General features: G+C 65.4%; 60 protein-coding genes, 1 tRNA gene and 2 pseudogenes (1 of these 63 only partly in view). 37 read left to right on the top strand and 26 right to left on the bottom strand.

What is annotated here, in order from left to right:
* On the bottom strand, nt 1-249 hold a 249-nt coding region (locus tag VMV82_07625; protein HUY41421.1), incomplete at its 3' end, for a hypothetical protein.
* 550 nt (nt 250-799) lie between these two features.
* Here VMV82_07625 and VMV82_07630 point away from each other — a divergent pair.
* The 6 genes from VMV82_07630 to VMV82_07655 all read left to right on the top strand — a co-directional run bounded on the left by VMV82_07630 (nt 800) and on the right by VMV82_07655 (nt 5,328).
* On the top strand, nt 800-1,048 hold the full coding sequence (locus VMV82_07630; protein HUY41422.1) for a DUF6496 domain-containing protein: 249 nt from the start codon (nt 800-802) through the stop codon (nt 1,046-1,048).
* A 15-nt stretch (nt 1,049-1,063) separates the two neighbouring features.
* Nucleotides 1,064-1,225: a lmo0937 family membrane protein gene (locus VMV82_07635; GenBank protein ID HUY41423.1), complete on the top strand. Its 162-nt coding sequence runs from the start codon at nt 1,064-1,066 to the stop codon at nt 1,223-1,225.
* Between the two features lie 262 nt (nt 1,226-1,487).
* Nucleotides 1,488-2,306 carry a hypothetical protein gene (locus VMV82_07640; GenBank protein HUY41424.1) on the top strand — a complete coding sequence of 273 codons (819 nt, stop codon included), beginning with the start codon at nt 1,488-1,490 and terminating at the stop codon, nt 2,304-2,306.
* 25 nt (nt 2,307-2,331) lie between these two features.
* Nucleotides 2,332-2,544 carry a hypothetical protein gene (locus tag VMV82_07645; GenBank protein ID HUY41425.1) on the top strand — a complete coding sequence of 71 codons (213 nt, stop codon included), beginning with the start codon at nt 2,332-2,334 and terminating at the stop codon, nt 2,542-2,544.
* Nucleotides 2,545-2,593: 49 nt separating this feature from the next.
* The gene (locus VMV82_07650; GenBank protein HUY41426.1) at nt 2,594-4,012 is read left to right on the top strand and encodes a tryptophanase; all 1,419 of its coding nucleotides are present in this window, start codon (nt 2,594-2,596) and stop codon (nt 4,010-4,012) included.
* Nucleotides 4,009-5,328: an FAD-dependent oxidoreductase gene (locus VMV82_07655; protein HUY41427.1), complete on the top strand. Its 1,320-nt coding sequence runs from the start codon at nt 4,009-4,011 to the stop codon at nt 5,326-5,328. The genes VMV82_07650 and VMV82_07655 overlap by 4 nt, the downstream gene beginning before the upstream one ends.
* 110 nt (nt 5,329-5,438) lie before the next feature.
* Here the strand turns inward: VMV82_07655 and VMV82_07660 are convergent, their stop codons facing one another.
* Entirely contained in the window at nt 5,439-5,864 is a 426-nt protein-coding gene (locus VMV82_07660; protein ID HUY41428.1) for a DUF1036 domain-containing protein, read from the bottom strand.
* Between the two features lie 250 nt (nt 5,865-6,114).
* On the opposite strand from VMV82_07660, the gene VMV82_07665 reads away from it, so the two are divergent.
* The gene (locus VMV82_07665) at nt 6,115-7,299 is read left to right on the top strand and encodes an MFS transporter (protein ID HUY41429.1); all 1,185 of its coding nucleotides are present in this window, start codon (nt 6,115-6,117) and stop codon (nt 7,297-7,299) included.
* Between the two features lie 16 nt (nt 7,300-7,315).
* Here the strand turns inward: VMV82_07665 and VMV82_07670 are convergent, their stop codons facing one another.
* From VMV82_07670 to VMV82_07695, 6 genes are read right to left on the bottom strand one after another with little or no spacing between them, the layout of a single operon-like run.
* The gene (locus tag VMV82_07670; GenBank protein ID HUY41430.1) at nt 7,316-9,778 is read right to left on the bottom strand and encodes a hypothetical protein; all 2,463 of its coding nucleotides are present in this window, start codon (nt 9,776-9,778) and stop codon (nt 7,316-7,318) included.
* Nucleotides 9,778-10,560 carry an SDR family oxidoreductase gene (locus tag VMV82_07675; GenBank protein ID HUY41431.1) on the bottom strand — a complete coding sequence of 261 codons (783 nt, stop codon included), beginning with the start codon at nt 10,558-10,560 and terminating at the stop codon, nt 9,778-9,780. The genes VMV82_07670 and VMV82_07675 overlap by 1 nt, the downstream gene beginning before the upstream one ends.
* A 58-nt stretch (nt 10,561-10,618) precedes the next feature.
* Complete coding sequence (locus VMV82_07680) at nt 10,619-12,769, bottom strand: hypothetical protein (protein HUY41432.1); 2,151 nt, start codon at nt 12,767-12,769, stop codon at nt 10,619-10,621.
* Nucleotides 12,760-13,461 carry a fimbria/pilus periplasmic chaperone gene (locus VMV82_07685; GenBank protein HUY41433.1) on the bottom strand — a complete coding sequence of 234 codons (702 nt, stop codon included), beginning with the start codon at nt 13,459-13,461 and terminating at the stop codon, nt 12,760-12,762. The genes VMV82_07680 and VMV82_07685 overlap by 10 nt, the downstream gene beginning before the upstream one ends.
* A gap of 3 nt (nt 13,462-13,464) precedes the next feature.
* A complete protein-coding gene (locus tag VMV82_07690) occupies nt 13,465-14,049 on the bottom strand; it encodes a spore coat U domain-containing protein (protein ID HUY41434.1) in 585 nt (194 codons plus the stop codon).
* Nucleotides 14,050-14,095: 46 nt separating this feature from the next.
* Nucleotides 14,096-15,337 (bottom strand): 6-phosphofructokinase, encoded by a 1,242-nt coding sequence (locus VMV82_07695; protein ID HUY41435.1) that lies wholly within the window; start codon nt 15,335-15,337, stop codon nt 14,096-14,098.
* Nucleotides 15,338-15,399: 62 nt separating this feature from the next.
* On the opposite strand from VMV82_07695, the gene VMV82_07700 reads away from it, so the two are divergent.
* On the top strand, nt 15,400-16,566 hold the full coding sequence (locus VMV82_07700; GenBank protein HUY41436.1) for a lipase family protein: 1,167 nt from the start codon (nt 15,400-15,402) through the stop codon (nt 16,564-16,566).
* A 15-nt stretch (nt 16,567-16,581) separates the two neighbouring features.
* Here the strand turns inward: VMV82_07700 and VMV82_07705 are convergent, their stop codons facing one another.
* From VMV82_07705 to VMV82_07715, 3 genes are all read right to left on the bottom strand, one after another.
* Nucleotides 16,582-17,775 carry a radical SAM protein gene (locus VMV82_07705; protein HUY41437.1) on the bottom strand — a complete coding sequence of 398 codons (1,194 nt, stop codon included), beginning with the start codon at nt 17,773-17,775 and terminating at the stop codon, nt 16,582-16,584.
* A complete protein-coding gene (locus VMV82_07710; protein ID HUY41438.1) occupies nt 17,745-18,752 on the bottom strand; it encodes a radical SAM protein in 1,008 nt (335 codons plus the stop codon). The genes VMV82_07705 and VMV82_07710 overlap by 31 nt, the downstream gene beginning before the upstream one ends.
* A gap of 111 nt (nt 18,753-18,863) precedes the next feature.
* Nucleotides 18,864-19,589 (bottom strand): ribonuclease I, encoded by a 726-nt coding sequence (locus VMV82_07715; protein HUY41439.1) that lies wholly within the window; start codon nt 19,587-19,589, stop codon nt 18,864-18,866.
* A gap of 167 nt (nt 19,590-19,756) precedes the next feature.
* Here VMV82_07715 and VMV82_07720 point away from each other — a divergent pair, with 167 nt between their 5' ends.
* The 4 genes from VMV82_07720 (at nt 19,757) to VMV82_07735 (ending at nt 23,302) form a co-directional block, all read left to right on the top strand.
* Nucleotides 19,757-22,402 (top strand): TonB-dependent receptor, encoded by a 2,646-nt coding sequence (locus VMV82_07720; protein HUY41440.1) that lies wholly within the window; start codon nt 19,757-19,759, stop codon nt 22,400-22,402.
* Between the two features lie 47 nt (nt 22,403-22,449).
* Nucleotides 22,450-22,773: a hypothetical protein gene (locus tag VMV82_07725; protein ID HUY41441.1), complete on the top strand. Its 324-nt coding sequence runs from the start codon at nt 22,450-22,452 to the stop codon at nt 22,771-22,773.
* Between the two features lie 8 nt (nt 22,774-22,781).
* Nucleotides 22,782-23,030, top strand: coding sequence for a hypothetical protein (locus tag VMV82_07730; protein ID HUY41442.1), 249 nt, complete (start codon nt 22,782-22,784; stop codon nt 23,028-23,030).
* Between the two features lie 101 nt (nt 23,031-23,131).
* Nucleotides 23,132-23,302, top strand: a complete 171-nt coding sequence (locus tag VMV82_07735) for a Flp family type IVb pilin (GenBank protein ID HUY41443.1) — start codon at nt 23,132-23,134, stop codon at nt 23,300-23,302.
* Between the two features lie 162 nt (nt 23,303-23,464).
* On the opposite strand, the pseudogene infA reads toward VMV82_07735, so the two are convergent.
* Nucleotides 23,465-23,698: pseudogene (infA, locus tag VMV82_07740) on the bottom strand (translation initiation factor IF-1).
* Between the two features lie 175 nt (nt 23,699-23,873).
* Between infA and VMV82_07745 the strand changes: the two are divergent.
* From VMV82_07745 to ileS, 9 genes are all read left to right on the top strand, one after another.
* Entirely contained in the window at nt 23,874-24,941 is a 1,068-nt protein-coding gene (locus VMV82_07745; protein HUY41444.1) for a 3-oxoacyl-[acyl-carrier-protein] synthase III C-terminal domain-containing protein, read from the top strand.
* Entirely contained in the window at nt 24,938-25,444 is a 507-nt protein-coding gene (locus VMV82_07750) for an isoprenylcysteine carboxylmethyltransferase family protein (GenBank protein ID HUY41445.1), read from the top strand. The genes VMV82_07745 and VMV82_07750 overlap by 4 nt, the downstream gene beginning before the upstream one ends.
* Before the next feature lie 13 nt (nt 25,445-25,457).
* A complete protein-coding gene (locus VMV82_07755) occupies nt 25,458-26,408 on the top strand; it encodes an L-threonylcarbamoyladenylate synthase (GenBank protein ID HUY41446.1) in 951 nt (316 codons plus the stop codon).
* A 47-nt stretch (nt 26,409-26,455) separates the two neighbouring features.
* Entirely contained in the window at nt 26,456-27,802 is a 1,347-nt protein-coding gene (locus tag VMV82_07760) for a S41 family peptidase (protein HUY41447.1), read from the top strand.
* Between the two features lie 14 nt (nt 27,803-27,816).
* Nucleotides 27,817-27,892: transfer RNA gene (locus VMV82_07765), tRNA-Val, on the top strand.
* A gap of 10 nt (nt 27,893-27,902) precedes the next feature.
* The gene (locus VMV82_07770; GenBank protein HUY41448.1) at nt 27,903-28,685 is read left to right on the top strand and encodes an enoyl-CoA hydratase; all 783 of its coding nucleotides are present in this window, start codon (nt 27,903-27,905) and stop codon (nt 28,683-28,685) included.
* 182 nt (nt 28,686-28,867) lie between these two features.
* Nucleotides 28,868-30,868, top strand: coding sequence for a DUF5693 family protein (locus VMV82_07775; GenBank protein HUY41449.1), 2,001 nt, complete (start codon nt 28,868-28,870; stop codon nt 30,866-30,868).
* A complete protein-coding gene (gene csaB / locus VMV82_07780; protein HUY41450.1) occupies nt 30,868-31,947 on the top strand; it encodes a polysaccharide pyruvyl transferase CsaB in 1,080 nt (359 codons plus the stop codon). The genes VMV82_07775 and csaB overlap by 1 nt, the downstream gene beginning before the upstream one ends.
* Entirely contained in the window at nt 31,947-34,727 is a 2,781-nt protein-coding gene (gene ileS, locus VMV82_07785) for an isoleucine--tRNA ligase (GenBank protein ID HUY41451.1), read from the top strand. Before csaB ends, ileS begins: the two co-directional genes overlap by 1 nt.
* Here ileS and VMV82_07790 read toward each other — a convergent pair.
* The 5 genes from VMV82_07790 to VMV82_07810 all read right to left on the bottom strand — a co-directional run bounded on the left by VMV82_07790 (nt 34,724) and on the right by VMV82_07810 (nt 38,309).
* On the bottom strand, nt 34,724-34,975 hold the full coding sequence (locus tag VMV82_07790) for a hypothetical protein (protein HUY41452.1): 252 nt from the start codon (nt 34,973-34,975) through the stop codon (nt 34,724-34,726). The two genes, ileS and VMV82_07790, sit on opposite strands and share 4 nt — an antisense overlap.
* A 111-nt stretch (nt 34,976-35,086) precedes the next feature.
* A complete protein-coding gene (gene tgt / locus VMV82_07795; protein ID HUY41453.1) occupies nt 35,087-36,205 on the bottom strand; it encodes a tRNA guanosine(34) transglycosylase Tgt in 1,119 nt (372 codons plus the stop codon).
* Nucleotides 36,202-37,098, bottom strand: coding sequence for an RluA family pseudouridine synthase (locus tag VMV82_07800; GenBank protein ID HUY41454.1), 897 nt, complete (start codon nt 37,096-37,098; stop codon nt 36,202-36,204). Before VMV82_07800 ends, tgt begins: the two co-directional genes overlap by 4 nt.
* Nucleotides 37,073-37,603, bottom strand: a complete 531-nt coding sequence (lspA, locus tag VMV82_07805) for a signal peptidase II (protein ID HUY41455.1) — start codon at nt 37,601-37,603, stop codon at nt 37,073-37,075. The genes VMV82_07800 and lspA overlap by 26 nt, the downstream gene beginning before the upstream one ends.
* Nucleotides 37,581-38,309 (bottom strand): cytochrome c biogenesis protein CcdA, encoded by a 729-nt coding sequence (locus VMV82_07810; protein ID HUY41456.1) that lies wholly within the window; start codon nt 38,307-38,309, stop codon nt 37,581-37,583. Before VMV82_07810 ends, lspA begins: the two co-directional genes overlap by 23 nt.
* 56 nt (nt 38,310-38,365) lie before the next feature.
* Here VMV82_07810 and lgt point away from each other — a divergent pair, with 56 nt between their 5' ends.
* The 12 genes from lgt (at nt 38,366) to VMV82_07870 (ending at nt 45,203) form a co-directional block, all read left to right on the top strand.
* Nucleotides 38,366-39,223 (top strand): prolipoprotein diacylglyceryl transferase, encoded by an 858-nt coding sequence (gene lgt, locus VMV82_07815; GenBank protein ID HUY41457.1) that lies wholly within the window; start codon nt 38,366-38,368, stop codon nt 39,221-39,223.
* On the top strand, nt 39,220-39,909 hold the full coding sequence (locus VMV82_07820; GenBank protein HUY41458.1) for a YggS family pyridoxal phosphate-dependent enzyme: 690 nt from the start codon (nt 39,220-39,222) through the stop codon (nt 39,907-39,909). The genes lgt and VMV82_07820 overlap by 4 nt, the downstream gene beginning before the upstream one ends.
* 30 nt (nt 39,910-39,939) lie before the next feature.
* Nucleotides 39,940-40,347, top strand: coding sequence for a cell division protein SepF (gene sepF / locus VMV82_07825; protein HUY41459.1), 408 nt, complete (start codon nt 39,940-39,942; stop codon nt 40,345-40,347).
* 12 nt (nt 40,348-40,359) lie between these two features.
* On the top strand, nt 40,360-40,911 hold the full coding sequence (locus VMV82_07830) for a DivIVA domain-containing protein (protein HUY41460.1): 552 nt from the start codon (nt 40,360-40,362) through the stop codon (nt 40,909-40,911).
* Between the two features lie 570 nt (nt 40,912-41,481).
* On the top strand, nt 41,482-41,877 hold the full coding sequence (locus VMV82_07835) for a hypothetical protein (GenBank protein HUY41461.1): 396 nt from the start codon (nt 41,482-41,484) through the stop codon (nt 41,875-41,877).
* 108 nt (nt 41,878-41,985) lie between these two features.
* Nucleotides 41,986-42,504 carry a flagellar basal body rod C-terminal domain-containing protein gene (locus VMV82_07840; protein HUY41462.1) on the top strand — a complete coding sequence of 173 codons (519 nt, stop codon included), beginning with the start codon at nt 41,986-41,988 and terminating at the stop codon, nt 42,502-42,504.
* Nucleotides 42,505-43,230, top strand: coding sequence for a flagellar hook-basal body complex protein (locus VMV82_07845; GenBank protein ID HUY41463.1), 726 nt, complete (start codon nt 42,505-42,507; stop codon nt 43,228-43,230).
* Nucleotides 43,223-43,420 carry a hypothetical protein gene (locus VMV82_07850; GenBank protein ID HUY41464.1) on the top strand — a complete coding sequence of 66 codons (198 nt, stop codon included), beginning with the start codon at nt 43,223-43,225 and terminating at the stop codon, nt 43,418-43,420. The genes VMV82_07845 and VMV82_07850 overlap by 8 nt, the downstream gene beginning before the upstream one ends.
* Complete coding sequence (locus VMV82_07855; GenBank protein HUY41465.1) at nt 43,413-44,087, top strand: sigma-70 family RNA polymerase sigma factor; 675 nt, start codon at nt 43,413-43,415, stop codon at nt 44,085-44,087. Before VMV82_07850 ends, VMV82_07855 begins: the two co-directional genes overlap by 8 nt.
* Nucleotides 44,065-44,373 carry a hypothetical protein gene (locus tag VMV82_07860; GenBank protein HUY41466.1) on the top strand — a complete coding sequence of 103 codons (309 nt, stop codon included), beginning with the start codon at nt 44,065-44,067 and terminating at the stop codon, nt 44,371-44,373. The genes VMV82_07855 and VMV82_07860 overlap by 23 nt, the downstream gene beginning before the upstream one ends.
* A 48-nt stretch (nt 44,374-44,421) precedes the next feature.
* Nucleotides 44,422-44,838 carry a hypothetical protein gene (locus VMV82_07865; protein ID HUY41467.1) on the top strand — a complete coding sequence of 139 codons (417 nt, stop codon included), beginning with the start codon at nt 44,422-44,424 and terminating at the stop codon, nt 44,836-44,838.
* Nucleotides 44,835-45,203 carry a hypothetical protein gene (locus VMV82_07870; protein ID HUY41468.1) on the top strand — a complete coding sequence of 123 codons (369 nt, stop codon included), beginning with the start codon at nt 44,835-44,837 and terminating at the stop codon, nt 45,201-45,203. Before VMV82_07865 ends, VMV82_07870 begins: the two co-directional genes overlap by 4 nt.
* Nucleotides 45,204-45,302: 99 nt before the next feature.
* Here VMV82_07870 and VMV82_07875 read toward each other — a convergent pair whose 3' ends face one another.
* From VMV82_07875 to VMV82_07905, 7 genes are read right to left on the bottom strand one after another with little or no spacing between them, the layout of a single operon-like run.
* Nucleotides 45,303-46,091: a purine-nucleoside phosphorylase gene (locus VMV82_07875; protein ID HUY41469.1), complete on the bottom strand. Its 789-nt coding sequence runs from the start codon at nt 46,089-46,091 to the stop codon at nt 45,303-45,305.
* Nucleotides 46,088-47,620, bottom strand: coding sequence for a 2,3-bisphosphoglycerate-independent phosphoglycerate mutase (gene gpmI, locus VMV82_07880; GenBank protein ID HUY41470.1), 1,533 nt, complete (start codon nt 47,618-47,620; stop codon nt 46,088-46,090). The genes VMV82_07875 and gpmI overlap by 4 nt, the downstream gene beginning before the upstream one ends.
* A complete protein-coding gene (gene tpiA, locus VMV82_07885; protein ID HUY41471.1) occupies nt 47,617-48,375 on the bottom strand; it encodes a triose-phosphate isomerase in 759 nt (252 codons plus the stop codon). Before tpiA ends, gpmI begins: the two co-directional genes overlap by 4 nt.
* Nucleotides 48,376-48,377: 2 nt before the next feature.
* Entirely contained in the window at nt 48,378-49,562 is a 1,185-nt protein-coding gene (locus VMV82_07890) for a phosphoglycerate kinase (protein ID HUY41472.1), read from the bottom strand.
* A gap of 25 nt (nt 49,563-49,587) precedes the next feature.
* On the bottom strand, nt 49,588-50,607 hold the full coding sequence (gap, locus tag VMV82_07895) for a type I glyceraldehyde-3-phosphate dehydrogenase (GenBank protein HUY41473.1): 1,020 nt from the start codon (nt 50,605-50,607) through the stop codon (nt 49,588-49,590).
* A gap of 9 nt (nt 50,608-50,616) precedes the next feature.
* Nucleotides 50,617-51,501, bottom strand: coding sequence for a DNA-binding protein WhiA (gene whiA / locus VMV82_07900; GenBank protein ID HUY41474.1), 885 nt, complete (start codon nt 51,499-51,501; stop codon nt 50,617-50,619).
* Nucleotides 51,498-51,755, bottom strand: coding sequence for a S4 domain-containing protein (locus tag VMV82_07905; GenBank protein HUY41475.1), 258 nt, complete (start codon nt 51,753-51,755; stop codon nt 51,498-51,500). Before VMV82_07905 ends, whiA begins: the two co-directional genes overlap by 4 nt.
* 67 nt (nt 51,756-51,822) lie before the next feature.
* Here VMV82_07905 and VMV82_07910 point away from each other — a divergent pair, with 67 nt between their 5' ends.
* The 4 genes and pseudogenes from VMV82_07910 to VMV82_07925 all read left to right on the top strand — a co-directional run bounded on the left by VMV82_07910 (nt 51,823) and on the right by VMV82_07925 (nt 55,164).
* Nucleotides 51,823-52,326: a PadR family transcriptional regulator gene (locus VMV82_07910; GenBank protein ID HUY41476.1), complete on the top strand. Its 504-nt coding sequence runs from the start codon at nt 51,823-51,825 to the stop codon at nt 52,324-52,326.
* A gap of 5 nt (nt 52,327-52,331) precedes the next feature.
* Nucleotides 52,332-53,723 carry an MATE family efflux transporter gene (locus VMV82_07915; GenBank protein ID HUY41477.1) on the top strand — a complete coding sequence of 464 codons (1,392 nt, stop codon included), beginning with the start codon at nt 52,332-52,334 and terminating at the stop codon, nt 53,721-53,723.
* A gap of 206 nt (nt 53,724-53,929) precedes the next feature.
* A pseudogene (locus VMV82_07920) lies at nt 53,930-54,022 on the top strand (hypothetical protein).
* Complete coding sequence (locus VMV82_07925; GenBank protein HUY41478.1) at nt 54,016-55,164, top strand: lipase family protein; 1,149 nt, start codon at nt 54,016-54,018, stop codon at nt 55,162-55,164. Before VMV82_07920 ends, VMV82_07925 begins: the two are co-directional and overlap by 7 nt.
* Before the next feature lie 166 nt (nt 55,165-55,330).
* Here VMV82_07925 and VMV82_07930 read toward each other — a convergent pair whose 3' ends face one another.
* On the bottom strand, nt 55,331-55,690 hold the full coding sequence (locus tag VMV82_07930) for a hotdog domain-containing protein (protein HUY41479.1): 360 nt from the start codon (nt 55,688-55,690) through the stop codon (nt 55,331-55,333).
* On the bottom strand, nt 55,687-56,379 hold the 3' portion of the coding sequence (mazG, locus tag VMV82_07935) for a nucleoside triphosphate pyrophosphohydrolase (GenBank protein ID HUY41480.1). Its footprint extends 516 nt past the window's final position; only the last 693 of its 1,209 coding nucleotides appear in the window; its start codon lies off the right edge, out of view; its stop codon occupies nt 55,687-55,689. The genes VMV82_07930 and mazG overlap by 4 nt, the downstream gene beginning before the upstream one ends.

Genomic DNA, 56,379 nt, shown 5'->3' on the forward strand with positions numbered 1-56,379 from the left:
CGCGGAGAGCACGCGATCCTGCTTCAGAACGTCGGGCTTCGAGTAGACGTGGTGGTCGTTATAGAGTATGGGTATTTGCCCCGACGGCGGAGAGCCGAAGTTGGGCGGCGGCGCCTGATCCGAGGCCTGCGCGAGCGCATTAGGTCCAATGTTGCCATGCGTTGCAGAGGCCGATGGAGCAGCGACCGCGTTGAGTCCGAGACCGGCTGCGAGCAGCGCGGTGAGGATCCCGATGCTCAGTGGCTTCAACGCTTCCTCCTAAGGTCATTCGCGACCATGACCTTCGGGCCGTTCTCGGTCGGGCAGGCTCTTTCGAAGACGCCTCCGACGGAACTACCGATCGATCACCTTAATCATAGATAATAGAGCCGAACAGTGTCGCCACCTGTACGAATTCGAACAAGTACGCAATGGTTTTCCCGTTTGGACCGGCCGGATCTCGAGGTCGCCGAGCGCCCTCCCGAGATCGGTCGGGGGACCGTGGCCCGAAGCGGTCGGTCCTGTCGTGGCCGAACGGTGGCCGTCGCTGATCGAAGAAGCCAACTCGAGGACTGCATCCGGGGCGTTGCGCCGCATCGTCGGGCGCCACGCGGCATCGCTCATTACGAATGAGGAACGGCAAAACCCAAGGCATTGATAGACTTGCGCATTACGTGCTTATCGAATAGGGCTTGCGGGTGTGGAAGACGTGCACTATGCGGAGCTCCCGCCGCTCGTCTACCACGACGGAGGCTATCGCGCCGTCACTTGACGCAGAAGCGTTTTGCGCGGCGCAGGCATGGGTACCTTGCTTTCTACAATGCCGAGGAAGCGCACGACACGCAAGAAGGCCCGCAAGTACGGGCCCAAGGCTCAGCAGGAGGTTGAACGCTCGATGCACGAGATGAAGCGTGGGAAGCTGAGAGCCGGGCGTTCGGGTAAGGTCACGAGCCGTAAGCAGGCTATCGCGATTGGACTCTCCGAAGCGCGAGAAGCCGGCGGCAAAGTGCCGAAGAAGAAAAGCTCGCGCAAGAAGATCTCCCGTAAGAAACCTCGCAAGAAGTCGTAGAAAGGCGGAGAGGGAATGGCCGGTTTATTGTGGACGATCATCGTCGTCCTCGTCGTCCTGTGGCTGATCGGGTTCTTATTCGTTCACATCGGCGGCGGACTGATTCACATCCTGCTCGTGATCGCGGTGGTTCTCTTGATCTGGAACCTGCTGATGGGGCGCGGCGCGCGCATCTAGCTCGTCACGCAGCGGAATGTCGCGCGCTTGAATCGCATTGAGTCGTAAGAGATTCATCGCGATGTCTTTCCGTGGCGCCGAGCGTCGCGGCCGTGGCGACAATGGTGAAGAACGCGACGGCGATCATGGCCGTATGAATCCGAGGGTTGCCCAGCTCGCAGGTCGTCGCGAGCAGTCTAGACCTCGGTAACGCAGGAAAAGCCGACGTGGTGCGGTAGCGCGGCCTTCTGCATAGTCTCTGGGGCACAACCATATGGAAATTGTGATTGCCGAGAAGGGCGCTTTCTGTTTCGACCCGGAAATCTCGGCCGATGAAGCGCGCGGGCGCGCTAGCGCGCACGCCGCGTCCGCCTTCGGAACCCTTTCGCGGCTTCTCTCTCGCCCGAAGGACGCAGACATCACGATCTCGGATCAGGGCCTCTGCTACTTTCCGCTGTGGCATGCAAAGGCGCACCTTCGCTTCGTTTACAATCGGAGTGATTCATATAAAGTACCCGTGAAGGCACCGCACGTCGTTGCTGTGACCTTCGGAGGGACCGACTATGCGGTTGCGGCGGGCGGCATCGACGTGCCCATCGTGGAACACTGCGAGCGCGACGAGCAGCGAGAGCTATGGCTCGACGCGCTGAGCGGCCAGTCCATCGGCGTCCAACCATACCCTAAAGCGCACACGACTCCCGTAGACCTCGACGAATTCGCGCCGGAAGGCGCCAAAATCATCGCGCCATCGATTCGTGCTTCGGCGGTCATTCGTACGCTTCTGGGAGACGATTTCCGCCCGACGGACGCCGACGACATCGCTGAAGAAACGGTGAACGTGGAGTGCATCGATCTCTACCTTCGGCCCACGTTCGGTTTCAAGTACGCCTGGGCGACAAAGAACAAAACCGCGGAAGTTGCGGTCGATGCAGTCACCGGAGAGTTGCAGGCGGAAGTTCCTGCGGCGATGGCAGCCGTCGGAAAACTGTTAAAACCCGAAACGCTATTTGACATCGGAGCGGAGACGCTCAACTTGGTCATCCCGGGTGGCGCGATTGCGCTCAAGGTCGCGAAGGCCCTCGCGGACAAGCGCAAGGCGTAGCTGCGCGGACGTAACCGGCGTCCCATTGCGCTGCTACGCCGTCGAGAACGGCATGCTCGCAACGGGAAGCGATCCGCAAGCGGCGGATCCGTGCGAACTTCACAACGGCTCCCGACGAGCCGACCCGACCACGCGCCTCAAGCCGGACAAGGTCGGCGAGCTCACGCGCCGATGTGCCGAGGGAGCGCCGCGGGCGGTTGTAACGCATTGGGCGCGTGCGGCACAACCGAAAACGTGATTCCCGCGGCGAGCGGATTCCCGCTTCCGATCGGCGTATCGTTGATCGCATGAGACGTCGATCGATTATCGAGCCGTTTCGCATAAAGAGCGTCGAGCCGATTCGCATGACGACTCGCGAAGAGCGCGAGCGATTTCTCGAGGAAGCGGGATACAATCCGTTTCTGCTACGCGCCGAGGACGTCCTGATCGATCTGCTGACCGACAGCGGAACCGGCGCCATGAGCGCCGATCAATGGGCGGGAGTGATGCGAGGAGACGAGTCGTACGCCGGTGGACGTTCGTACTATCGTTTCCTCGATACCATCCATGCAATTTTTGGTTTTCGATACGTGCTCCCGACGCACCAGGGCCGCGCGGCCGAGCGGATTCTCTTCAGCACGATGTGCAAGCCGGGCGACGTCGTTCCGAATAACACGCACTTCGACACGACGCGGGCCAATATCGAAGCCGTCGGCGCACGAGCGATCGACTTGCCGATCCCGGAGGGGCGCCGCCCCGCTGAGCTGCACCCTTTCAAGGGCAACATGGACGTCGCCGCGCTGGAAGCCCTCATTCGCGACGTCGGCGCCGAGCGCATACCGCTCGTCATGCTCACCATTACGAACAACTCCGGCGGCGGCCAGCCGGTCGCGATGGCCAATGTCAAGGCCGTCCGCGCCGTATGCACCCGCAATGGGATTCCGCTCTACATCGACGCCTGCCGATTTGCGGAGAACTGCTGGTTCATACGAGAGCGGGAAGAGGGTTACGCGCAGAAATCGCCCCGCGAAATCGCACGCGAACTGTTTTCCTACGCCGACGGATGCACCATGTCGGCCAAGAAAGATGGCCTGGCTAACATCGGCGGCTTTCTCGCAGGCAATGATGAGATGCTCGCAACCCAAGAGTCGCGCCTATTGATTTTGACGGAAGGGTTTCCCACCTATGGCGGGCTCGCGGGGCGCGATCTCGAGGCGATAGCCGTCGGGCTCGAGGAGGCCCTGCATGAAGACTATCTACGGTATCGCATCGCATCGACCGGCTATCTGGGTTCTCACTTGAGTGAGATCGGCGTACCCATCGTTTTGCCGCCTGGAGGGCATGCGATCTACATCGATGCTGCCGCAATGCTTCCACATATTTCGGCACGTGCGTTCCCGGGACAAGCGTTGGTCGCCGAGCTGTACGTGGAGGGAGGCATTCGCGCCGTCGAGATCGGGAGCGTGATGTTTGGGTCCACAGATGCTCGGACCGGCGAGGAAACGACCGCCGCGATGGAGCTCGTCCGTCTGGCGATTCCGCGCCGCGTCTACACGCAGAGCCACATCGACTACGTGCACGAGGTCGTAGGCGACGTGTACGCTCGGCGGGAAAGGATTGCCGGGTTGCGGATGGTATGGCAACAACCGCCGCTGCGGCACTTTACCGCCCGTTTCGAGCCGCTCTCTCGCCCTCGCCGTCCTTCCGTAGAGGCGGCGGTACGGTGAACGTCGCGATCGTTGGAAGTGGGCCCGCCGGGCTTTACGTGGCCGAGGAACTCGCACGGCAACGCCCCGGCGTCCGCATAGATGTCTTCGATGCTCTTCCTACACCCTATGGTCTGGTTCGAAGCGGCGTCGCGCCGGATCACCTGAGTACGAAGAACGTTACCAGAGCCTTCGATCGCACGTTCGATCGCGAGCACGTGCGTTTTCTCGGAAACGTCACCCTCGGCACCGACGTCTCATACGACGAGCTCAAAGCGGCATACGACGTCGTGGTATTGAGTATCGGCGCAAACATCGATCGTCGCCTCGGGATACCGGGCGAACATCTCGAGCAAGTCTACGGCGCCGCGGCCTTCGTCGGCTGGTACAACGGTCATCCCGATTGCCGTAACGTCATCGCTTCACTCGAGGGCAAGGCGCTCGCTGTTCTCGGGAACGGCAACGTCGCCCTCGACATCGTCCGGATTGTGGCGAAGACGGCCGACGAGCTTTCGGAGTCCGACATTTCCCGTCACGCGGCCGCCATGTTGGAGCGAAGCACCATTACGGACTTGTATCTCATCGGACGCCGCGGACCGGTTGAGGCGAGTTTCACCTCGACAGAGCTTGCCGAGCTTGGCGAACTGGGACGATGCGACATCATCGTGGACCCGTCGCAACTACCGGATGGGATCGGTCCTCACATTGGCGAGAAAGAAATCAAGGCGAAGGAACGCAACGTCGAGATTCTCCGCGATTACGCCAAGCGTGAGCTGGGCACGAAGCCCGTGCGAATACATTTCCTTTTTTGCGCCGCGCCTCAAGCGGTGATCGGTGAGGATCGCGTGCGTGGCCTGCTGCTCGAACGCACGCGCATCGTCGAACGCGGACGAGCCGAACTCACCGGTGAACGGTTCGAGTTGCCCGTCGACGTCGTCGTTACGGCGATCGGCTATCATACCAAGCCGCCCACCGGCGTGCCATTCGACGAAACGCGCGGCGTGATCGCCAACGACGAAGGTTTCGTGGAGCCGGGTGTGTACGTCGCGGGCTGGAGCAAACACGGACCAAAGGGCGTTATCGGCACCAATAGGACGGATGCTAAGCAACTCGTCGGGCGCATCGTATCCGACTTCGATCGATCGCCGGACCGCGTCACGAAACCGGGCGGCGACAGCATCGATGCGCTCTTACGCGAGCGCAAGGTCAGAGTCGTGGATTTCGACGCTTGGCGGCGCATCGCGCGCGCCGAGCAAGCGCGCGCCCGAAACGGGAAACCGAGTGAAAAATTCACCGACGTCGCCGAGATGCTCGACGCAGCGTTCATGGGGAATTGAAACAACCGCAGACCATCGCGGCCGGTCGCGTCTCCTGCTCCGATGCCATGCCGAACAAGCGCGAAATAGAGCGGCAACGGCAGCGGCAGCCGCGATCGGAAGACCAGCCGTTATTCGAACGTATAGGTCCAGTCCGTCTGGCCGTGGGTGTCGACCTCGATGAAATGGGAGAGCGTGCTTCCCGTACAGGGGTCGTTCTCCGGGCCCCAGATTTCAAACTCATCGGATACCGTACAGAAGGTGTACTGACCCGCCCAGACGCGCGCGTTACCGGCCGTATAGGCGTAAACGTACATGTAGCGGACCGGAACGTCGCCGCCGATAGCCGTCGCACAGTTTCCCGGTGCGATGACCCACCAGCCGCGCGAGAACCAGTTGTGGCCGGGGTGACCCATGTCTTTGTAGCCGATAGAGGCGTTGACTTGTTCTTCGGAGTTGTTGCAGAGTCGAAAGCTCGCGCGAGCCGTCGCCGGGTGCAGGATCGACGCGGCACACACGACCGCAAAAAAGACGAAAGATAACGCTACTGTTTTCAAAAGGACGCTCCTCTAGCAGACGATGAATAACGGGCCGGTCCGTGCTTCTTCGGGGCCGCTTGCAATCTTCGACGAACCTAACAGGCTGCGGAAAAACCGAAAAGAGCGAGCGCGCGGAGGCTCATGAGCTCATTCTTCTGTCACGGTCGGCGAATCCCATGCGTCCGGCGCGACGAAGGCCGCCACGTATTTCACGTCGGATGCCAACGTCATCGATGAAAGTTCACGACTCGAAAGAACGGACAAGAGCATGATCCTCGTGCTGAAGCAGCTTCGTCCCGCCGCTGTGGTATATGGTGCCGCGACGCTACAAGGGTTTTCGTTCACGCTGGTGCCGGCACTAGCCACGGAGTTCTTACGGGCGCCCTATGGCATCGACGCGCAGGCCTTTGGTTCGCTCTTCGTCCCGCTCACGCTAGGAGCGATCGTCGCGGCAACGGCTGCGCCGTTGCTTGCCAAGAGCCTGGGAATGGTTGCCGTCCTGCGTTTGGGCGTCGTCGCCAACAGCCTCGGGCTCCTGGCCCTCATGACGTCGGCCGTCCTGCCGCACCGGGCAGCATATGGCCTTCTCCTCGCCGACACGACCGCGTTGGGCCTCGGGTTCGGCTTGAACTTCTCGGCAGTGAATGAACTCGCGTCCTCGCTCTCGCCTAGCGCGACGCGCTCCGTGACGATCGCTAACGTGCTCACCGGGCTCGGCACGGCCATCACGCCACTTCTCGTTGGGGCGCTGGCGGCTCGTGGAGCGTGGCCTATATGGCCGGCGGTTCTCGTCGCTTCTTTCGCGTGCGTGCTCGTGGTCTCGTTTGCGTGGAAGGCGCTACCCGTGACGGCTCGCGCCAGAACGCGCCGTCCGATCCCCCGCGTGCTCGTACTCTTCGGCGTCGCGGCGCTGTTCTACGCCTTCTGCGAAGGCGCGTTCTCAAGTTGGGCAACGACATTCGTGCATATCGATCGAGGATTCTCGCTAGGCGTTGGTGAGGCCGCGCTCTCCGGCTTCTGGCTCTCTCTCACCGGCGCGCGCCTGGCCGCGGCATTCGCGACGCGGTCCCTCCATCCGCGATTCGCGTTCGCCACATTTCCCATTGCGATTGGAATCGCATTTCTGCTCTTACCGGAATGGGGTTCGGCACCGCTCCTCGTTAGCGGATTCATCATAGCCGGAATAGCCTGCAGCATCGTGTTTCCGTACGCGATGTCCCTCGCGCTTGCGGCAATGCCCGACGACAAAGACCGGGTCGCCAGCGCCCTGGTCGCTGCGCTGATGACGGGAGAAGGGCTCGGAACGTTCGCTATCGGCGCCCTTCGTAGCAGTGGCGACGCGTCACTTTCGGAGATCTATCGATGGTCGGCCACGATAGCGTTCGCGCTCGCGATCGTAGCGATGCTCGCGTGCAGAGCGTCGCAGGAGAGTGCGGTGAAATCGAGCCGATAGGCGTCACCATTGCGTCCTAACGCGGCGTTATGTCGATGAGGGCGAACCCGCCGGCATCGATGACGGCGATGACGCCGTCGAGGAGGGCCTGCTTCGCGAGCGTACCGAGATCCCTCCACTCGTTCCAGACGGTTGAAAATAGCCGTACCGAGTGCCGATCCCGTTCCACCGCGGCAAGCGATGCCGATGTCGTAATCGTTTGCGGGCTCGAGTTCCCGATGAAGACCATCGTGTGATCGCTATCCGCAAAAGCTACGAGCGTTGCGAGGGGATCCGTAACCCGCACGTTGTCGGTAACGTCGCGGTCGTACGGTATTCGCGTCGCGTCCGACATGAGATCGGATGTCGTGTGAACGCAGACGCCGCTCGGCATGCGCGTAGCAATCCAGGCGATGGAGGTACCGCGGAACGGCACGTTCGTGGCCGTCAGCCAGCGCCAATCGGCAGCCAGCGATGGATTGATCGTTGCGTCCTTGCCGCGCACGTCTAAGCCGGCGGCGCCTTCGACGGCGGCCCACAGATAGCGCGGCGCATCCCAGGGTGAGAGCATCATCCCTTGATTCACGAGGATTTCACCGTGCAGCCATTCGGAGAACTGACCGGGCACCGTGTTATTCCGGCGCGGATCCATCGAAAAATGGCGAAAACTACTCGACAGAGCCTTTGCCATGAACGCCGGATTGTATTTCGCTGCCGCAAACGCATACCAATAAGTGACGGCGACCCATACGCCTCCGAGCAAGCCATACCCGTTGGTCGGCCCGTAGATCAAATCGTCCCGTGGCACGGTCCGGATGCCCGCATCGGTCCAGAATGCCGCATCGTTGAGGACACCGATGATGCGAGCGGCGCGCTCCGGGGGCGCTACGCCGAAGAGCACGGGAAAGACGAGATCGGCCGTAACGTCCGTGCGCCGAGAGCCGTCAACGTCGATCGCGAGGTAATACAGATCGTTCGCCGGATTGACGAGGTGGGTGTTGATGGCATCGCACAAGGCATTGCCGCAAGCCGCGTATTTTTCCGCAGCCACATCGTCGCCGAGGAGGCGAGCCATCTCCGAAAGGGCCTTCAGCGCTGCGTAGCATTCCGTGTTGACCTCGGTCGAGGCTCCGCTAATGCGATAGTTCGGAATCACGTTACGCCAGCCGATGATGCCCCAATCCGAGGTTTTCGTCGACGTGCACCACACCAGCCCTTGCTCGTTGCACTGTGAAAGGATGTACTCCACGGCCCGAACGGCACCAGGATAGCAGTCGCGTACGAACGCTTCATTGCCGGTAACGGCATAATGGTGCCATAGCGCAATAACGGCCAACGGCGTGTTGTCGTTGATGTTCAGCCCGTAGTCCTCTGATCTGCCGTTACGGATGTCGTAGTACTCGACGATCTTCCCCGCGGGCTCTTGCAGGCGAAAATATGCGCTCAGGGACTCGCGCGCGAAGTCGGGATTCAGATAATCGGCCCCAAATGACATCCAAGCCGTGTCGCGTCCAACGCTGTTGCTGCTACGCGTAGGATCGTTCGTAAAGCACCAACCGGTCGGCGCATACGTCTGCACGCGAAGCATGTTGGCCTTCGCCCAAAGTACCCCCTGATTCACATCGTGATCGGGCGTGCGCAGAATCGACCTGCGTAAGTACTTGCGGTAGTATGCTGAACTTCGTTCGAGGGCCGTCTCCGCGTTAGGGCAAGCTGCACGCGCAGCTGCGAGGTCTTCTCGTGACGTTGCCGACAAGACGTAGAGAAAATCAACCCAACGCTCCTCGCCCGGTCGCAAGTCTACGGCGATGTGAAACGCGGCGACAGGCTCGGGACCAATCGCTGTTGCGGCGCCGGCGAGCGCCCCGGGTGACGTTCGCGCGACCACCTTTCCCCGGTCGTCGCTCGTTTCCCAGCCATCAAACGAGCACAGCGGCGCGAAGAGCCGTACCTGCGAAGGCATTTTACGATTCCAGGCTACGATGCCGCCCATCGCGCGATCGAAGTCGGCGACGACGTCGTGCGACGTCGTTCCCCGAAGCTCGCAAAAGCCGTACATGTCAAACGTCGCTCGCGACGGTGAGGCATTCGTGAACTTGTAACGATAGTAAACCGCCGGCACGGGAACTTCTTTACCGTCGGCACCGTCGTAATTATAAGGGAAGACCTGCTCGTGGACGTTTACGCCATTATCGAGCTCGTAGGTGTGGTCTTGCCGCTCGGGGTGGATGTGAAACTCACCACGACGGCTAGCGAGCCGGATCTTGCTGCGCCGGTCCCAAAGCCGCACGCAGGTCGCGCCGAATAAATCATGGCCGGCATCTGGCGAATACACTTTATCAATCGCGCCGGTCGGACGTATCACCACACAACAGCGCGGGGACCCAAGCGTGCTGCCTTGCGCCATCTGATCGTCATCGAGGACGTACGCGAACGATGCATCGCCCGCGGCTTCGCGCGAGACGCCGGTGGGCGGATTGATCATCTCGTAGCGGGCCATTACAAAGACCCTGCTTGCCGCATCATGCCACCGTCGATCACCATGGTCGCTCCCGTGACGTAGGCGGCCGACTCGCTGCAAAGCCAAACGACGAGCCCGGCGATCTCCTCGGGCTTTCCCCACCGGTGCAGAGGGATCTCGCGAAGAAGGGCCTCGTCCAGCTTTCGATCGTGTTTCGTCGCCGCATCCATCGGCGTATCGATTGCACCCGGGGCGACGTTGTTAACGGTTATCCCATGCGGCGCCAGTTCGACGGCCATCGTGCGCATGAGCATTCGCAGGCCACCCTTCGCCGCGCAGTACGGCGCGTTCGTCGGGGCAGCGACGTCTTCATGGATGGAAGAGATATTGACGATTCGACCACCCCGCGCTTGGCCGATCATCTGTTTCGCAGCCGCCTTGCCGCACAGAAAGGGCCCCGTGAGATTCACCGCGATCTCCCTTTGCCACACGTCGTTCGGCGTTTCCACGAATGGATGGCGCGATTCTATGCCGGCGTTGTTCACGAGAATATCCAGCCCGCCGAAGACGGTGACGGCATGAGCAATCAACCTGTCGACGTCGTCCGCATCGTCGACATTCGCGGCGCATACGCTTGCGCCGTGCCCGGCGAGCGAAAGCTCGTCGGCGAGAGCCCGTGCCGGGATCGGGTCTTTGACGTAATCGATGACGACGCTAACGCCTTCGGCTGCCAGAGCACGCACGATGGCCGCTCCGATCCCCGTATCGCCTCCGGTGACGACAGCGCGCTTACCAGATAACTGCATGACTTTGGTGTGCAACCTTCGACGTGCAGTTCCTGTGGAACGCTACGCGAGTCGATTCCGAAAGCAAACGAGGTCATTGCCGAAGAACGGGCACACAGGATATCGATCCGATGTCGATCTGCCGCTCGTTTGAGAGCGGCACGACGACGGTGGCGGTGCACGAGCCGTCGCGGCCCGAAACGTCCGCGCGATAGCTGCCCGCGGAAAGCCCCTCGAAGTAGAACATGCCGTCGGAGCCGATCGGCGAGCTAGCACCGTTTGCGAGCGCGATCGTGCCATAGCGCCACCTCGGGCCGGCGACGGCGCCGATAACGGCGGAGAGCCGCGCGTGGGTGATAACGACGAGCGCGCCCGCACCCGGCGCAGGGTAGACGTGCGAGACCGACAGCGCTGCGCTGCCGTCGAGCGTGTCGTTGCGCTGTACGTACGTTACGCCCGTCGGGTGATTGCTCGATGGAAGCGGAAACGCGGAGGCCGATCCGGCGCCTACGGTGTGGATGCGCCCGTTCGTGTCGGCGATGAGATCGCCGGGCCGGCCGACGGCGACGGCATAGCCGGCATCTGCATCGCGCAGCGGGTGCACGCCGTGGAGGAAGGCGAGAGCGCCGGAGATGGCGAGCGTGCCGGCGCTCGAGCTTGAGATCTCGATCGCATCCGAGACGTACGAAACGTGAAGCGCGCCGCTCGTGCCGCCAACCTCGAGCCCGCTGGGCGTGTTGATTTCCGACGAGAGTACGGCGGCCGGCCCCTGATGCGCGCCGATGGTGGCCCCGAGCAGGGTCGTGTCGCGCCACCGCCTGATGGCGAGTGGAAAGAGCACTCCGAGCGATACGTTGCCGGTTCGCCCGCGCGCGCGTCGATCGCGAAGGTCGAGCTGCAAAACGGTGTGAAAGACCCGCACGCTATCGATGAGGTCATACGATTGCACGCTGCCGGATCGCCGGTAATCCGATAGCTGGTACTGGAATCGCAGCGTGCGATAGGAGGCGCTCAGCGTCTGGTATGTGTTGCGCCGTGGCATGGCGAGCCGGGCGTTCTCGCCAAAAGCCGGCGCACCATTGGCACCGTAACCGATGCCGAAGGAGAGCGGACCGGCACGCTGCACGTAGGAGACGAGCGTTCCGTCGAGCGGTCCAAACCCCACGGAGAGCCGGAGCGCATGGTCGGGATCCGCGGCGACGACGTCGTAGCCGATACCCACGCGGCCGTCGAAATACTCCGCGTGCGGACCGCTTGAAAGAGAGAGCGTATCGCCGGTGAGAAGCGAGCCGCCGATGGCGAAGCCGCGATAGGTCGCACACGCATAGACGCACGTTCGCGGGACGCCTGCGGCGATCGTGAACTCGTGCCACCCGGGTGCAAGGAGTCGCGCATCGAGCCGCGGCCTAACGTCGATCCGCACGGGGAGATTCGTGAGGTTGTCGACCGCACTGACGTGCGCAGCGACCGGGATGCCGTCGATCGAGAAGGGCCCCGGCTCGAGCCCGACGTCGATTGGCTCCTCGCCTGCGACGTCGATCCGGATCGTCGCCGGATCTCTGAGGATTCCGCAGACGCGCTCGAACGGCGCACGGTCGGCGCTCGTGCGAACCGACGTGCCGTGGGTCACTCCGACACCGAAGATGGGCAATGACGGCAGGACTCCGCCGCTCGCGAGCAGTTGGTCGCCGAGAAGAATTTCGCCGTTCTCGCCCTTCTCGTAGAAGTCGGCGTCGAGGCCGGTGCGGTAGACGACGCCGTTGATCTTCGCAAACCCCAGGTGTGCTACGCCCCCGGGCATGGCGAAGGTCATACGCTCTGAGAGCGCGGGCGGCCCGCCGCGTTGGAACGCTCCCGCGTACGCGACCGTTGCGGACGAGCCGTTACGATACAACGTCGCCGGCGGAACCCTGACGTCGAGGCGCTGCCTCGTGGAGACGCGATACGTGAGCTCGAGCGTGAGCGACGCGGAGTCGTACGTATATGCGATGCCGCTCGAGCCAAGCGAGTCGTAGACGTCGCCGTCGATCGTCGTCGTCGCCGGTCTGCGTGGAAAAGCAACGCCGATGAGATCGCGCGCGCGGACGTAAACGTCGTGCGCCCCCTGAACGATCACGATGTCTCCGTGCGCAACCCCGTTGACGCGCAGAGAGGCGATGACGCGCGCCGGCTCCGCAGCGCGCGCGCTCGCAGCGACGAGGGCGAACGCAGCGAGGAGCCACGCGGCGCGCGCGACTAGGGGCACGGAATCGAGAGCGATGCCGTCAGCGGCGCAAGGTGCGACTCCTTGTCCGGTACGATCGTGACGAGGCCGGTGCCGCAGCGATGCACGACCGCGGCGAATCCCATCGTTGCGTGCGGCAACACGTAGAACGGTTGGCCATACGCCGATGACGCCCCACGCCATCTCACGACTGCCCTTCGCACGAACACGTGAACGTTACCCCCGTTGCTGACGGTAACATAGAGCGTCCTCGAGCGAGCGGAGACGCCGGCGATACGTGCGTTGAATATCGAGCGCTGCGGAGCGACGAACAGCGGCAGGTTGTATGCAAGGAGAAAATGGATTCCCGACCGGTCCCTTTGCGGATCGAAAAGCTGCTCGACGGCGATACGGTAATCCGACTCGACTGACGGATCGCTTCTGAGGACCCCGACGCGAATGCGCCTGCTTTCGCCCGGTGCAAGCTCGAGCAGGCGCGGGAAGATCAGGACGTCGTCGACGTCGACCCGGCGCGTCTCGGCGCCGTCATGCTGATTCCAGGAGTAGGCGGTGATCTCGAAGCGCTCGTTGACGCGGTCGTCGTTCGCGATCGTGAAGTCGGCGGCGAGGTTGCCGGCCGGAACGTCGAGCCGGTTGGCGGTGATGTGCCACCTGGGCAGCGCCGGCGACGCGGAAGCGAAGCCGGTCGCTGCCAAGAGCAGGGCGAGAAACAAGGGTCAGTACGATACGGTGACGAGCACCTGATCGGAATAGTAACTTGCCGATCCCGCTACGACCTCGTTGCTGATGCTTTGGCCCGGCGGGGAGTCGACGTAGAACGGCACGTTGATTGCATCGGCGGACCCCATGCCCCGACCCGTGCCGCCCACGGTATTCGTGCCGACGGCATCGCCCCACGGCGCGGTTTCCGCGGAATCTTGGAAGATTTGATAGGCGATGCCGTCGGCAGGTGCGTTGGTCCCGTTGCAGTTCGAGTTGCACATGTAGCGGGTCGGCGTCGCGCCGTCCACGCCGTAGGCACCCGGTCCGAGTTCGATGGCGTACGGCGTAGCGTTCGTGCAGTTCACGCCGAGACTGCCGGTCTCTTGACCGAGCGCTTGACCGGGAACGACCTGGAACGTCGCCGGTTGTGCGACGACGGTGACCGCGCAGCTCGCCGTGACTTGCGCGCTGACGTTGATATACGTTTCGTTTGCGGGCAACGATCCGCCGCCGCCCGCGAGAGCCGGCGCCGCGGTTGCGAAGGTGGCGAGCGCGATGCCGCCGAGGAGTCGTTTGAGCTGAAGTGCTGTGTGTTCCATCACAACCGCTAGTGCCCCAGCCTCTAGCGCGCGTGACAGCCCGGCGTCAGGGTAAGGCGACGCGCTCGAAGATGGCGCGAAACTCGCTAGGCTGGAGGCGCGTTTGCGCGGCGAGCGATGCAAGCTTTGCGCCGTCGCTGAAGTCCGGCGGCTCGAGCCGCACCATGTAGTCCCGCGCGACGCGATAGGCCTCGGTGGTCGTGTCGACCAAGCGGGTGCGAATTCGCCCGGTCTTGGGATCGAGGAGATCGCCGAGCGCGATCGGCTGCACGTTTCCGCCGGAGAGCGCGATGAGCGCGCCGCTGCCGCCCTCGATCAGGTAGCGCACCGCGCCGAAGCCGAGCGTGCGCGTGTAATCGACGTCGAACGGCACCGGCTTGGCGCAGCGCAGCTCGTAGCCGATGTCCTTGGCGTGCACGATGGAGTCGACGCCGATCTCTTCGAGCCGCTTGCGCGTGCCGTCGCGCAGGACGACGCCAAGCGGGATGTCGGCGAGCCGAATGTTCCCGAAGGAGTCGCGCCCGACGTTCTCCGGCGCCGTGAACGCCTCGCCCGGAAGACGCTCGGCGATGCCCTCGGCGACCACCGCGACGCCGTGCCGGCGTCCCACGGAACGGCGCTTGACGATCGCTCCGACGATCGTATCGATGACCGCTTGAAGGTCCGTGTGCTCCGGGAACTCTTCGGGAAGAACGGCGAGCGTCGAGCCCGCGGCTTTGCACATGCCCAGCGCCAATGCTCCGGACTTGCGCCCCATGCAGACCACGACGTACCAGCGCGCGGTCGTACGCGCATCCTCCATGAGGCTCTCGAGAATATCGGCGCCGACCGAACGTGCCGTTTCGAATCCGAACGTCGGCGCGTTGTCGGGTAGCGGAAGATCGTTATCGATGGTCTTGGGAACGGTGGCGACCCCGACGCGCCCGCGCATCTTCTCGGCGATCTTTGCCGCGCCGAACGTGGTGTCGTCTCCTCCGATGCAAACGAGATAGCGAACGTGCAAGGAGTCGAGCGCTGCGACGCAGTGCTCGAGCGCCGCATCGTCTCGCGCGGGGTTCGTACGCGACGTTCGCAGGATCGATCCGCCGGTGGTGTGGATGCGTGACACCTGATCGAAGGTGAGCTCGACCGTCTGCGGCTCGCGGCCCGCGGCGAGGTCGCGATAGCCGTCGTAGATCCCGATCGCGCGCAGCCCGCAGCTGAACGCTTCCATTGCGGCCGAGGCGATGACGCCGTTGATGCCGGGCGCTGGTCCGCCTCCGACGAGAATCGCAAGGGTGTCGCTCATCGCATGAGGAGTCCTACGCAACGCAGGGTACGGCCTGCCGCCTCGAATATACGCATCATCCGATGATAAGCGCACTGCTTTTTGCGGCGACCGTAGCAACCGGTACCACGGCGACCGTTACCGTTGGACCGCCCGGCAGCGCATTCTACGTGCCGCCCGACCCGCTGCCTGCTCGGCGTGACGGAGCCGTCGTTTGGGCGCGACGTTTCACCGGCGGTCCGGCGTTGCCGTCCGCTGCGGTGAACGAGCGGATCCTCTACGAGACGATAGGAACGAGCGGCACGTTCACCGCGGTTTCCGGAACGATTGCGATTCCGCAAGGGGCACCTCCGGCGCACGGATGGCCCGTGATCAGCTGGGCGCACGGTACGGTCGGCGACGCGCCGCAATGCGCGCCGTCGCGCTCGTCGCGGCCGAATATCGAGCAGCGCATGCTCGACGGCTTCGTGCGCCGCGGCTACGCCGTCGCGCAGACGGACTACGAAGGCAACGGCACGCCCGGCATACATCCGTATTTCGTCGCGACGGCCTCGGCGCGCGACGTCACCGATATCGTGCGCGCGGCGCGCGAAATCGATCCCCAGATCGGTCGCACGTGGATCGTCATGGGCCACTCCGAAGGCGGCGCCGCAGCGCTCGCGACCGCCGCTCTCGGCGAGCAATGGGCGCCTGAGCTGCACCTCGCCGGGGCCGTCGCGTACGCGCCGGCTTCTCACGTCGAAGGCATCCTACAGAACGAGATACTCGGCGACGCGCCCAACAGCGGTCTCGTCTTCTTGGGGCTGCTCATCGCCGGATTCTCGACGGTCGATCCGCGGATCGATCCCGCGCAGATGCTCGAGCCGCAAGCGCTGCAAATGATGCCCGAACTGCAGCAACGGTGCATTTCCGATCTCATGAACGACTCCGATTGGGATCGGATCGATCCCCGGACGATCTTCCGGCCGCAAGCCGACGAGGACGCGCTCTACGCCGATCTCCTTGCAAACTCTCCCGAGAACTTCTCGATCTCGGTGCCGACGCTGCTCGTGCAAGGTGTTGCGGATGCGCTCGTTCCCTCGGAGATGACGATCGCACTGCGCGATCGTCTGTGCCGCAGCGGCGCGCCGGTAGCGTTCAAAGCCTACGTCGGTGCGACCCACGGCTCGGTCTTGGCCGCCGCCGCCGGCGACGTCGCGGCCTGGATCGCCCGACGCTTTCGAGGAGCTCCCGCGCACTCCACGTGCTAGCGAACGCCCGATGCTTTACGCGATGCCGATCTCCGCGTCGCTCAGGTAACAGCCGGGATCGGAGGCCCACAGGTCGCCGTGAAGATTGAACGCGCGCGCCCGAAAGTTGCCGCCGCAAATCGGCAGGAACGTGCAGACGGAGCAGCGCCCGTGCAGCCGACCCTTCCGGTCGCGCAGGGCGGCAAGCGTGGCGTTGCTCTCGTCGGTCCAAATCGCGCTGAATCTCCGCTCCTTGACGTTGCCGAGCGTGACGCTCTGCAAGAACTGATCGGGATGGACGTTGCCCTGCGTGTCAACGTCCGCAATCCCGATGCCGGAGGAGTTGGCGCCGCCGCCGTTCCACAATAAGGCCTCGAGCGCTCGTGTCGCTCGCGCCGAATCCTCCCGGAGCAACGACAAATAGAGGTACGCGGCGTCGGCATGATTGTCGACGGTGAGAATCTCGCGCGGTCGTCCGTCGCGCCAAAACTGCCGCGTTCTGCGGAAGATCGTGTCCACGGCACGGCGGGTCTCGGCGGCGCTGAGGCTCGTGGCCACGCGACCGCGCCCAGTGGGTACCAGATGATAGAAACATGCGCGTTCGATGTCTTCGGCTTCGATCAGATCGAATATCGCATCGAGGTCCCGCACCGTCCACGGCGTCAGCGTTAGCCGCAGCCCGACCTTTTGGCCGACGGCCTTGCAGTTGCGAATGCCTCGCATCGCTCGGTCGAATGCGCCGGAGACTCCGCGGAAGCGGTCGTTCGTCTCGCCGATGCCGTCGATCGATATGCCAACGTAGGCAAATCCGATTTCTCGAATGCGCGCGGCACGCCGTTCGTCGATGAGCGTTCCGTTGGTCGAAAGCGTGAGCTTCAAGCCGAGCGATCGTGCGTACGCCGCGAGTTCCAGGGTATCCGCGCGCGCGAGCGGTTCGCCGCCGGAGAGCAGAACTGCGGGAACGCGAAAGGCGGCGAGGTCGTCGAGGAGCGCGCGGCCTTGCTCGTGCGTCAGCTCGCCGGCGTACCTGTCGGCGCGCGAATCGCTGTAGCAGTGCTCGCATCGGAGGTTGCAGGTCCGAGAGACGTTCCAAACGACCACCGGCTTTCGATCGCGAGCGCTACGCGGAGCGCCGGCGCCTTGACCGTAGCGCAACGCATCCATCGGCTGCTCGACGTCGCACAGAAGCTTGGTGACGTTCAGCATGGAGATGCCGCGAGCGCACTCCACGCGGGCGAGACGTACGCGCACGACGGCTCGCTCGCAAACGCGTCGCCCGTCATCGTGTACGCGCGTGATCGCGATCCGCCGCAGATCTCGCGGTACTCGCACACCCCGCATTTTCCGCCGAACGTATCGGGGGCGCGCAGGCGGCGCATGATCGGATGACCGCGATAGACGTCGAGGAGGCGATCGGTGCGAACGTTGCCGACGACGTACGGGAGGAACCCGCTCGGACAGATCTCCCCGAGATGCGACACGAAGACGAATCCCTTGCCGTCGCCGATCGCGGGAATTCGCTTGGCCAAGCTCGCGGCGTCGCCGTGTTGCAGCAGATACCGGCGGTAGTGCGGCGCTTCGGTGGTCTTGAGATCGAACGGCAGCTCGCCGGAGAGCCGGTGCAGCTGTGCGAACGCGCGCTCGGTTTCCGAGGCGTTCAGCACGTCGCGCTCCGTCGCGCGGCCGACCGGAACGAGAAAGAAGAGGCTCCAGAGGACGATGTCCAGTCCGCGCAGGACGCCGGCCATCTCGTCGATGCGCGTGTGGTTGAAGCGCGAGATCGTCGTATTGATCTGCACCTCGAGGCCCGCCTCGCGAGCCGCGCGCACGCCGCGCAACGTTCGTTCGAAGGAGCCGCGCACGCCCCGGAAAGCATCGTGCGACGCTGCATCGGGAGCGTCGAGGCTCAGAGAGATTCGCTTGCAGCCGGCGGCGGACAACGCGCGCAGAGAAGCGGGGGTGAGCCTCCCCGTCGCGCTCGGCGAAACGGCCGTCCGCAGACCGTGTGCAACGGCGTATTCGACGATCGTAACGATGTCCGCACGCATGAACGGATCGCCCCCGGTCAGGATGAAGGCCGCCGGCGAGCACTCAACAACTGCGTCGACGAGTGCGAACGCCTGCGTCGTCGTCAGCTCGAGAGGGTGGCGCTGCGGTATGGCCGCGGCGCGGCAGTGCCGGCACGCGAGCGCGCACGCCCGGGTCATTTCCCAAATCACGATCCGGGGAGCATCCGCGTACGAAGGGAGTGAGGCGTTCATTCCCCCCCAGAATACAATCTGGCGCCGATGGAATTACGAAGAAGTCGTGAAGATCGGCTACTGCCAGGACGGTACGCGAAACGTCGCAGGGCATGTGTCCTCGTTCACGGGCGAGTTCATCAGCGAAACGGCTCGCGGAAAGGCGGCCAGCTCGCTCGTTCGTATCGTGATCCAGAACTGCGTCAGGACAGTCTGCCCGGCGCGGTTTCGACCGCACTGCAACTGCAGCGATCGCGTCTCGTCCGTAGAGAATGCCAGCCGGAAGCGATAGGCGACGGCTGCGTGCGTGACCGTGCGTCCGGTCTGTGAGATGAGAAATCGTCCGAAACCGCCCTCGACGACGGCGTGGCGCATTGCGAGCTCGGTGGAGAAGAACGCCGTCGGATCGAACCCGAAGCATTGCACGTGCTTGTCATATTCGTGGGTGAGCAGCCCGTGCGCGAAATGTGGCATCACGTTGCCGAGCGCCCAATGCAGGTACGCGTCGAGTCGAGGTGCTGCGGTACTGTGAACGTAGAAGTCGCAACCCCTCGACCACCATTGCGGATCGGTGACGCCGCTGCGGATGAGCTGCCGGGGTCGCGACGCCCAAAGGCCGTGCAGCCCGATCAACGGGCGTCTGGGCTGATCGCGCAGGCATCCTCCATCCGTGGAGCAGATGCCGGGCTGCCACGTCAGCGCGAACGTGTAGTGCGCGAAGTCTCCATGCTTGGCCGGCACGAGCGAGGCGAGGACCGTTCCGCAACACATGGCGGCGAAAGCGACGAAAGCGATGACGCGCATACGGCCGTCTTGACGGCCTCCGGGCCCGCAACTCCTCTCTCTTCTAAAAGAAGTGTGCTGGAAACAACCAAGCGGGTGCCCGATTCGTGACACATAGGAATCGCGCCGCCAATGCGGTCTAATGCAAACTTATCTTATATTAGCTCGCTGCAGTAATTGCGGGAGGAATGCCGATGTTTCGCTGGGGTGCCGTACTCTTTGCTCTGCTCTTCCTTAGTCCGGTCGCGTCGCTCGCGCAGAGCGGAAGCGCGACGATCCAAGGAAGTGTGCGCTCGTCGTCGGGCACGCCGATCTCCGGCGCGCAGATCGCGGTGAGCGGCCCCTCGTCGCGAACGACAACGAGCGATGCCCAGGGCAACTTCTCGATCTCCGGCGTGACGCCGGGTATCTACCGCCTCGACGTGAACAAGGGCGGATACGCTCCCGCGATGGTTACAAACCTCGTGTTGCTCGTAGGCGGGACCACGCCGGTAGCGGTGACGTTGGTTCCTGCGTCCCTTAGCTCGCTGCGGACCATCGCGCGCGTCAATGCCTCCGCGCACAGCTCCATCAACACGGGCGCGGCGGCGCTCACGTTCGAGACGCGCCAGCAGTTCACGACCCTCGCGAATCCGCAGATCAACAACGTGATTCAGCGCATTCCCAACGCCGTCGTCGAGCGCGGCAGCTCCTCCCCGAACACGTCGATCTCGCTCGGCGGAACGCAACCGTACGAGACGCAGATCTTGCTCGACGGCCACCCGCTTTCGGCAGGCCGGTACGGCGTGTGGTTCTCGCAGTTCTTTAGTTCGTGGATGATCGGCAGCGTCGAAGCCGAATCGGGCCCCGGCAACACGACGCCCTTTGCCGGCTCCGCTATCGGCGGAACCGTCAACCTGTTGACGCCTGGTTTCACGCGGCAGACGACGTACGACATGGTCTACGGCGACGACAACTTCGGATCGCAGTCGTACGACATTCTGACGACCGGCTCGCTCGGCAGCAAGTTCCAATACGTGCTCGGTGCGGGTTACGCGGCGAACAACGGCCCCTACTACCTCCATTACGGCTGCACCGTAAGGCCGAACAGCCCCAGCCTCGACAACAGGCCCGGCAGCACCGGCATCATTCAGTTCTGCGGTAATCTGAACGGTTCGCTGTTCACGAAGGGCGAGCTGATCAAGTTTCGCTACGATTTTTCACCTTCGACGTCGTTTGAAATCGGCTTCGCCGGCTCGCAAGCCGGCTATCAGCCCCAGGGCACGGCATACGGCCAGTATGCTGCAAACATGCTCATTACACCGTGCTTGAGCGGCGGCAAGGTCTGCACCAACCCATTCGACTCCCAATACGTCGGCAAGACGATCAACGGCTACATCTTCTATCCGGGATCGAACGTCTATAACAACCAGCCGCTCTTCAGCGGCGAGTTCCGCACGGCGATCGGTGACAACACGCTGCTCATTCGTCCGTATGCGGGAAACATCGCGCGCATCATCGATGGTTCGGGCGAGCTCAACTACCCGCAGTTCTACTATCCGAACGCCGCTGCGTCATCCACGTGCACGGGTGCTCCGAACTACGGCATCGTCGGCCCGAGGGGCGCTACGGAAACCGAATGCTTGCAAGGCCCGTTCAGCGTGCTCGAGTCGGACAAGCTCGCCGGCGGTACCGTAACGTTCATCCATCCGTTCGGCAGCGACTTCATCGAGGCGACGTACGATTATCACGGCGACGAAACGTTTGCGTACTACAATAGTGCCGCCGACGTCGTCGTTCCCGACACGACGTCGAAGTTCAACACCGTGTCGCTCGTCGGCGAGTTCGCCCTGAGTCCCGACTTGACGTTCAAAGCGGGTCTCTACGGCACGGCATGGGCGCTCCACGGCGTCCAGGCCGTCGCGCTCTCCGGTCACAGGACGTCGACCGCCCCGCTCACCCGCACGACCAACCGCTTCGATCCGCATCTCGCGCTCGTCTATCAGCCGCAAGCACGCGTGTCGTACCGGCTCTCGTGGGGCACGTCGGTGACCTTCCCGTACGCATCGCTCGTCAGCGGTGTTCCGTTCATCACGCGAGGATCGGCGACCGCTCCACTCGGGACGTTCACGCTGAAGAACCCGTTCCTCAATCCCGAGGTCGCGAGCGAGTTCGATCTCGGCATGGACCGCGGCTTCGGGAACAGCATCTTCAGCATGGACCTCTCCGACATCCAGATCCATAACGTCTTCGAAACGATCTCGACGCCGTCGACGTCGCCGCTCTACTCGTACGTCAACGAGCCCGTCAACATCGCGGATCTCTCGGTCCAGCAGGCTGCGTTACGGTACAACTACGAGCCGCCGCTCGGGCTTGGCTTCTTCGTCGCGGGGGCGCTCACGCGTTCGGTCGTCGAGGGCGTTCCGCCACAGTTCTACACGTCGCCGACCGCGTACGTTCAGCCCGCAAACGGCGTGCAGCAGTGCAGCAACGGTGGTTCCGAGGTCTGCATTCCGTATCTGAAGGCATACGGCGGGCTGCAATATATCACGCGCGACCACACGTACATCCAACTCGATGCGGATTTCGAGGGAAAGAACAATACCTATAACCTTCCGCCGTTCGCCTATTTCAACTTTGCGATACGGCGCCCGGTAACGCGAACGCTCGACGTTCAGCTCGCAGCGGAGAACGTCTTCAACATCGACACGTATGCAAACTTGCCCGAGCCGAACGCGGGGATTCCGCAGATCGGCGAGTCGTCGACGGGGCTCGGCAGCATCCTGTCGCCGCTGATCCCGGCGCCGCCGCAGACGTTCCGGCTCGACTTCGAGTACCACGTCCGGACGCCGTAAAAGGGGCCGGGTGCAGGCGCCCCGTCGGCCGCCGCGTACTCTAGGTCATGAAACTTAGCGTACGAGCCACCGTGTTCGCGTCCGCGTTGACGGCGCTCGTCATGGGGCTCCTCGCCCTTCCTTTCCATATCGCTCGATGGCATGGGATGGCCGGCACGGGGCAAGGCGCCGGCTCCGTACCGCGGATGCATCCGTGGGTGTACCAGCCGATGCATCCGTGGATGCAACAGATGATGACGCAGCACGGGGTGTCGGGCTGGCCCGTCATTGCGTGGATTCTGTTTGCGATTGTGATCCTCATGGTGTGCGCCGGCCTAGCCGGGGCCATCTTCGCCGCGATCTACAATGCGTTCGCTCCGAGGCAGGCGTAACCGGGCCGATGCCTGGCGACCCTCCGAAGTTTCCCGCCGAGGAGCTACGTGCAGTCGCGCGCGACGATCGCGAGGCGCACCGGCACATCGACGCGCTACACCGGGAACTCGGCTCCGATCATCCAACTCGCGAAGCGATCGACGAGCACGTTGGCGCGCTTCGCAAGCGTGCACCGATCGGCGCGATCGTCGCGAACTGGTTCGACGATCCGCGCACGCAGATATTCATCAACGAAATCGTCCAAGCGGGACTGTAGCGAAGCAATCGAGCCCGGGCCTCGTAAAATCGGCGAGAAGATAGCGTTCAGGTAGCGTAAGGACGCTCCCGAGCCGTCCCTCGCTCGCCGAACTCTCGCATATGAGGCAGGCCTTTTACCAACTCCTCGAAGACGACGCTGCAGCTACGCTGGTCGAATATGCCCTCGTGATCGCGCTCGTTGGGGTTGCTGCGATTGTGGCCCTCAAGAAGCTCGACAGGCGGCTCGTGCACGTGTTTACGCTCATCAGGGCGAGCATCAAGAAAGGCTAGCCGCTTACCGGCTCAGGCGTTGCGAGCGCTGCGGCATATTCCCAAGACGTCGCGCCGCGTCACGATGCCCGCTCGACAGTGTCGGTCGCGCAGGACGTATTCTACCGTCGGTGGACGCGCCGGGTTATCTCTCGCGAGTAGCGCGTGTCGACCGGTCGCGGATCACGTGCGGCGAGCTTCGCCTGCGCGGTAGCGGTAGACGATTCGTCCTTTCGTGAGATCGTACGGCGAGATCTCGACGTCGACGCGGTCGCCGGGAAGAATCTTGATGCGATGGCGCCGCAGGCGCCCGGCAATGTGCGCGAGGATGACGTGCCCGTTGTCCAGCTCGACGGAGAAGGTCGTGCTCGGAAAGACCTGCTTGATGGTGCCGAAAACCTCGAGAGGAGCCTCTTTCGTATCTTGGCTAGGCGCCTTCGGGACGCGAGGCTCGGGTCGGCGGCGCCTATTTCTGGAACCCGCTATGGTCTCTTCTCCTCTGCAAAAAAACGGAACGAGGGCGGTTTTAGATACTATCCCATAATTCGTTGGTCGAGGCAAGGCAGATGGGCAGGCGGACGCGCGACGCCGAATGGCACTCGGAATGGCTTTGGTTCCTCGGCTCGCAGCAATCGCTACCAGCGTACCCTCATACGTGCTCGAACAGGACGACGTCGTGCAACGCGTGCGCGCGATCTTCAAGGGCGAGGCGCTCGTGCAACGTCTCTTGCCCGTCTTCGAGAACAGCGGCATACGGCGCCGCTACTCGTGCGTGCCCGTCGAGTGGTATTACGAGCCGCACGATTGGAAGGACCGCAACGCCGTCTACCTCGATTGCGCAGTGCCGCTACTCGAACGGGCCGCAAGCGACGTGCTCGAGCGCGCCGGCGCGCGCGTCGACGACGTCGCGGCGATCGTCGCCGTCTCGACGACCGGGGTTGCGACGCCGAGCCTGGACGCGCTGCTCGTGGAACGCATGGGATTTCCCCGCACCGTTCGGCGGTTGCCGATCTTCGGTCTCGGCTGCGCGGGCGGCGCGCTCGGACTCGCGCGTGCGGCGAGCGTCGCGCGCGACATGCCGGGGAAGAGCGTGCTCTTTCTCGTCGTCGAGCTGTGCACGCTCTCGTTCCGGCGCGAAGAGGTCACGAAGAGTAACGTCGTGGCAAACGCGCTCTTCGGCGACGGTGCCGCAGCCGCGCTGCTCTCGACGCAGGCGCGCGGTCCCGCGATCGTCGCCTCGGGCGAGCATCTCTTCGAGGACAGCCTCGACGTCATGGGCTGGGACGTTGCGGCCGACGGATTGCGAGCGATCTTCTCGCGCGACATCCCGGCGCTGGTCGCTACGCGCTTTCGCGGCGTACTCGACGCCTATCTCGCGGAACAGGACCTCACGATGCAGGACGTCGATCACGTCATTCCGCATCCCGGCGGCGTGAAAGTGCTCGATGCGCTCGAGCGTGCCTTCGGCCTTGCGCCCGGCGCGCTCGACGACTCGCGTGCGGTGCTGCGCGAGTACGGAAACATGTCGGCGGCAACCGTGCTCTTCGTGCTCGAGCGCGCGCTTTCGCATGGTGCGCTGCGTGGCGACGACTGGAATCGCGCGTTGGTGACGGCGATGGGTCCCGGCTTCACCGCGGGTTTCGTCACGCTCGAACGATGAGCATCTCGCCCGTCTACGCGATCCTCGCGCTCGTCGGCGTACAGCGCGTCGCGGAGGTGGTGTACGCCGAGCGCAACGCGCGCGCACTGCGTGCTCGCGGCGGCGTCGAGATCGCGGCGTGGCAGCACCCGTTCTTCGTTGCGCTGCACGCGGCGTGGTTTCTCTCGATGGCGTGGCTCGTTCCGGCCGGCGCGGCGGTGAACTGGTACCTCGTCGGCGGCTACGCGCTCTTGCAACTCGCGCGCGCGTGGGTGCTCGCGACGCTCGGAGCACGCTGGACGACGCGCCTGATCGTGCTTCCCGGCGTTCCGCTCGTACGCGCGGGGCCGTACCGCATCATGCGCCATCCCAACTACGCGATCGTCGTGCTCGAGATTGCGCTGTTGCCCGCGGCGTTCGGCGCGTATTGGATCGCGGGTACGTTCACGCTCTTGAACGCGCTCTTGTTAACGTGGCGCGTTCGCGCGGAAGACGCCGCCCTGGCCGCCGGGCGCGCGGGCTGAGATCCGCGCCTCGATGGCCGTCGTTCCCGCGACTGCGCAGACCATCCGCCGCGCCGCGCAGACGTTGCGCGATGGAGGCGTCGTGGCGTTCCCCACCGAGACGGTCTACGGCTTGGCTGCTCTCGCGCTCGACGCCCATGCGGCGGCGCGCATCTTCGAGATCAAAGAACGGCCCTCGTTCGATCCGCTCATCGTGCACGTGAGCGACGAAGATATGCTCGCCCTCGTTGCACGCGAGATCTCGCCGGAGGCGCGCGCGCTGATGCGCCGCTTCTGGCCCGGAGCTCTCACGATCGTGCTCCCGCGTGCCGACGCCGTGCCAGGGATCGTTACCGCCGGCTTGCCGACGGTGGCGGTGCGCATGCCCTCCCATCCGGTCGCGCTCGCGCTCCTGCGCGAAACCGGCGCTCCGATCGCCGCTCCGAGTGCGAACCGCTTCGGTGGCCTGACACCGACGCGCGCGCAACACGTGGAAAAGATGCTCGGGCAGCGCGTGGAGTGCATTCTCGACGCCGGCCCGACGCAGCTCGGGGTCGAGTCGACGATCGTGCGGCTCGATCCGCGCCCCGCGCTGCTTCGTCCCGGCGCGATCGCCGCGGAGGAAATCGAAGCGATCGTGGGTCCGCTGGAGCGCAACGTGGACGAGCGCGGCGCGCCGCTCGCGCCGGGGCGGCTCGCCCATCATTACGCACCGGCGACGCCGTTGCGCGTCGTCGCGAGCGCCGGCGTCCCCCCGGCCGAGCGCCACGGATCGGGATACCTTGCATTCCAGCATGCTCCGCAGGGCTACGCAGCCGTGCGCGTGCTCTCTCCGAGCGGCGATCTCGGCGATGCGGCGGCGCGCCTCTTCGACCTGCTTCACGAGCTCGACGCACTGGGGCTCGAACGCATCGACGCCGAGCCGGTACCCGAGCGAGGGCTCGGGCTCGCGATCATGGACCGCCTCCGCCGCGCCGCGGCATAGTGCCCTGGTCGAGGAATCGAGCGCGCCGGTGCCAATACCATAACGTCATGCCGATGCGCCTTCGACGCCTCTTGTGCGTCGCATACGTCGTACTCTTTGCGCTCGTTGCGTTTACCGCGCATCCGGTCGTGGCGCAGACCGAACTCTCCGCGAAAGCCTCGCAAGACGTCGATGAGAGCTTCCATTTGCTGGAGCAGACCGCGTATCGTCAGATCGGCGCGCAACGCATCTTCGATGCGGCGCGTGCGGGACTGCTCGCGTATGCGCGCAAGCACGGCGCGAACGCCGACGTTCCCGTCGTGCGCGACTCTGGCGACGACGCGCACGCGCTGAGCGATCTCGATGCAGCGATCGAGAATACGGCAGCGGCCGCGCATGGCGACGCGACGGATTACGCGTACGCCGCGATCGCCGGCATGGCCGGCGCATTCGACGATCGCTATACGGAGTTCATGACGCCGGAGGAGTATCGCGCGTTCAACGAAGCGCTCGATCCCCAGCGCATCTCGGGCATCGGCGTGCTCGTCGAACAGGATCCCGTTTCATCGTATATCCGTTTTGCGTACGTTCTTCCGAACACTCCAGCCGACCGGGCCGGCCTGCGCATCGGCGACCTTCTGCTCTCGGTGGAGGGAACGTCGACGAAGGGCATGCCGGTCGACGGCGTGAGGAATCTCCTGCGCGGAAAAGCGGGGACTCCCGTGACGATCGAGGTTGCGTCTTCTGCAACGGCAACCCCGCGCTCCGTGACGATGACGCGTTCTGAAGTTCAGCCGCCGACGGTTGTCTTCAAGATGCTGCCGGACGGCATCGGGTACGTGTGGGTCATCGCCTTCGGGCGCGCGACGCCGGACGAGTTCAACGTCGCACTGCAGCGCTTACGCGAGCAGGGCGCGCGCGCTCTCGTACTCGATCTTCGTAACGATACCGGCGGCTATGTGAACTCGGCGCTCGACATCAGCTCGCACTTCGTGGGCGATCAAGCGCTCATGACGGTGGAAGAGCGCGGCGATCGCGCGACGACGTATCATTCGGACGACGAATCGCAGATGGGGTTGCCCATGACGGTGCTCGTGAACGGCTACACCGCATCGGCCTCGGAGATCACCGCCGGCGCGCTCCAAGACGACGGCGTGGCAACGCTCGTCGGGACGAAGACGTTCGGGAAAGGCGTGATGCAGACCCTGACCGAGCTGCCGGACGGAGCGGCGATCAAGATTACGACCGCACATTATCTGACGCCGCGGCATCGCGACATCAACCTGCGCGGCATCGCCCCCGATCTCACCGTCGACGAAAACCGCAACGCCCGCTTCGGCGAGCTGGATCGCGACGCCCAACTGCGAGCGGCGGTCGCGTACCTCCAAAGGAAGATCGCAAGCCTCCCGCGCTAGGAGTATTCTCTCGTGGGCGATTAGCTCAGCTGGGAGAGCGCCTCCCTTACACGGAGGATGTCGCAGGTTCGAGCCCTGCATCGCCCACCAAAGGAGCTCAATGGAAACTGCGAAGTGCGTTCTTACCGGCATCGAGCGTCTAGACGGCATCGCCGTGCTCACGATGCGGCGGCCGGAGCGGCGCAATGCGTTGTCGCTCGCGATGATGCGCGAGCTGACCGAGCACCTGCACGAGCTCGGCGAGGACGCGAGCGTGCGCGTCATCGTGATTGCGGGAGAAGGGGCGGCGTTTTCAGCGGGCCACGATTTGAGCGAGCTGCGCGGCCGCAACGCCGAGGAGTATCGCGAGATCTTCGACGCTTGCGTTACGCTGATGCAAGCGATACACGACGTCGCCCAGCCGGTGATCGCGGAGGTCGCGCGCATCGCGACCGCCGCCGGATGCCAGCTGGTCGCGGCGTGTGACCTTGCGGTGGCATCGACCGAGGCAACCTTCGCGACGCCCGGGGTGCGCATCGGTCTCTTCTGCAGTACGCCGATGGTGCCGTTGACGCGCGCCGTCGGGCGTAAGCGCGCCATGGAGATGCTCCTGACCGGCTCGCCGATCGACGCGGAGACAGCGTGCGCGTGGGGGCTCGTCAATCGCGTCGTTCCGCTCGAGCAACTGCGGGACGCAGTGCTTACACTGGCGCGTCGGATCGCCGAGGCGAGCGGCGCCGTCGTCGGCATCGGCAAGCGCGCGTTCTACGAGCAGATCGATCGCCCCGAGCGCGACGCCTACGTCTATACGAAAGATGTCATGACGCGCAACGCGCTGGCCGAACAGGCACAGGAGGGGATCGGCGCATTCCTCGAAAAAAGGCCGCCGCACTGGAAGGGGTAGGATAGGGCTCCCCGAAGGAGGCCTTCCTTAATGGAGCTCCCCGGCGGAATCGTGGGCGTCGCCGGTCCGGAGCGAATGCAGCAGACGTCGCCCACACCCGGTATGCGGGAAACCGCATACGCGACGGCAAGAGCCTCGCCTACGGCGAGGCCTCTTGTTTTCCGACGTGAAACGGAGAAGGGGTGCTGAGGGATTCACGCGCGCGGTTCGCGCTGTTGGTGCTGGCGGTAGGGCTGCTGGCGTGTCTCGCCGTCGCTGCGTTGCGGGTACGCACCGAGCTGCACGCACGTCGCGTTGAGATCGCCCTGGACTACGCCGATTTCATCCAGCTCGCGCGCTCGTACGATTACAATCCGGCCGCATTCCTCATCGCGCTGCGCCGCGCGGGATTGACGTCGCTTGCGCTGACCGAAGAGCTCGGCTCGGACATCGGCGGCAACGGGAAGGCGTACGCCACTACCGGTGGAGCGCTCGTCTCGCAAGCGCAGATCGCATCGCTGCGGGATCCTCTGCTCGCGCGCCTGGCCAGCTCGGGGAAGATCGACCTCAACGCCGTCTATCTCGTCGTCACCGATCGCGCCACTTTCGAGCGCTATCGAACGCAACTCCCGTTGCACTTCATGGCCAAGAGCATCCACGTGCTGCGCGATCGGTTTCCGTGGCTGATCGAGGTGCACACGCAGATCGATTACTTCAACACCGAGGGTCTCGGCATTCCGACCGATCAGCTCTTGCTTGCGAAACGCTTGGGGCTGCTCGTGATTCCGCGCCTCCAGAACGACGAGCGCTTTGCGCAGCCGCAGATGGACGCGCAGATCGGCGCCGTCCTCCGCTACGCTCCGAAAGTTTCGACCGTCGTCTTCTTCGGGCTGCGCAACGAAGTGTGGGGGTATCCCGATCGTTTGGCGGACGCCGGACGCGTCTTTCGCGAGCCCGGCCACGATTTCAACTTTGGATCGATCGAGACGTACGATCCGAGCCAAGTGCAGAAAGGCAACGTCAGTCTCGGGAGGGAGATCCCCGGGCGGATCGTGCGCGTACAAGCCATCGCGCGTCCGGAGCTCGAGAAGCTCACCCTCGACGACGTCGTCGATCGCTACGTGCTCGGCGTGCGCGAGCGCAACGTTCGCGTCGTCTATCTGCGTACGTGGCAGCATCAAGACGGAAACCTGTCGATCGAACAGACGAACGTCGAAATGGTGCGTCGCGTCGCAGACGAGCTGAAGGCGCACGGTTTCCGCCTCGGAAGAGCCACGCCGATCCCGCTCTACCGCGGCGACAACCGCATTCTCGTCGGGCTGAGCGCGCTGTGCGTTCCCGCAATCTTCTCGCTGCTGCTCCTCGCCCTGCGCTGGTACCGCCGCGATCTCGTCGTCGCCGCCTACGTCTTGACGATCGCGTTCTACGCGGCGGGCGTGGTCACGCACCACGAGCTCTTCGCCCGCTCGATGGTCGCGCTCGCCGGTGCTCTGCTCTTCGAGACCGCGGCGTTTCTCGCGCTGGGGCCGGCCTTCGAGTCGGTGCCGCAGCCCGGAACGCTCGCGCAAGGCGTACGCTCGGTGCGCTGGACGCTCGTCGCAACGGGCGTTGCATTGCTCGGCGCGCTCGTCGTCGTCGGCGTGATGAGCTCGCCTCTCGCCATGGAGGAGATCGAGCGATTCCGGGGAGTGAAGTTGGTCCTCGCGCTTCCGCCGATCGTCGCGCTCCTGCTCTATCTCTTCAGCGGGCGATACGCTGCCGGCTCGACGAGCGTGCGCGCGGTGCTCTTCACGCCGTTACGGGCGTACCAATTGATCGCCGGCCTCGCCATCCTCGGCGCGGGCGCGGTGCTGCTCATGCGCAGCGGGAACCAAAGCGAGATCGCGCCCTCGCACCTCGAGCTCGCGCTGCGGCGTGGGCTGGAAACGGTGCTCTCCGTGCGGCCGCGGCTCAAGGAGTTTCTCATCGGCTATCCCGCGATGATGCTCGTTCCCGCTCTCCTGCCGGCGCATCGCCGCGCCGTCGGGTGGCTGTTCGCGCTCGGCGCCGGCGTCGGCATCGGCGACATCGTCGACACGTTCTCGCACCTGCATACGCCGTTGCTCGTCTCGTTGCTGCGCATCTTCAACGGGCTGTGGATCGGCATCGTCATCGGCATCGCGTTGATCTGGGTCTATCGCCGCTTCGTTCGCATCGCACCTTGATGCGCGTGCTGCTCTGCGGGTATTACGGCTTCGGCAACGTCGGCGATGAAGCGATCCTCGAGGTGATCGTGCAGCGCATGCGCGCGCGCTTTCCCGACGCCGGGCTGGACGTGCTCTCTGCAACGCCGCAAGCGACCGCGACGCGCTACGGCGTGGGAGCGACGCAACGTTGGGAGTTGCGCGCCGTGCGCCGGGCGATCGCCCGCGCCGATGCGGTCGTCTGCGGCGGGGGGGGCTTGCTGCAGAGCGCCACGTCGTTGCGCAGTCTTTTCTACTACGCGGGAATCGTGCGCGAAGCGATTCGTTTGCGGCGCAAGACGATGATCTTCGCGCAATCGATCGGCCCACTGGACCGTCTCGGCGCGATGCTCGTGCGGCGATTCTGCCGCGGCGTCGACCGCGCGACCGTCCGCGACGAACGCTCGCGCGCGCTGCTCTCGTCGCTCCTTCCGGGCACGCGCGTCGAGCGCACGGCGGACCCGGTCTTTCTCTACGATGCCGCGCCGAGCGTCGATCTGACGCGCGAAGGGCTTGGCGCGGGCTCCGAACCGTACGCGATCGTCTGCGTACGCGAGGCGCCGGGTTTTGCCGCGGGCGTCGCCCTTCTCGCGCGCGCGGCCGACCGGCTCGCGCAGGCGCACGGCATCCGCGTCGCGTTCTTGCCGCTCGGAGGCGCGGCCGACGCCGCCGCCTCGACGACCGTCATCCGCGCTTGCAGCGCGCCGGCAGTGCTCCTGCCCGAGCCGGCCCTCGCGACGGCCGCGGCGGCAATCGCCGGCGCGCGCCTAGTCGTCGGAATGCGTCTGCACGCGCTCGTCCTCGCCGCACGGTACGCGGTGCCGTTCGTTGCCGTTCCCTACGATCCGAAGGTCAGCGCGCTGCTCGACGATCTCGAGTATCCGCTCGAGCCGCTGCTTCTGCCGCAGCGCGGCGCGCGCGCGCAAGACGTCGAGGCGCTCGTCGACGCCGCCGTTGCGCGGCACGACGAGCTTCGCGCGCACCTCGCAGCGCGCATCGAACGCGTGCGAGCGCTTGCGGAACGAAACTTCGACGTTCTCGGCGAACTCATGGCGGAGTGATGAGCGACGCGCAGAGGCGCGACTATCGCGCGACGCTGAATCTTCCGGCGACGAGCTTTCCGATGCAGGCGGAGCTCGCGAAGCGCGAGCCCGCGCGCGTCGCGTGGTGGCGGGAGCAGCGAACCTTCGAGCGATGCCTGGAACGCAACGCGAGCGCGCTGCCGTGGATCCTTCACGACGGCCCGCCGTATGCGAACGGCGAGCTGCACATGGGGCATTTCTTGAACATGGTGCTCAAGGACGTGTTCGTGAAGATCGCGCTGCTCGACGGGAAGTGGGCGAAGTTCGTCCCCGGGTGGGACATGCACGGCCTGCCGATCGAGCTCGAGACGCTCAAACATCTTGGCATCACCGATTTCCATACCGTCGACGCGCTCGAGCTGCGGGCGCGCTGCAAGGAACGCGCCATCTACTGGTTCGAGCGCCAGCGCGACGTGCGCATGCGCATGGGAGTCTTCGCAGACTACGACCATGCCTATCGCACGATCGACCCGTCGTACGAGGCGGTCATCGTCGACACGCTCGCGGACCTCGCCGAGCGCAACCAAATCTACAAGGGCTTGCGCGCGACGCTGTGGTGCTGGCACGACGAAACGGCTCTCGCGGAGGCCGAGATCGAGTACGAGAACAGGACGTCGCCGTCGATCTTCGTGCGCTTTGCGTTCGACGAGCGCCAGCGCGACGCGCTCGCGTCCGTGCTCGGCGTCGATCTCCCGCGCGAGAAGACGGCGGTGGTCGTCTGGACGACGACGCCGTGGACGCTTCCGGGAAACTCGGGCGTCGCGCTCCACCCGGACGCGGCGTACGCGCTCTACGATCTCGGCGACGAAGCGCTGCTCGTGGCCGAGGCGCTGGCGCCGGCGACGCTCGGCGAGCGGTACGCGGCGGCGAAGAAGATCGCCTCGACTACAGGCCGCAATCTGCGCGGGCTGCGGGCGCGCAATCCTCTCTTCGATCGCGATTCGGAGATCGTGCTCGCGGAGTACGTCGACCTCGAAACGGGAACGGGTGCGGTGCACACGGCGCCCGGACACGGTGCCGAAGACTTCGAGACCGGCACGGCCAACGGGCTGGCGATTCGCAATCCGGTGGATGCCGCCGGGCACTTCACCGCGGAGGCCGGGCCGTACGCGGGTATGCAGATCTTCGACGCCAACGCGACGATCGTCGGCGATCTTCGCGCCAACGGTACGCTGCTGCGTGCGGAGGAGATCGTCCACTCGTACCCACACTGCTGGCGCTGCCACAATCCGGTGATCTTCCGCGCGACGTCTCAGTGGTTCATCGCGATGGATCGCAACGATCTGCGCGCGCGCGCGCTCGACGCGACGAACGGGGTCACGTACACTCCGCAATGGGGGCGCGAACGCCAGCGCCAGATGATCGAACGGCATCCCGAGTGGTGCATCTCGCGCCAGCGCACGTGGGGAACGCCGATTCCGGCGGTCACGTGCCTCGCGTGCGCGCAATCGGTTCTCGATCCGGCCGTTGCGCGCAATGCCGCGCGGCGCTTCGCGCAGGTGGGCGCCGATGCGTGGTGGCGCGACGCCGTCGCGACGTATCTGCCGGCGGGTTTTGCGTGTCCCTCCTGCGGCGGCACGGCCTTCGCCGCCGAGCGCGACATCGTCGACATTTGGTTCGAATCCGGCGTGACGCATCTCGCGGTGCTCGGGCACGGCGGCCTGCCGTGGCCGTGCGATGCCGTGATCGAAGGAGGAGACCAGTACCGGGGCTGGTTCCGCAGCTCGCTCGTCATCGCGGCCGCGCTGCGCGGCGAGGCTCCCTATCGGCACGTCGTCAAGAACGGATGGGTCAACGACGAAGAGGGGCGTGCGATGTCGAAGTCGCGTGGTACCGGCATCGACGCGCGCGACGCGATGGATCGGTACGGCGCCGACGTGCTGCGTCTGTGGGCCGCGTCCGTGGAGTTCGTCGACGACGTGCGATTCGGCCCGAACGTCGTGGCGCAGGTCGGGCGCGTCTATCGGAACGTTCGCAATCGCATCCGGTTCATGCTCGGCAACATCGGGGATCTCGCGCCGGAGGCGATCGTCGAGCGCGCCGACCTGCCGCCGCTGGACGCGCTCGCCGATGAATACGCGGCACAGAAGCTCGGCGAAATCGCCGACTTGTACGACGTCGCGGACATTCACGGCGCGTATCTCGCGCTCGTCGAGCTCGAGAGCGGGCTCTCGGCGCTCTACTTCGACGCGGTGAAGGACCCGCTCTATTCGCGTGCCGCCGGCGATCCTCGCCGCCGTGCGGCTCAGTCCGTGCTCTTTCGCATCTTGCGCGGCTTTCTCGCCGCGGTCGCACCCGTGCTTTCGTTCACCGCCGAGGAGGCGTGGCAAGCCGTGCCGGAGCCGCTGCGTGCGCAAGCCGGCTCGGTTTTCGACCTGCGCTTCGTCCGCGCGATCGCCCGCGATGCCGGGGCGGCGCAGCAATGGGCGGCGCTGCGAGCGCTGCGCGCGGCCGTTGCGGCAAATGCCGAGTACCGCGATTTCGAAGCCAAGGCGATCGTGCAGATGTCGCCGGAGCAGCGCGAGCGCTTGGCGAGGTTCGGCGACGACGACCTGCGCGAAGCGCTGGTCGTCTCACAGATCGAGATTCGCCTCTCGAATACGCACGCGACGGCTCCCACGGTCGGCATCATTGCCGCCGAAGGCGAGAAGTGCGCGCGATGCTGGAAGTACCGGCGGCTCGGTGGCGATGCGGCGCACCCGTCGATCTGCGACGAGTGCGCCGTCGTCGTCCGCGAGCTTGAAAGGCGCGCCCGCTAGCAACGCCAGAAGCCGTCGCGCCAGGAGTAGCCGCGCCAGGTACGGACCCAGTGCCCCGGGACCCAGCCGCAGCCGCGGCGCCTGCCCGACCAGTAGCCGCCTGTCCAGACCCAGCGCCCTCGCCAAGCCCAGTGACCGCCGATCCACACGTATCCAGGATGGGGACGCGGCGGCTCGTACTCGCGGCGCGGTGCCGGAGGCGGGCCGACGCGTACGTAGATCTGGGCCGACGCCGGCGCCAAACCCAAGCCGGTGAGTCCGGAGAGCCCGGAGATGAAGGCGAGTGCTAGGAAGAGTCTCTTCACGTAAACCTCCTTCGTACGGTGCGTCCGCTGGAGCATCCCGGCGTTCTCGGGATTCTACGATTCCAGCGATGCCTTGGTTGCTCTCTCTACCGTTCCCCGATAGAAGCTCGCCCAATCCCCGGCTTCGATTGCCGACCGTGCCTCGTCCATCAGCGCGTTCAAGAGATACACGTTGTGGTACGAGAGCAGGCGCGGACCGAGCATCTCGTTCGCGCGGAAGAGATGCGCGAGGTACGCGCGCGTGAACGTCGTGCAGACCGCGCAAGAGCAGTCGCGATCGATCGGCGAGAGGTCGCGCGTGAAGGCCGCGTTGCGAATGTGGAACTCACCGTCGCGCGTCATCGCGCGTCCGTTGCGCCCGCAGCGCGTTGGGTAGACGCAGTCGAACATGTCGATGCCGCAATCGACGGCGAGCAGAACGTCGCGAACCGTTCCGACGCCCATCAAATACCGCGGCCGATCCTGGGGCAGCAGCTCGGCGCAGAACCGCGCTGCGGTCTCCATCTCTGCGCGCGTCTCGCCGACCGAGAGCCCGCCGATCGCATAGCCGTCGAAGTCCAGCGCGACCAGCTCGCGCGCGCTGCGCTCGCGCAACGCGCGGTCCAACCCGCCTTGCACGATGCCGAATACCGCGGTCGCATCGCGCGTGCGCGCCTCGAGCGAGCGACGTGCCCAGCGCGTCGTGAGCGCGACGGCGCGCTCGAGCTCGCCGGGGCTCGCCGGAAGCCGCACGCAGACGTCGAGCGCCATCGCGATGTCGACGCCGAGCGCCTCTTCGAACGCGATCACGGTTTCGGGCGTGAAACGATGCGGGCTGCCGTCGAGGTGCGACGCGAAGGTGACGCCGTCGTCGTCGAGCGTTCGGCGCTCGCGCAAGCTGAAGATTTGAAACCCGCCGGAGTCGGTGAGGATCGGGCCGTCCCAGGCCATGAAGCGATGGAGGCCGCCGGCGGCGGCGACGATCTCGCGTCCCGGTCGTAGCCAGAGATGGTACGTGTTGGCCAGCACGATCTGCGTTCCGGCCTCGCGCAGTTCGTGCGGCGTCAAGCCCTTGACCGTGGCCGCCGTTCCAACCGGCATGAACGCCGGCGTTTCGACGATGCCGTGTGCGGTGCGCAGCGTTGCGCGCCGCGCGAGGCCGTCGCGCGCGCGAACGCCGAACTGCAGGCTCACGTCTGCTCGAGCATCGCCCGTGCGCGCGCGTACGATGCGGGCGGCTCGACCTCGAACGCCATCGGTTCGCGCGTTCGTGGATGCTGGAAGGCGAGCCGCCACGCGTGCAAAGCTTGCCCGGGCAAACCGAAGCGCGGCTCTTCGTGTCCGTACAACGGATCGTTCAGCAGCGGGTGCCTCATGGCAGCCGCATGGACGCGAATCTGGTGCGTCCGGCCGGTTTCGAGCGTAAACGAAAGCTCCGCATGCCGCTTCCACGCGTCGCGCACGGCGTAATTGGTCACCGCGGGCTTTCCCGCGGCGACGACGGCGTATTTGAAACGGTTGTGCGGATCGCGGCCGATGGGACCGTCGATGCGGCCGCGCGCATGTTCCGGAACGCCGTGCACGAGACCGAGATACTCGCGCGTCACGCGCCGCGCCATCATCGCCTTGCCGAGCCGGCGCAACGCCTCCTCGTTCTTCGCCACGACGAGCAGCCCCGACGTGTCGCGGTCGAGGCGGTGGACGAGGCCCGCGCGCAGCGGGTCGCCGGGCAAGCTGCCGGCGTGTGCGAGCAGCGCGTTGACGAGCGTGCCGCCCGGCGCGCCGTGCGCGGGATGCGTCACCATGCCGGCGGCCTTGTCGACGACGATCACGTCGTCGTCTTCGAACACGACGTGCAACGCGATCGGCTCTGCGACGGCGACGAGCGGGACGCGCTGCGGGATCTCGAAGGTCAGCACGTCGCCCGCGTCGAGCACGCGGCTGGGCTTCGATGCCTCGCCGTTGACGCGCAGCAGGCCGTCGCGTGCCGCTTGCGTGACGAGCGAACGGGAGGCTCCGGAGAGGCGCGCGCACAGGACGTCGGCGCGTAGGCCGGCCTCGTCAGCGTTGACGGCGTGGGGTGACACGTAGCGTCGATAGCAAAAGGAGAACTACGCCGATCGTAATGCACGAATCGGCGACGTTGAACGTGAAGCGCCAGATATCGGGAAAACGGTAGAAGTCGATGAAGTCGACGACGTACCCGAAGTGCACGCGGTCGATGATGTTCGAGACCGCGCCGCCCAGGATGAGCCCGAACGCGACGCGCACGAGCGTGGATCGCTCGGCCGCATCGCGAAAGCTCAGCCAGAAAACCGCAAGCACGACGAGCGCCATGCCGACGAGCAAAAACGCATTGCTGCCGAGCAGCCCGAAGGCCCCGTGGTAGTTCGGCTCGGGCGCGATGCGCAGCCAACCCGGGATGACGTCCTTGTGCCCGCACCACGGAATGCATTGGCCGTCGAAGTAGAGATGCGTGATGACGTAGCGTTTCGACAGCTGGTCGGCGATCAAGACCGCAACGGCAATGAAGCCGATCGCGGCGACGCGGAGGCTGCTTGCGCGCGGGCTAGAGCTTGGGGACTGGGACAAAGCGATAGAACCATCCTGCGACGTTGAGGAATGCGTCGTTCGCGAGCACGAGCCCGACCGCGACGAGAAACGCACCGGCGACAAACTCGATCGCACCGAGCGCGCGCCGCACGCGAGCGAGCCACGGAAGGATCGCGTCGATGGCGGCTGCCACGAGAAGGAACGGCACGGCGAGCCCGAGGGAGTAGCACAGGAGCAGGAACGCCGCCATGCCGTTGTGCTGCTGGGAGGCGAGCGCGAGTATCGCTGCGAGAATCGGCCCGATGCACGGCGTCCACCCGGCAGCGAATGCAATGCCGACGATGAGGGACGTCCATAGCGTGCGTCGCTCGTGCGCCACCTGCACGCGCGTGTCGCGCATGATGAACGGGATGCGTTTGATCATGCCCATCATCTGCAGGCCGAGCACGATGACGACGATGCCGCCGATCTCGGCGATCACGCGCCGGTTCGCGCCGAGTAGCGCGCCGAGCTCGCTTGCGGTGAGGCCTAGGACGATGAAGACGATCATGAACCCGGCGATGAATGCCGCGGCGTGCGGAAGCGCGCGTGCGGCTGCGCGCTCGCCCTCGCGCAGCTCTTCGAGGCTCTCGCCCGTGAGCAACGAGAGATACGCCGGTACGAGCGGCAGCACGCACGGCGACACGAACGATACGAGCCCGGCAACGAACGCGATGCCGGCCGAAAGGGGGGCGGTCGAGGTCATCGGCTGCCAGAAGTTGGCTTGCAGGTCGCCTCGCGCCTGTCAAACAAACCGGGCGCATGCACCAATGGTTCTCGTACCCGAACATCGACCCGATCGCAATCCATATCGGGCGCTTCGGGATCCACTGGTACGGCATCTCCTATCTGGTCGGCTTCCTCTGCGTCTACCTTTGGATGAGCCGCCCGGCCGCGTTGCGCCGCCTGGGCCTCACGCGCGAGCAGGTGCAGGATTTCATCTTCTACGCCGTGATCGGCGTGTTGATCGGCGGGCGGCTGCTCTTCGTGATCGCCGACATGCTCACACCCACCCAGAGCGGCGGGCACAGCGCTGCGTTCTACTTCCAGAACCCGATCAATCTCATCGCGGTCTGGCAAGGCGGCATGGCGTTCCACGGCGGGCTCATCGGCGTCATCGTCGCGATCTACCTCTTCGTGCGCAAGCACCCGGGCTTGACGATGACCGCGCTCGCCGACGAGATCGTCATGCTCGTGCCGATCGGCATCGCGTTGACGCGGGTCGTCAACTTCATCAACGACGAGCTATGGGGGCGCGTCTGCGTTCCCAATCATCCGTATTGCATCGTCTTTCCGAGCGCGCCGCTGGTCAGCGGAATCAACCTTCCTCGCTATCCGTCGCAGCTCTTCGAGGCGGTGCTCGACATCGCCACGCTGCCGATCCTGCTGCTCGTCTATCGCGCGAAGCCGCGCAACGGCGTCGTCGCGTGGACGTGGTTTCTTCTCTACGGCATCACGCGCTCGGTTGCAGAGATCTGGCGTGAGCCGGGGATCCTCGTCTTCGGCGTCGTCACCGGTGGGCAGCTCCTCGCGTTGCCGATGATTGCGATCGGGGCCGCCGGCATCTGGTACTGCGCCACGCGCGGCCGGCCACAGGAGCACGTCGAACGAACGGCGTGAGCACCGTTTGCGGCTACGCCGCGCTGCGTGCCGCGGTCGATGCCGAGGCCCGTGCCTGCGGACGAGATCCGCATAGCGTCACGCTCGTCGGGGTGGCGAAGCGCCAGCCGGTGGAAGCGGTGGCGCAGGCAATCGCCGCCGGGCTGAAAGACGTCGCCGAAAACTACGTCCAGGAGGCGCGCCTCGCGTTTGCGCGGCTGCCGCCGGTGCGGCGCCATTTCGTCGGCCACGTGCAGACGAACAAGGCCAAGGCCCTCGTCGAGCTTTTCGACGTCGTGCAGAGCGTCGACCGCCTTGACGCAGGCCTTGCGCTCGCCGTCGCCGCCGAGCGCGCGGGGCGCGTGCTTCCGGTGCTGATTCAGCTCAACGTCTCGGCGGCCGAGCGGTTCGGCTGCCCTCCCTCAGAGGGTGAGCGCCTTGCCGAGCAGTTGCGCGCCCGGGAGGCGCTTCGCGTCGATGGCGTCATGGCGATCGGACCGCTCGCCGCCGACCGCCGCGCGATAGCCGAAGCTTTCGCGCTCGCCGCAAAGACGTTTGCGCAGATAGGTGGAAGTACGCTCTCGATGGGAATGTCGGGAGACTGGCGCGAGGCAGTGCGCGCGGGCTCGACGATGCTGAGGATAGGGACGGCACTGTTCGGCGAACGGGGTCCCGTGCTGCGGAGTCAGCGTGGGGGCGCGCAGTGACGTCGAGGCCGCGAAGCAAAGGGGGATGCAATGTTTGAGAAAATCGGCTCGTTCTTCTCGTTGCGTGACGAAGAAAGCGAGGAGTATTACGAAGACGAGGAATCCCCGGGCCCTTCGCGGGTCGTTCCCCTCTCGAAGGGAGGGCGCCGCCAAGGCGTCGAGGTCGGGCTCTTCTCGCCCCGCAGCTTCCAAGACGTCGTCGAAATCGCAGACGCGTTGCGCGGCAAGCACGTCGTGATCGTCAATCTGCAGAATGCGGACCGCTCGCTCTTGCAGCGCGTCGTCGATTTCACGTCCGGCGTCGCCTACACGATCGACGGCAAGATTCAAAAGCTGGCAGAGTCGATCTATCTCGTCGTGCCCGCAGGCGTCGTCGTGAACGCGGACGGAATGCGCGATGCGATGATGGCCGGTACCCTCGAGTTCGTGACGAAGTAAAGGGCTGTGAGCATGCAAAAGATTACGCCGGTCGACATCCAGCACAAGACCTTCAAGCGGGCGCTGCAAGGCTACGACCGCGCCGAGGTCGATCAGTACTTGGACGAGGTCATCGAGTCGATGGAGGACGGCGCGACCTATCGCGCCGCGCTCGAAGCGGAGATCGCCGATCTCAAGGAGCGCATCAGTCATTTCAAAGCGATGGAAGAGTCGCTCCACAATACCCTCGTGCTCGCGCAGCGCACGGCGGACGAGGTCAAGGCGTCAGCGCACAAAGAATCGGATTTGATCAAGGAGCAGGCGCGTCTGGCGGCCGAGCGCGAGATCGCCGGGTACAACGAAGCGATCTCCGAAGTGCGGCGCGAGCACCAGCGCTCGATCGAGGAAACGGAGAAGACGCGCAGCGAGCTGCGCAGCCTGCTGATGACGCACCTGTCGTTGCTGGAGAAGAGTCCTTCAGGAGCCTCCTCGCGCGGCGAGCGGCGCACCGTCGCCGAAACCGTGAACGGCGAGATCGGCGGCGAAGAGCTCGAGGTCGAGATCGACCGCGTCAAGACGTTCTAGCCGCCCAGCGCCCGCGGCTCCGACTCGAACGACTTCCCTTTAGGGGCAAATCGGGCAGGCTCAGATCGAGGTGCTTGTTCCGCTTCAAAACTTCAGGAGACCACGCGACCGCGCTTGAACTTTACACCCGGTGCCGGGTTATCTTACTCAGTGGGCTTCACCCTATGCTCGCCTCATGGAACTATTGGAGCTCCTGAGGGGGTCTAAAACCATCATGGCTGAACGTCTGCCAACCGGCGAGCTGGTCCTGCTGACGAGGGACGTCCTCGAGGAGCATGTGCAGTTACGGCGGGAAAGAACCATACGGCTGGAGGATGTCCGCCAGACCATAGTTAGCCCGGATGCGATTTATGATGACGGGCGCCCCGCTCATAGCGCGAAGGGTAAATATTTTGCAACGAGGCTTAAGCCTGATCCGTATGGGACCGTCAAAGTGAAGAGACTAACCGTCCATCTCAAGCGTTGCAGGAAACTCGGGGTATTCCCGGTGTCGTTTGTTACAACAGCTATGCTAACCAGGAGGCTCCCGCCCCAGGCGAAGCTACGTTGGAAAAGAGATAGCGTGATCGTATGATAATGCATGGAACAATGAAGAGCGAAAGACAGGAGTTGAACGGCAAGCCATACACGCTAGACTTCGACCGTGATTTTCTGCATATCACAAAAGAGTCGCGACCGGTGGCCTTTTCAGACTATTTTCCGGTCCCGGGCGTTCCGAATGAGTACATTATCATCGACTTCGACAAGGACGCTCGCGTTGTTGGCTACGCTTTTGAGGGGATCTTAGTGCGGTGGGCTGATCGATCCCTCAAGAACCGGATTGCGCTCGCCTTAGCCCGGGCGGGGATGAATGCAAAAAGCGTGTCCCTGGCTTCGCGCATCATTGCAGAGGCGGCTAAGCAATTCATAGGTAGCGCAGTTCCTAGCACGGACGCAAACGGCCGACTCCCTGCATACGCCCGCTAAAGCGCATGCAGAGGGTCGCTTACGGCCGCCTGGCGGTTCTTCGGCGATTCACGCGGCGGTAACAAGGCCGTAACCACGATGCAATAGCGCCGCGGTACGCTCGGCGCGATGGACGCAATCGCCTGGGCGGCAAGCGCGATGGTCGCCGCACGAACGCGGCTCGAAATCGCTGCCGACAATCTCGCAAACGTTTCGACCGACGGTTTTCGCGGTAGCCTCGCGCGCGGTTCGTTGACGGCGCGCGGCGTCGCTATCGCGCGCGCGCCGATCGCGCGCCACGGCGCCTTGATGCACACGGGCCGCACCGACGATCGCGCAATCGTCGGAGACGGCGCGTTTCTCTTGCGCGACGCGCGAGGGCGGATCGTCGAGACGCGAAGCGGCGCCTTCGTACGGGGCGCAGATGGCAGGCTGCGCGACGATGCGGGGCGCGTGCTCGTTGCAACGCGCCTTTCGCGCGGGAGCAGCGTGCGCAGCGGATTTCTCGAAGCCGCAAACGTGGACGCGATCGGCCAAATGGTAGCGATGCTGGCGGCTCAGCGCGGCTTCGAGAGCGCGGAACACGTCGTCGCGGCGATCGATCGGACGCGGCACGAAGCGGCGAGCGACGTCGCCAAGGCGGCGTAGATGGACCGTGCTTTGTACGCGGCTGCAACCGGAATGGCGGCGCAGCAGCTCAACCTCGACGTTCTCGCAAACGACCTCGCCAACGCGGACGTCGCCGGCTTCAAAGGATCGGCCGCGAGCTTCACGGAGCTCGCCGCGCCGGGCGAGGTCGGCTTGGGAACGGTGGCGCTTGGCGAGCACGTCGTGCTCGCGCAAGGGCGCCTCTCGAAGGCAACGGGTTCGTTCGACATGGCGATCGACGGGCCGGGGTTTTTCGCCGTGACCGGCAATCGCGGGGAGCGCGCGTACACGCGGGACGGCGAGTTCTCGCGCGGCGCCGACGGTAGGCTGCGCAACGCACTTGGCTACGCGCTCGACGGCGTGCGCATTCCAAACGACGCGATCTCCGCGGCCGTCGCGCAAGACGGCACGGTCAGCGTGACGACGGCGCGCGGCAACGCCGTCGCCGGACGCGTTACGCTGGCGCAGTTCCCAGCGCCCGAACATCTGCGCAGCCTCGGCGGTACGCTCTTTGAAGCAACCCGCGCCTCCGGAACGCCGCGACTCCTCGCCCCGGGAGGGCGAGGACCGCGCGTCCGCTTCGGCATGCTCGAGGAGTCGAACGTCTCGATCATCGAGGCGATGATGTCCATGCTTGCAGCGCAACGCGCGTACGAGGCCGACGCCAAAGGCGTCCAGGCCGCAGACGAGATGCTGCGCATCGCCAACAACCTGCAGCGTGGATAGCGCGGCCGCTCGGCAGGCTGGCGTCGTTTTCGAGGCGATGCTCCTGCAGATGACGCTCGCGCCGCTCGCGCGATCGGATGCGGCGCTCGGCAGGCTCGGAATGGCGTACGTTGCACAGTCGGTCGCGGAGCACGACGCGCGCGGTTTCGGCGCGGCGATCGCCGCATGGTTGGAGCGCCGCCATGCCTGATCGCGACGCACGCGTGCGCGCGCTGCTGCCGCTCGTTCGCCGCATCGCGCGGCGGGTTCATCGCGTGATTCCCCGCGCGGATCTCGGCGACTTGATCGGCGATGGAAGCGTGGGCCTCGTCCGGGCGGTCGACGCGTACGATCCGTCGCGCGGTGTGACGCTCGAGTATTTCGCGCGCAAGCTCATCGTCGGTGCGATGCTCAACGGCTTGCGCCGGCTCGACTCCGTACCGGAGCGCGTGCGCCGCACCGCGCGCCTCGGGGAGCGCGAACGTTACACGCTTGCCGTGATGCACGGTACGGTACCATCGACGCGCGAGATGGCGCGCCGCTACCCCGGGTTCGAGCGAGCCGAATGTGCTGCGTATCGCTCGCTCGCGCTCTCGCTCGACGCGCCGCTGCCCCTCGGAGAGCGCCTGACGCCCGACGCCGGGGCAGATCCGGCGTGCCTGACGGCCGACAACGACGAGCGCGCCTATCTGCAGTCACTCGTCTGCGCGCTTCCGGAGCGGCAGCGCCGCCTGCTTCTCGCGCACTACTATGGCGCGGAGTCGCTGCGCCGCATCGGCGCTGCGTGGAACATCTCCTCGCAACGAGCGTCGCAGATACATATCGCGGCGATCGCGCGTCTGCGCAAGGCGTTTTATGCTGCGTCGCGTCGAGTCTGACGATGCCCTCGAGCGCGGGGACCTACGCGCGCTCGCGCCGCGCGAGAACGCTGCAGTACCGTCGCTGCAGCTCGACGCGGACGCGCACGCCGAGCTTCTGCCGCACGGCCATCCGAAGTGGGTGCGCGACGGCGTCGCGATATCGTCGCGCGCGCGCGAGCTGCTTACGCGGGTTCGGCCGGTCGTCGTGCGCGTGCTGCACTTCTGGGATCACGGCGTACGCGCCATTCTCGTCAGCGGCCGGCGGGTGCACGTCGATCCCAGCGGCTGCTACCGAACCGAGTGAAGGGGGTTCTTACGGCGGGTTCTTACGGTTGACCGAGTGGATGCTAACATGTTAGCATCGGATGACATGAACGACAGCGAGACGCAGCTCGGGCTTCGTAAGTTTCCGCGGAGGCTCGCGCGAGAGGTAAAGAAGGCTGCGGCTGAACGAGGCATCACGTTGACGCAGTTCATGGTCGCGGCGGCGACCAATCAACTTCGCGGTCGTCGCTCACCGAGCGTCAACGCGGAACTCGAACGAGACGTTGCTTGGTACGACCGCCACCGAAAGGCGTTCGAGAAGGAGTATCCCTTCGGGATGAACCTCGCAATCGTCGGTCAGAAGGTGGTCGACTGCGACGAGGATGTCTGGGACCTGTCGGAGCGGCTAAGTAAGAAGTACGGGCGCCGGCCGATTTTTATGCCGCGCATTGGCGAGATGCTGCCCAAGGTCATGACCGTGAGATCCCCGCGATTCGTGCGATGAGCGTACCGTACAGCGACGACTACGAGCCGCCTGCACCCGCTTTGGACATCGCCATTGTGTCGCCAAATAACTGCGCCGGACGCGTGCTCAGCAGGGCGCTTGTTGACACCGGATCCGACGGCACAATTCTGGAATGCGGGATCGCCGCACAAATCAGTCTGCCCTTCCTCGGGTACATTCAAGTAAGAGGCATCCACGGTCGATCGGAGTACGCTCCCGTTCTACGCGCAATCATCGAAATGCCCCCGTATCGATTCGAGACGATCGTTGCAGAGCTTGGCGGAGAGACGATACTCGGCCGCGACATCCTGAACCGGCTTTCGCTACGCCTCGACGGGCCGAAGCTGCAGCTATCGGTGTCCTAGCGGGGACCGGCGGCACCTCGTGATGCTACAGGGTGATGCGGAAGCGAAGCGCTTGCGCGCAGCCGAGCGCGGGCTTTACCAGCAGCATCGCGCCGCCTCTCACGTCGTTGGTAAGGTCTTCTCGATGAGGTCTGCCAACTGCGGGGCGCTTGCGTCTGCGGTCGCCATGACTTCTTGGTGCGTCGTCTCCGCAGCACCGACGACGTTCGTGATGAGGCTGAACGCGAGCACCTCCATGCCGAGTGCCCGTGCCAAGATCGTTTCGAGGACCGTCGACATGCCGACCGCGTCGCCGCCGATCGTGCGCAGATAGCGCGCTTCCGCGAGCGTCTCGTAACTCGGCCCGAGCAGACCGACGTAGACGCCCTCGCGCAGCCGGTGCGCGTGCGTCGCGTGGCTTCGCGCAACGTCGCGCAATCGCGACGCGTACGCATTGGCCATGTCCACGAACGGATTCTCGAACCCCGCGCCGAGCAGCGGATTCGTGCCGGTGAGATTGAGATGATCGGCGACGAGCATGAGGTCGCCGGCGCCGTATGCGGGGTTGAGCGCCCCCGCGGCGTTCGTCAGCACGATCGTGCGGGCGCCCGCGGCGCGCGCGAGGCGCACGCCGGCGGTGACCTGCGCGGGCGTAAAACCTTGATACAGGTGCGCGCGTCCGGAGAAGGCCAGAACGCGTCGCCCGCACCACGTGCCGACGAGCGCTTCCCCGCGATGCCCCGGCAGCGCTGAGAACGGCAGCGACGTCAGGCGGTCATAGGGAATCGCGATGCGCTCGAAGCCCTTGCCCAAAGCCTTCGCGAGGCCGCTTCCCAGCACGATGGCGACGTCGATAGTGCCGCCGGCGGTGTCGCGAATGAGGGCCGCGTCCGGTTCGATCGCATTCATCGTCGGTATCCTTCGACACGAGTCAGGAGGTTCGTGCCGGTCATTGCGCGTGGAATCGGCAAGCCCATGAGCGAGAGCAGGGTCGGCGCAACGTCCCCCAGCTTGCCTCCGGATGCGAGATGCACGTCGAGGTTCGCGGCGACGAGCACGAAGGGCACGCGGTTCGTCGTGTGCGCAGTGAGCGGATTGCCGGCAGCGTCGATCTTCTCTTCGGCATTACCGTGATCGGCCGTGATCGCGAGCAGGCCGCCCGCATCGATTGCGGCGGGGCCGAGACGCGCGAGCTGCGTGTCGAGAAACTCGACGGCCTCAACGGTCGGCTTCCAGGCGCCGGTGTGGCCCACCATGTCCGCGTTCGCGTAGTTCATGACGATCGCATCGTACGTACCGCTCGCGATTGCCTGCAGCGCGTAGTCCGTGATCTCGCGGGCCCGCATCGCCGGCGCACGATCGTACGTTTGAACGCTGCGGTCCGAGGGGATGAGCTCGCGGTCTTCGCCCGGCAACGGCTGCTCGCGGCCGCCGTTGAAAAAGTACGTCACGTGCGCGTACTTCTCGGTCTCGGCGAGGCGGAGCTGCCGTAACCCCGCGCGCGACAGAACGTCGCCGAAGGTGTCGAGCTGCGGTCGTGGCCCGAAGAGCACCGGGTTCGGATAGGTCTCGTCGTACTTCGTCATCGTCGCAAAAAGGCCGTCGCGCCAGCTTCCCGTCGCCAGCGCTTCGTTGAAGAGCGTCGTGAGCTGGCGCGCGCGATCGGGACGAAAGTTGAAGAAGATGCACGCGTCGCCGTCGCGCACGGGACGCGGCTCCCCCACGATCGTCGGCCGAACGAACTCATCGCTCTCGTCGCGCGCGTAGGCGTTGCGAATCGCCGTCGCTGCGTCGGGCGCACGAAACTCCGCGACGCCGCGCGCGAGCATCGCAAACGCAGCCTGCGTGCGCTCCGGGCGCTTGTCGCGGTCCATCGCGTAAAAGCGCCCGCAGATCGTCGCGATCGCTGCGGGCCGGCCGATCTTCGCCAGGCGCGCGTCGAGTTGCGCTGCGTACTGGAGGGCCGAGCGCGGCGGGACGTCGCGCCCGTCGAGGAACGCGTCGACGACGAACGGCACGCTTGCGGCAACCGCGGCGTCGGCGAGCGCGAAGAGATGCGCGATCGCGCTGTGCACGCAGCCGTCGGAGAGCAGACCCATCAGGTGGAGCGTTCCGCCCGTGCGCCGCACGTGCGCGAGCACCGCCTGCAGCGTTGGGTTCTTCGCGAACTCGCCGCGCGCGATGTCTTCGTCGATGAGCGTCACGCCCTGCGGCACGACGCGTCCCGCGCCGAGATTTAAATGGCCGACCTCGCTGTTGCCCATGATGCCCTTGGGCAACCCGACCTGCTCCCCCGAGGCATCGAGCGTCGTGTGCGGATACCGCTCGAGAAGTCCGCGCCAATACGGCAGCGCCGCTGCGGCGATGGCGTTGCCGTGGGAATCGCTGCGACAGCCCCAGCCGTCGAGGATGGCGAGCACGACCGGCCGATACGTCACGCCGCTTTGTCGCAAGCGAGGCGAACGAGCGCTGCGAACGCCGCGGCATCGAGCGACGCGCCGCCGACGAGCCCGCCGCGGCAGTGCTGCGTCGCGAGATACGCTGCGAAGTTGGCCGGCGTGACGCTTCCGCCGTAGAGCAGCGGTGTGTGCTCGAGCCCGGCGACGCTGCCGCGGATGAGCGCCATGACGCGGGCGGCTTCGCCGGGCTCGCAACTCTTTGCCGTGCCGATTGCCCAAATCGGCTCGTACGCGATCGCGATGTCGTGCAAGCGCTCCGGTGCGATCCCCTCGAGCGCGGCGCGCGTCTGCGCCGAGACGCGCTCGTCGGTCGCGCCCGACGCGCGCTCTTCGCTCGTCTCGCCTACTGCCACGACCGGCGTCAGCCCGTGCTCGAGTGCGGCGCGCACCTTGCGGTTCACGTCGGCGTCGGTTTCGCCGAAATAGCGGCGGCGCTCGGAGTGACCGACGATCACGTAGCGCACGCCGAGCTCGACGAGCATCGGCGGCGCGATCTCGCCGGTGAATGCGCCGGCGTTCGCCCAGTGCATGTTCTGCGCGCCGAGCGCAACCGCGCTCTCGCGTGCGGCGGCGCGCACCGCGGCGAGCGCCGTAAATGGAGGAGCGAGCACGACCTCGACATCGCGCTCGTGCAGCTGCGCGCCGTCGAGCGACGCGACGATGACGCGCGCGAGCTCGCCGGCCTGCGCCGCGGTCTCGTGCATCTTCCAGTTCCCGACGACGAGACGCCGCACGTCTATTGCAGCGCCGCCACGCCGGGCAGCGTCTTGCCCTCGAGGAACTCGAGCGTCGCTCCACCGCCGGTCGAGACGTGCGTCATGCGGTCGGCAAACCCGAGCAGATGCGCGGCGGCGGCGGCGTCGCCTCCACCGACGACGCTCGTCGCTCCCGCGGCCGTTGCACGGGCGATCGCCTCGCCCACGGCCTTCGTGCCGCTGCGATACGCCGGCTTCTCGTACACGCCCATCGGGCCGTTGAAGACGATGGTCTTTGCCGCTTCGATGACGCGAGCGTAGGCAGCCGCCGTCGCCGGGCCGATGTCGAGGATCGTGCCGTCGCCGACGGCATCGATCGCGACGGCGTGCGCGCCTTCGTCGGCGTCGAATCCGCTAGAGACGATCGCGTCGATCGGAAGATGGATAGTGACGCCGCGCTCCAGTGCGAGCGCGAGGATGCGGCGCGCCGGATCGAGGTCCTCGTCGCGCAGCGATCGCCCGACGTCCACGCCGCGCGCGGCGAGCAGCGTATTCGCCATCCCTCCGCCGATGCAAAACGCGGTCACGCGTTGCGCGAGCGCGCTCAAGACGCCGACCTTGTCCTTGACCTTTGCGCCGCCGATGACGCAGACGTAGGGCGTAGCGGGGGCGTTCATGAGCGGCTGCAGGGCGGCGATCTCGGCCTCCATCAGCGGTCCGGCAGCGCTGGGCAGCATATGCGCGATCGCCTCGGTCGAGGCGTGCGCGCGGTGGGCGGTGCCGAACGCGTCGTCGACGTACGCGTCGCCGAGCGCGGCCAGCGCGCGCGCAAAGGTGGGGTCGTTGCGCTCTTCGCCGGGATGGAAGCGCACGTTCTCGAGCAGCAGCACGTCGCCGTCGCGCAAGCGATCCACGGCGCGTTGCGCGGGCTCGCCGATGCAGTCCGATGCAAAGTCCACCGGCGCGCCGAGATGCTCCGCGAGGAGCGCGGCGACCGGGCGCAGGGAGCAGCCGGGATCGGGATGGCCGCCGGGACGGCCCAAGTGCGAGAGCACGATGATGCGCGCGTGGCGTTCGCGCAGCAGGCGCAGCGTCGGCACGGCCGCGTCGACGCGCGTCGCGTCCAGGATGCGCACCCGCTCGCCGTCGCGCACCAACGGCACGTTGAGGTCCTCGCGCACGAGAACGCGCTTGCCCGCGACCTCGAGCTGGTCCATCGTGCGCATGGCGTAGGAGTCCTAGCGGCGGCGCTCAGCGATGCGCTTCGCGAGGAAGTCTCTCGAGGATCATCGCGGTCAGCTCGGCGAGCCGGCACGAATAGCCCCATTCGTTGTCGTACCAGGCGGCGATCTGCACGAGATCGCCGTTCGCGCTGGTCAGTTTGGAATCGACGATCGCGCTGTACGGCACGCGCTTGAAATCGCTCGACACCAGCTCCTCCTCGCAGAAGAGCACGTACTCGCGCAGTTCGTTTTGGCAGGCACGGCGCAGGATCGCGTTGAGCTCGTCCTTCGTCGTCGCCTTCTTGACCTGCGCGACGAGGTAGATCATCGACACCGTCGGCGTGGGCACGCGCAGCGCAAAACCGTCGAACGTTCCCTCCACCTCCGGAATGGTGAGGAAGAGTGCTTTCGCAGCGCCGGTCGACGTGGGGATGATGTTCGTCGCAGCGTTGCGTGCGCGCCGAATATCCTTGTGCGGGGCGTCGAGGATGTGCTGGTCGTTCGTGTAGGAGTGCACGGTCGTCATGAAGCCCTTCACCCAGCCGAGGTGGTCGACGAGCGGTTTGACGGCCGTGGCGAGGCAGTTCGTCGTGCAGGAAGCGTTCGAGATGATGTGATGGAGCGCCGGATCGTAGCGGCCGTCGTTGACGCCGAGGACGATCGTGATGTCCTCCCCTTTTGCGGGGGCGGAGATCACGACTTTGCGCGCGCCGCCACCGTCGATGTGCGCGCGCGCCTTCGCGGCATCGGTGAAGAGGCCGGTCGACTCGACGACGACGTCGACGCCGAGATCGCGCCACGGCAGCTTGCCGGGATCGCGCTCTGCGAGCACGGCGATGCGGCGACCGTCGATGAGGAGCGCATCGCCCTCTGCGCGCACGTCGCCACCGTACGTTCCGTAGTTGCTGTCGTACTTGAAGAGATGCGCGCACTCTGCCGCACTGGTGAGATCGTTGACCGCCGCGATCTCGACGAGCGGGCGCCGCTCGAACAGCGCTTTTGCAAAGTTCCGCCCGATGCGGCCGAAGCCGTTGATTCCGATGCGCATGCGCCCCGTTTACCGGCCGCCGCCGGGCTGCCCCTGCTGGGGGGAGCGCAATCGAGCGGCCAGCCGCGCAATCGCACCGAGGCGCGTGGATGCGGTCGTTTTTCCGATCGCCGGATCGCAGCGCCGACCGAGCTCCGCCAGCGATTCGCCGGGAAAACGCAGCCGCAGCGATGCGATCTCGCGTAGCGGCCGCGAGAGCCGGCGAAGTCCGTGGACGCGCGCCACGTACTCGATCGTTTGGCGTTGCGCTGCCGCCGCACGTGCGGCACGCTCGAGATTCGCCGCCTCCGTGTTGACGAGGCGATGAATGCGATTCTTCGTCTCGCGCAGCGCGCGCACGTCTTCTAGCGCGAGGACCGCGCCGTGCGCGCCGATGCGTGCGAGCAGGTCGGCGATCGTCTGAAAGTCTTTGAAGTAGAACACGTCGCGCCCTCGCCGGCGGCTCCTGTGCGGGCTCGCGCCGAGCGCGCGCAGCAGCGAGGAGAGGCGCTGCGCGCGGGCCGGGTCCGGCGGTGCGAACTCCAAGTGGTAACCGCGCGCGCCCGTCGCAACGACGCCGAAGACGAGAAACGCCGCGCGCAGCTCGGCGAGGCGGTCGCAGCGGTGCGCGGGGCGAGGCGGTTGCGCCGGCAACGCCTGCGGGAGCGGAATGGAGAAGCGCGGCAGCCCCCGCAGCGCGCGCGTCGCCGTTGCCGCGACGGCCTGCCCTTTGCGATCTTCGAGCAACGACCAAAAGAGCCGCGCAACCGCGTTGCGATGCGTCACGAACGCCTCACCGCGCGCGTCGCGGCCGTAATAGGCGAGCGCGAGGAGCAGCGCGCGGCGGCAGTGCGCGGCCTGCGGCAGCTCCCGCGCGAGCGCATCCTTCGTGTCGGGGCCGAGTGCCTCGTTCACTCGAGGCGCACCTCGAGCTGCTCGTAGAGTTCCGCGGGTCGCACCGCGGGCGTGACGCGCAGCGGAACCTCCCGCACGCGAATCGTCACGCAGCGCGTCGCGTAGCGGATTTCGAGGATGTCGCCGGGCTTCACGGCATAGGCCGGCTTGAGCGCAACGCCATCTTTTAGGATCCGCCCGTGCTCGAGGGCCTCGTGGGCCTCCGAGCGGCGCTTCGCGAGCCGGGCGACCTTCAGGAATTTATCGAGCCGCATGCCTGTCTAGTTGACATATATCGATATATCTATATAGTCTTGTGATAGCTCGAAAGGAGGCTGCGCGATGGCACGGGCCGATGGATGGCGCGAGGATCGCTTCTGGCGATCGACGGGGTACAGGGGGCACGCAAAGCGCTTTCGCCGCGGGGCGCTCAAACTCGTCATGCTGAAGCTGCTCTCGGAGCTTCCGAGGCACGGCTACGATCTGATTCGCGCATTTCGCGAGCAGGGTTGGAGTGCCGGCGCGGGGTCCGTTTATCCGCTGCTCGCGTTTCTCGAATCCTCGGGGTACGTGACGAGCCGCCAGGAGGGCGACCGCCGCACCTATCAGGTCACCGAAAAGGGGCGCACGCTGCTCGAAGACCGTGCCGCCGACGTCGCGTCGTTCTTCGAAGCGGTCTCGCAGAGCCGGGAGGAACCGGGCGATGAGTTGCAGGACGCGCTGGAGCGGCTCGGCAGCGCGGTGGAACAGCTCGCCGGACATGCAAAGGACGAGACGATCGCGCGCGCGCGCGATCTCCTCGATCGGACCCGCAAAGAAATCTACACGCTTCTCGCACAGGAGTAGGCGCGATGGCGCAGTCCCAGCCCGCGCGGCGGCCTGGCGTCAACATTTTCGACACGTCGCGTCCGCTGTGGACGCTTTTTTTGGTATTTCTCATCCCGCTCATCCTGAGCAACTTGCTGCAAACCGCATCGCAGACGCTCGGGAGCGTCTTTCTCGGGCGGATGATCGGTACCGACGCTCTCGCTGCGGTCTCGGCGGTCTTTCCCGTCATCTTCCTGCTCTTCTCGTTTCTCATCGGCATCGCGAGCGGCAGCACGGTGCTCATCGGTCAAGCCTTCGGCGCGCGCGACGAGCACCGCGTCAAGAAGATTGCTGGGACCGTGCTCGGCGCGACGCTCGCGTTCGGCATCATCGTCGCGATCGTCGGCACGTGGGCCTCGCCCACGCTCCTGCAGTTGCTCGGCACGCCCTCCAACATCATCGCTCAATCCGATGCGTATGCGCGCGTCGCGTTCTTGACCTCGCCGATCATCTTCCCGTATCTCGCGTACACGACGTTCCTGCGCGGCACCGGCGACTCGACGACGCCGTTTTATTTTCTCATCCTCAGCACGCTGCTCGGCGTGCTCTTCACGCCCGCGTTCATCGCAGGCTGGATGGGGCTGCCGAAGCTGGGCGTGGTGAGCGTTGCCGTCGCGGGTCTATTGAGCCAAGGGATCTCGTTCGCGGCATTCCTCATCCGCCTGCACGTAACGAACCACCCCTTGCGGTTCGATCGCGAAACCGCACGCGACATGCTCATGGATCCGCGCATCCTCTGGGCGGTGCTCAAGATCGGGATCCCGACGGGCATCCAAGTCATCATGGTTTCGCTCGCCGAGATCGCGGTGATTTCTTTCGTGAACCACTTCGGGTCGAGCGCGACCGCCGCATACGGCGCGGTCAATCAGGTGGTGTCATACGTGCAGTTTCCGGCGATGTCGATCGGCATCACGGCGTCGATCTTCGGAGCGCAGTGCATCGGCGCGCGCCGCGAGGACATGCTCGGCGGCGTCGTGCGGACGGCAGTCGGGCTCAATTACGCGATCGGCGGCGTCCTCATCGCGCTCTGCTACGTCTTCGCGTGGCAGATCATCGGCTGGTTCATCGTCGATCCCCACACGCTCACGATCGCGCACGCGTTATTGATGATTACGCTGTGGTCGTATCTGCTCTTCGGCAACAGCGCGGTAATGAGCGGCGTCATGCGCTCGAGCGGCGCGGTCCTTTGGCCGACCATCAACGGCATCGTTGCGATCTGGGGCGTCGAGGTGCCGGTGGCCTACGTGCTGATGCACGTCTACGGCCTCGACGGCGTGTGGATGGGCTATCCGGTGTCCTTCGTTGCTGTCGTGCTGCTGCAGTACGCGTACTACACGTTCTTCTGGAAGAAACGCACGCACGAAAGGCTCGTGTAAGCAGCGTTCGCTCGTTCGTTCGTCGCGCAATACTCTTGAAACCGCAGCACAACGCGCAAGAGCTACGTCCTCCGCGTTGCGCCCGTAGCGCAACTTGGTGGCGGCACCTCCGTAAGGTGCGCATGTCTCGGTTCCGAGTTCGAGCGGGCGCAGCCCGTTCCGCCGGAGTGGGTAGCGGTCCCTGTTGAAGGCCCCTCTCGCGCAGCGAGCGCATCGCGACGTATAATCGTCTTATGGCCATCGAGGCACAGCTCGGCGACGCCGCCGAGCATCCCGGCAGGGCCGTCTACGCGTGCTGATCCAGCTGCTGATGGCGGCCTTGATGCTCGGACCGCCCGGCGACGCTTTCTACACGCCGCCGAGTCCGCTGCCTTCGCCGCAGAGCGGGCGCGTAATTTGGGTGCGGCAGTTCACCGGCGGGCCTGCCTTGCGCTCGGCGGCGGTGAACTACCGGCTCTTGTATGAGACGGTAGGGGCAAACGGCACGTTCGTCGCGGTCTCGGGCATGCTCGCGATTCCACACGGCACGCCGCCGCCGCAGGGATGGCCGATCATCAGCTGGGCGCACGGAACGACAGGAAACGGGCCGCAGTGCGCACCCTCACGTTTTCCGTCGAACGATCTCGAGCAGCGCGCGATGGACGCCTTCGTGCGCCGCGGTTACGCGGTGGCACAAACGGACTACGAGGCAAACGGCACCTCCGGAATCCATCCATACTTCGTTGCAACGCCGCTCGCGCGCGATCTCACCGACATCATTCGCGCGGCACGTGAGATCGATCCGCACATCGGCAAGAAGTGGATCGTCATGGGACACTCCGAGGGTGGAACGGCGGCGCTCGATACGGCCGGCTTCGGCCAGCGTTGGGCGCCGGAGCTCGATCTCGTCGGTGCGGTCGCTTACGCTCCCGCAACGCGTCTGGAGGGAGCGGTGCAAGACGCGCTCGACGACGATCAGCCCAGCGGTGTCTTCGCCATGTTGGGACTGATGATCGTAGGCTTCTCCGCGTCCGATCCGCGCATCGTCTTGGATCAGATACTCACGCCGCAGGCGCTGCGTCTCGTGCCCGAGCTGCAAGACGAGTGTATCGACGAGCTGATGAGCGACTCAGGTTGGAGCCGCATCGTCCCGAGTACGATCTTTCGGCCGCAGGCCGACGCGGAGATCGAGGATCTGTACGGAGACGTCGAAGCGAACACCGATCCGGAGAACCTCTCGATACCGGTACCCGTGCTGCTCCTGCAGGGTGGCTCCGACCCGCTTATCGGAGGGGGCGTCACCAATACCATTCGTGATGTGCTCTGCCGCGACGGCACGCCGACGGAGTTCAAAGCCTATCCGAGCGCGACGCACGGGACGATCTTGCTGCAGACCGATGCGGATGCGGCGGCGTGGGTCGCGGCGCGCTTTGCGGGCACGCCGCCACACGGGTGCTCGTAGATCGCTGCCGATGACGGCCTTGCCCAATGGTTCAAGCCACGCAGGCTCGATCATCTCTTCGGACCTGCCGGACCTCATGCGCGGGGAATCGGCGGCGTAAGCCGCACGCTCGCGTTACTCTCGCGTTACATAGGAACGCTGCGTCATTCGAGCGCCTCTCGGTGCCCTATTTTTTCGGCGACACGCAGGTGCCGGAGGCGCGGCAGACGAGCACCGGCTCGGCAAGCGCGCGCGCCGCGCTCGCAGCGATCTCCGGCTGTGCTTCCACGATCTTGTGCGCCTCGAACTCCATGCGGCGCGACCGGTTGCCGACGGAGACGATGCGGCCCGTCGCTTCGATGTAGTCGCCGGCGCGAACGGGTGCGAGGAACTCGACCGAGTCGTAGCCGGCGAAGAGGCCCTCGTCGCCGTCCTTGCGGATCAAGAGCTCCGTCGCGACGTCGCCGAACAGCGCGAGAATGCGCGCGCCGTCGACGAGATTGCCGCCGTAATGCGCGTCCGCGGCGCTCATGCGCACGCGGATCATCGCGCGCTCGTTCTCTTCGCCTCTTGCCATAACTCCTCGAGCTCATCCATCGTCATATCGCCAAGGACCTTGTTCTGCTCGGCGGCGCGCCTCTCCAGATACGCGAAGCGCCGGTGAAACTTCTCGTTGGCGTCCCGCATCGCGCTCTCGGCGTCGACGCCGAGCGATCGCGCCAGGTTCACGATGGTGAAGAGCACATCGCCCAGCTCCTCGCGCACGTGCCCGTCGTCCGCTGCCGCGCGCCGCGCCTCGGCCAGTTCTCGCAGCTCCTCGACGAGTTTGTCGAGCACGCCGCTGACGCTGCGCCAGTCGAAGCCGACGCGTGCGGCCTTCTCTTGCATGCGCTGGCCCCGCTGCAGCGCTCCGAGCTGCGGCGGGATGCCGTCGAGGCGGCTGCTGCGCAGGCGCCCGGTCTTCTCTTGCGCTTTGAGGCGCTCCCAGTTGCGCCATTGCGCGTCGACGTCGTCGATCACGGCATCGGCGAAGACGTGCGGGTGGCGGTGCACCATCTTGTTGGCGAGCGAATCCACGACGTCCGCAACGGTGAACGCGCCGGTCTCGGTGGCGAGCTGGGCGTGAAAGACGATCTGGAGCAGCAGGTCGCCGAGCTCTTCGCACAAGTGCTCCATTGCGTGCTCGTGCGGCGCCTGCTCGATTGCGTCGACGACTTCGTACGCCTCTTCGATGAG

The sequence above is a fragment of the Candidatus Dormiibacterota bacterium genome (genome assembly GCA_035532035.1).
In the GTDB taxonomy this organism is placed as follows: Bacteria; Vulcanimicrobiota; Vulcanimicrobiia; order Vulcanimicrobiales; family Vulcanimicrobiaceae; genus Tyrphobacter.

Bases quoted from the DNA above. Each gene is read 5' to 3' on its own strand.
- VMV82_07630 (HUY41422.1), top strand. From the start codon at position 800: ATGCCGAGGAAGCGCACGACACGCAAGAAGGCCCGCAAGTACGGGCCC.
- VMV82_07635 (HUY41423.1), top strand. From the start codon at position 1,064: ATGGCCGGTTTATTGTGGACGATCATCGTCGTCCTCGTCGTCCTGTGG.
- VMV82_07650 (HUY41426.1), top strand. From the start codon at position 2,594: ATGAGACGTCGATCGATTATCGAGCCGTTTCGCATAAAGAGCGTCGAG.
- VMV82_07665 (HUY41429.1), top strand. From the start codon at position 6,115: ATGATCCTCGTGCTGAAGCAGCTTCGTCCCGCCGCTGTGGTATATGGT.
- VMV82_07670 (HUY41430.1), bottom strand. From the start codon at position 9,778: ATGGCCCGCTACGAGATGATCAATCCGCCCACCGGCGTCTCGCGCGAA.
- VMV82_07690 (HUY41434.1), bottom strand. From the start codon at position 14,049: ATGGAACACACAGCACTTCAGCTCAAACGACTCCTCGGCGGCATCGCG.
- VMV82_07695 (HUY41435.1), bottom strand. From the start codon at position 15,337: ATGAGCGACACCCTTGCGATTCTCGTCGGAGGCGGACCAGCGCCCGGC.
- VMV82_07700 (HUY41436.1), top strand. From the start codon at position 15,400: ATGATAAGCGCACTGCTTTTTGCGGCGACCGTAGCAACCGGTACCACG.
- VMV82_07710 (HUY41438.1), bottom strand. From the start codon at position 18,752: ATGACCCGGGCGTGCGCGCTCGCGTGCCGGCACTGCCGCGCCGCGGCC.
- VMV82_07715 (HUY41439.1), bottom strand. From the start codon at position 19,589: ATGCGCGTCATCGCTTTCGTCGCTTTCGCCGCCATGTGTTGCGGAACG.
- VMV82_07720 (HUY41440.1), top strand. From the start codon at position 19,757: ATGCCGATGTTTCGCTGGGGTGCCGTACTCTTTGCTCTGCTCTTCCTT.
- VMV82_07725 (HUY41441.1), top strand. From the start codon at position 22,450: ATGAAACTTAGCGTACGAGCCACCGTGTTCGCGTCCGCGTTGACGGCG.
- VMV82_07730 (HUY41442.1), top strand. From the start codon at position 22,782: ATGCCTGGCGACCCTCCGAAGTTTCCCGCCGAGGAGCTACGTGCAGTC.
- VMV82_07735 (HUY41443.1), top strand. From the start codon at position 23,132: ATGAGGCAGGCCTTTTACCAACTCCTCGAAGACGACGCTGCAGCTACG.
- VMV82_07745 (HUY41444.1), top strand. From the start codon at position 23,874: ATGGCACTCGGAATGGCTTTGGTTCCTCGGCTCGCAGCAATCGCTACC.
- VMV82_07750 (HUY41445.1), top strand. From the start codon at position 24,938: ATGAGCATCTCGCCCGTCTACGCGATCCTCGCGCTCGTCGGCGTACAG.
- VMV82_07755 (HUY41446.1), top strand. From the start codon at position 25,458: ATGGCCGTCGTTCCCGCGACTGCGCAGACCATCCGCCGCGCCGCGCAG.
- VMV82_07760 (HUY41447.1), top strand. From the start codon at position 26,456: ATGCCGATGCGCCTTCGACGCCTCTTGTGCGTCGCATACGTCGTACTC.
- VMV82_07770 (HUY41448.1), top strand. From the start codon at position 27,903: ATGGAAACTGCGAAGTGCGTTCTTACCGGCATCGAGCGTCTAGACGGC.
- csaB (HUY41450.1), top strand. From the start codon at position 30,868: ATGCGCGTGCTGCTCTGCGGGTATTACGGCTTCGGCAACGTCGGCGAT.
- ileS (HUY41451.1), top strand. From the start codon at position 31,947: ATGAGCGACGCGCAGAGGCGCGACTATCGCGCGACGCTGAATCTTCCG.
- VMV82_07810 (HUY41456.1), bottom strand. From the start codon at position 38,309: ATGACCTCGACCGCCCCCCTTTCGGCCGGCATCGCGTTCGTTGCCGGG.
- lgt (HUY41457.1), top strand. From the start codon at position 38,366: ATGCACCAATGGTTCTCGTACCCGAACATCGACCCGATCGCAATCCAT.
- sepF (HUY41459.1), top strand. From the start codon at position 39,940: ATGTTTGAGAAAATCGGCTCGTTCTTCTCGTTGCGTGACGAAGAAAGC.
- VMV82_07830 (HUY41460.1), top strand. From the start codon at position 40,360: ATGCAAAAGATTACGCCGGTCGACATCCAGCACAAGACCTTCAAGCGG.
- VMV82_07835 (HUY41461.1), top strand. From the start codon at position 41,482: ATGATAATGCATGGAACAATGAAGAGCGAAAGACAGGAGTTGAACGGC.
- VMV82_07840 (HUY41462.1), top strand. From the start codon at position 41,986: ATGGACGCAATCGCCTGGGCGGCAAGCGCGATGGTCGCCGCACGAACG.
- VMV82_07845 (HUY41463.1), top strand. From the start codon at position 42,505: ATGGACCGTGCTTTGTACGCGGCTGCAACCGGAATGGCGGCGCAGCAG.
- VMV82_07855 (HUY41465.1), top strand. From the start codon at position 43,413: ATGCCTGATCGCGACGCACGCGTGCGCGCGCTGCTGCCGCTCGTTCGC.
- VMV82_07860 (HUY41466.1), top strand. From the start codon at position 44,065: ATGCTGCGTCGCGTCGAGTCTGACGATGCCCTCGAGCGCGGGGACCTA.
- VMV82_07865 (HUY41467.1), top strand. From the start codon at position 44,422: ATGTTAGCATCGGATGACATGAACGACAGCGAGACGCAGCTCGGGCTT.
- VMV82_07870 (HUY41468.1), top strand. From the start codon at position 44,835: ATGAGCGTACCGTACAGCGACGACTACGAGCCGCCTGCACCCGCTTTG.
- VMV82_07875 (HUY41469.1), bottom strand. From the start codon at position 46,091: ATGAATGCGATCGAACCGGACGCGGCCCTCATTCGCGACACCGCCGGC.
- VMV82_07890 (HUY41472.1), bottom strand. From the start codon at position 49,562: ATGCGCACGATGGACCAGCTCGAGGTCGCGGGCAAGCGCGTTCTCGTG.
- gap (HUY41473.1), bottom strand. From the start codon at position 50,607: ATGCGCATCGGAATCAACGGCTTCGGCCGCATCGGGCGGAACTTTGCA.
- VMV82_07905 (HUY41475.1), bottom strand. From the start codon at position 51,755: ATGCGGCTCGATAAATTCCTGAAGGTCGCCCGGCTCGCGAAGCGCCGC.
- VMV82_07910 (HUY41476.1), top strand. From the start codon at position 51,823: ATGGCACGGGCCGATGGATGGCGCGAGGATCGCTTCTGGCGATCGACG.
- VMV82_07915 (HUY41477.1), top strand. From the start codon at position 52,332: ATGGCGCAGTCCCAGCCCGCGCGGCGGCCTGGCGTCAACATTTTCGAC.
- VMV82_07930 (HUY41479.1), bottom strand. From the start codon at position 55,690: ATGATCCGCGTGCGCATGAGCGCCGCGGACGCGCATTACGGCGGCAAT.